Annotated in this window: 49 protein-coding genes, 3 tRNA genes and 1 pseudogene; 39 read left to right on the top strand and 14 right to left on the bottom strand. The window is 61.8% G+C overall.

The features are described 5' to 3' along the window. The first annotated feature begins 359 nt into the window (after positions 1 to 359). From BGI27_RS09015 to rlmD, 32 genes and pseudogenes are all read left to right on the top strand, one after another. Positions 360 to 1,127, top strand: a complete 768-nt coding sequence (locus BGI27_RS09015; protein WP_095524535.1) for a glycosyltransferase — start codon at positions 360 to 362, stop codon at positions 1,125 to 1,127. A 61-nt stretch (positions 1,128 to 1,188) separates the two neighbouring features. After that, on the top strand, positions 1,189 to 2,304 hold the full coding sequence (locus tag BGI27_RS09010; RefSeq protein WP_095524534.1) for a glycosyltransferase family 4 protein: 1,116 nt from the start codon (positions 1,189 to 1,191) through the stop codon (positions 2,302 to 2,304). 18 nt (positions 2,305 to 2,322) lie between these two features. After that, the gene (locus BGI27_RS09005; protein ID WP_223871713.1) at positions 2,323 to 3,291 is read left to right on the top strand and encodes a GDP-mannose 4,6-dehydratase; all 969 of its coding nucleotides are present in this window, start codon (positions 2,323 to 2,325) and stop codon (positions 3,289 to 3,291) included. A gap of 18 nt (positions 3,292 to 3,309) precedes the next feature. Next, positions 3,310 to 4,074, top strand: a complete 765-nt coding sequence (locus BGI27_RS09000; RefSeq protein ID WP_239591142.1) for a glycosyltransferase family 2 protein — start codon at positions 3,310 to 3,312, stop codon at positions 4,072 to 4,074. Then, positions 4,071 to 5,015 carry an NAD-dependent epimerase/dehydratase family protein gene (locus tag BGI27_RS08995; RefSeq protein ID WP_095524531.1) on the top strand — a complete coding sequence of 315 codons (945 nt, stop codon included), beginning with the start codon at positions 4,071 to 4,073 and terminating at the stop codon, positions 5,013 to 5,015. Before BGI27_RS09000 ends, BGI27_RS08995 begins: the two co-directional genes overlap by 4 nt. Positions 5,016 to 5,026: 11 nt before the next feature. After that, the gene (locus BGI27_RS08990) at positions 5,027 to 6,028 is read left to right on the top strand and encodes an MraY family glycosyltransferase (protein ID WP_223871712.1); all 1,002 of its coding nucleotides are present in this window, start codon (positions 5,027 to 5,029) and stop codon (positions 6,026 to 6,028) included. A gap of 90 nt (positions 6,029 to 6,118) precedes the next feature. Then, on the top strand, positions 6,119 to 6,823 hold the full coding sequence (gene rpe / locus BGI27_RS08985) for a ribulose-phosphate 3-epimerase (RefSeq protein ID WP_095524543.1): 705 nt from the start codon (positions 6,119 to 6,121) through the stop codon (positions 6,821 to 6,823). Positions 6,824 to 6,830: 7 nt separating this feature from the next. Further along, positions 6,831 to 7,313 carry a TonB family protein gene (locus BGI27_RS08980; RefSeq protein WP_095524529.1) on the top strand — a complete coding sequence of 161 codons (483 nt, stop codon included), beginning with the start codon at positions 6,831 to 6,833 and terminating at the stop codon, positions 7,311 to 7,313. A 108-nt stretch (positions 7,314 to 7,421) separates the two neighbouring features. Beyond that, positions 7,422 to 8,096 (top strand): phosphoglycolate phosphatase, encoded by a 675-nt coding sequence (locus BGI27_RS08975; RefSeq protein WP_095524528.1) that lies wholly within the window; start codon positions 7,422 to 7,424, stop codon positions 8,094 to 8,096. Between the two features lie 200 nt (positions 8,097 to 8,296). Then, positions 8,297 to 9,795: pseudogene (gene trpE, locus BGI27_RS08970) on the top strand (anthranilate synthase component I). A 50-nt stretch (positions 9,796 to 9,845) separates the two neighbouring features. Then, entirely contained in the window at positions 9,846 to 11,006 is a 1,161-nt protein-coding gene (locus BGI27_RS08965; RefSeq protein ID WP_095524527.1) for an iron-containing alcohol dehydrogenase, read from the top strand. A gap of 233 nt (positions 11,007 to 11,239) precedes the next feature. Beyond that, a complete protein-coding gene (gene mraZ, locus BGI27_RS08960) occupies positions 11,240 to 11,692 on the top strand; it encodes a division/cell wall cluster transcriptional repressor MraZ (protein WP_095524526.1) in 453 nt (150 codons plus the stop codon). Further along, complete coding sequence (gene rsmH, locus BGI27_RS08955) at positions 11,689 to 12,651, top strand: 16S rRNA (cytosine(1402)-N(4))-methyltransferase RsmH (protein ID WP_095524525.1); 963 nt, start codon at positions 11,689 to 11,691, stop codon at positions 12,649 to 12,651. Before mraZ ends, rsmH begins: the two co-directional genes overlap by 4 nt. Next, complete coding sequence (ftsL, locus tag BGI27_RS08950) at positions 12,639 to 12,902, top strand: cell division protein FtsL (RefSeq protein WP_095524524.1); 264 nt, start codon at positions 12,639 to 12,641, stop codon at positions 12,900 to 12,902. Before rsmH ends, ftsL begins: the two co-directional genes overlap by 13 nt. Then, complete coding sequence (locus BGI27_RS08945) at positions 12,899 to 14,647, top strand: peptidoglycan D,D-transpeptidase FtsI family protein (protein ID WP_095524523.1); 1,749 nt, start codon at positions 12,899 to 12,901, stop codon at positions 14,645 to 14,647. The genes ftsL and BGI27_RS08945 overlap by 4 nt, the downstream gene beginning before the upstream one ends. Next, positions 14,644 to 16,158, top strand: a complete 1,515-nt coding sequence (locus BGI27_RS08940; RefSeq protein WP_095524522.1) for a UDP-N-acetylmuramoyl-L-alanyl-D-glutamate--2,6-diaminopimelate ligase — start codon at positions 14,644 to 14,646, stop codon at positions 16,156 to 16,158. Before BGI27_RS08945 ends, BGI27_RS08940 begins: the two co-directional genes overlap by 4 nt. After that, on the top strand, positions 16,158 to 17,519 hold the full coding sequence (locus tag BGI27_RS08935; RefSeq protein ID WP_095524542.1) for a UDP-N-acetylmuramoyl-tripeptide--D-alanyl-D-alanine ligase: 1,362 nt from the start codon (positions 16,158 to 16,160) through the stop codon (positions 17,517 to 17,519). Before BGI27_RS08940 ends, BGI27_RS08935 begins: the two co-directional genes overlap by 1 nt. Positions 17,520 to 17,533: 14 nt before the next feature. Then, positions 17,534 to 18,634: a phospho-N-acetylmuramoyl-pentapeptide-transferase gene (mraY, locus tag BGI27_RS08930; RefSeq protein WP_095524521.1), complete on the top strand. Its 1,101-nt coding sequence runs from the start codon at positions 17,534 to 17,536 to the stop codon at positions 18,632 to 18,634. Positions 18,635 to 18,638: 4 nt separating this feature from the next. Beyond that, complete coding sequence (murD, locus tag BGI27_RS08925) at positions 18,639 to 19,994, top strand: UDP-N-acetylmuramoyl-L-alanine--D-glutamate ligase (protein ID WP_095524520.1); 1,356 nt, start codon at positions 18,639 to 18,641, stop codon at positions 19,992 to 19,994. Then, positions 19,991 to 21,205: a putative lipid II flippase FtsW gene (gene ftsW / locus BGI27_RS08920; protein WP_095524519.1), complete on the top strand. Its 1,215-nt coding sequence runs from the start codon at positions 19,991 to 19,993 to the stop codon at positions 21,203 to 21,205. The genes murD and ftsW overlap by 4 nt, the downstream gene beginning before the upstream one ends. Continuing rightward, the gene (murG, locus tag BGI27_RS08915; protein WP_095524518.1) at positions 21,205 to 22,290 is read left to right on the top strand and encodes an undecaprenyldiphospho-muramoylpentapeptide beta-N-acetylglucosaminyltransferase; all 1,086 of its coding nucleotides are present in this window, start codon (positions 21,205 to 21,207) and stop codon (positions 22,288 to 22,290) included. The genes ftsW and murG overlap by 1 nt, the downstream gene beginning before the upstream one ends. A 211-nt stretch (positions 22,291 to 22,501) precedes the next feature. Beyond that, positions 22,502 to 23,896 (top strand): UDP-N-acetylmuramate--L-alanine ligase, encoded by a 1,395-nt coding sequence (murC, locus tag BGI27_RS08910; RefSeq protein WP_095524517.1) that lies wholly within the window; start codon positions 22,502 to 22,504, stop codon positions 23,894 to 23,896. 52 nt (positions 23,897 to 23,948) lie between these two features. After that, entirely contained in the window at positions 23,949 to 24,866 is a 918-nt protein-coding gene (locus tag BGI27_RS08905; RefSeq protein ID WP_095524541.1) for a D-alanine--D-alanine ligase, read from the top strand. A 31-nt stretch (positions 24,867 to 24,897) separates the two neighbouring features. Then, a complete protein-coding gene (locus BGI27_RS08900; RefSeq protein WP_223871711.1) occupies positions 24,898 to 25,731 on the top strand; it encodes a cell division protein FtsQ/DivIB in 834 nt (277 codons plus the stop codon). Then, complete coding sequence (gene ftsA / locus BGI27_RS08895; RefSeq protein WP_095524516.1) at positions 25,728 to 26,957, top strand: cell division protein FtsA; 1,230 nt, start codon at positions 25,728 to 25,730, stop codon at positions 26,955 to 26,957. The genes BGI27_RS08900 and ftsA overlap by 4 nt, the downstream gene beginning before the upstream one ends. 174 nt (positions 26,958 to 27,131) lie before the next feature. Further along, positions 27,132 to 28,268 carry a cell division protein FtsZ gene (gene ftsZ, locus BGI27_RS08890; RefSeq protein ID WP_095524539.1) on the top strand — a complete coding sequence of 379 codons (1,137 nt, stop codon included), beginning with the start codon at positions 27,132 to 27,134 and terminating at the stop codon, positions 28,266 to 28,268. 89 nt (positions 28,269 to 28,357) lie between these two features. Beyond that, entirely contained in the window at positions 28,358 to 29,050 is a 693-nt protein-coding gene (ispD, locus tag BGI27_RS08885) for a 2-C-methyl-D-erythritol 4-phosphate cytidylyltransferase (RefSeq protein ID WP_095524515.1), read from the top strand. Next, complete coding sequence (ispF, locus tag BGI27_RS08880) at positions 29,047 to 29,541, top strand: 2-C-methyl-D-erythritol 2,4-cyclodiphosphate synthase (RefSeq protein WP_095524514.1); 495 nt, start codon at positions 29,047 to 29,049, stop codon at positions 29,539 to 29,541. Before ispD ends, ispF begins: the two co-directional genes overlap by 4 nt. Beyond that, complete coding sequence (locus BGI27_RS08875; RefSeq protein WP_095524513.1) at positions 29,538 to 30,671, top strand: FIST signal transduction protein; 1,134 nt, start codon at positions 29,538 to 29,540, stop codon at positions 30,669 to 30,671. The genes ispF and BGI27_RS08875 overlap by 4 nt, the downstream gene beginning before the upstream one ends. Beyond that, positions 30,658 to 31,881 (top strand): sensor histidine kinase, encoded by a 1,224-nt coding sequence (locus BGI27_RS08870; protein WP_095524512.1) that lies wholly within the window; start codon positions 30,658 to 30,660, stop codon positions 31,879 to 31,881. Before BGI27_RS08875 ends, BGI27_RS08870 begins: the two co-directional genes overlap by 14 nt. 567 nt (positions 31,882 to 32,448) lie before the next feature. Further along, positions 32,449 to 33,209, top strand: a protein-coding gene (locus BGI27_RS08865) for an IS5 family transposase (protein WP_095524510.1) whose coding sequence is annotated in 2 segments (ribosomal slippage) — positions 32,449 to 32,770 and positions 32,770 to 33,209 — 762 coding nt in all. Because the reading frame shifts where the segments join, the coding sequence is not laid out codon by codon here. A gap of 44 nt (positions 33,210 to 33,253) precedes the next feature. After that, complete coding sequence (gene rlmD / locus BGI27_RS08860) at positions 33,254 to 34,552, top strand: 23S rRNA (uracil(1939)-C(5))-methyltransferase RlmD (protein ID WP_095524509.1); 1,299 nt, start codon at positions 33,254 to 33,256, stop codon at positions 34,550 to 34,552. A gap of 51 nt (positions 34,553 to 34,603) precedes the next feature. Here the strand turns inward: rlmD and BGI27_RS08855 are convergent, their stop codons facing one another. From BGI27_RS08855 to BGI27_RS08840, 4 genes are all read right to left on the bottom strand, one after another. After that, entirely contained in the window at positions 34,604 to 35,296 is a 693-nt protein-coding gene (locus BGI27_RS08855) for a Bax inhibitor-1/YccA family protein (RefSeq protein ID WP_095524508.1), read from the bottom strand. 94 nt (positions 35,297 to 35,390) lie between these two features. After that, a tRNA-Ser gene (locus BGI27_RS08850) sits at positions 35,391 to 35,480 on the bottom strand. Between the two features lie 46 nt (positions 35,481 to 35,526). Beyond that, a complete protein-coding gene (gene queD / locus BGI27_RS08845) occupies positions 35,527 to 35,979 on the bottom strand; it encodes a 6-carboxytetrahydropterin synthase QueD (protein ID WP_095524538.1) in 453 nt (150 codons plus the stop codon). Between the two features lie 107 nt (positions 35,980 to 36,086). Beyond that, positions 36,087 to 36,380: a helix-turn-helix domain-containing protein gene (locus BGI27_RS08840; RefSeq protein WP_095524507.1), complete on the bottom strand. Its 294-nt coding sequence runs from the start codon at positions 36,378 to 36,380 to the stop codon at positions 36,087 to 36,089. 397 nt (positions 36,381 to 36,777) lie between these two features. Here BGI27_RS08840 and BGI27_RS08835 point away from each other — a divergent pair, with 397 nt between their 5' ends. The 6 genes from BGI27_RS08835 to BGI27_RS08810 all read left to right on the top strand — a co-directional run bounded on the left by BGI27_RS08835 (position 36,778) and on the right by BGI27_RS08810 (position 40,871). Further along, on the top strand, positions 36,778 to 38,007 hold the full coding sequence (locus BGI27_RS08835; RefSeq protein ID WP_095524506.1) for an aspartate kinase: 1,230 nt from the start codon (positions 36,778 to 36,780) through the stop codon (positions 38,005 to 38,007). Positions 38,008 to 38,070: 63 nt separating this feature from the next. Then, positions 38,071 to 38,164 (top strand) — tRNA-Ser (locus BGI27_RS08830). Between the two features lie 67 nt (positions 38,165 to 38,231). Next, a tRNA-Arg gene (locus tag BGI27_RS08825) sits at positions 38,232 to 38,308 on the top strand. A 125-nt stretch (positions 38,309 to 38,433) separates the two neighbouring features. After that, positions 38,434 to 38,718, top strand: a complete 285-nt coding sequence (locus BGI27_RS08820; protein ID WP_095524505.1) for a hypothetical protein — start codon at positions 38,434 to 38,436, stop codon at positions 38,716 to 38,718. Positions 38,719 to 38,787: 69 nt separating this feature from the next. After that, positions 38,788 to 39,642 carry an ankyrin repeat domain-containing protein gene (locus tag BGI27_RS08815; protein WP_141239780.1) on the top strand — a complete coding sequence of 285 codons (855 nt, stop codon included), beginning with the start codon at positions 38,788 to 38,790 and terminating at the stop codon, positions 39,640 to 39,642. Next, a complete protein-coding gene (locus BGI27_RS08810; RefSeq protein WP_095524503.1) occupies positions 39,639 to 40,871 on the top strand; it encodes a J domain-containing protein in 1,233 nt (410 codons plus the stop codon). The genes BGI27_RS08815 and BGI27_RS08810 overlap by 4 nt, the downstream gene beginning before the upstream one ends. 58 nt (positions 40,872 to 40,929) lie before the next feature. Here the strand turns inward: BGI27_RS08810 and panB are convergent, their stop codons facing one another. The 9 genes from panB to BGI27_RS08765 form a co-directional block, all read right to left on the bottom strand. After that, positions 40,930 to 41,745 carry a 3-methyl-2-oxobutanoate hydroxymethyltransferase gene (gene panB / locus BGI27_RS08805; RefSeq protein ID WP_095524502.1) on the bottom strand — a complete coding sequence of 272 codons (816 nt, stop codon included), beginning with the start codon at positions 41,743 to 41,745 and terminating at the stop codon, positions 40,930 to 40,932. Between the two features lie 105 nt (positions 41,746 to 41,850). Next, positions 41,851 to 42,486 (bottom strand): deoxynucleoside kinase, encoded by a 636-nt coding sequence (locus BGI27_RS08800; RefSeq protein WP_095524501.1) that lies wholly within the window; start codon positions 42,484 to 42,486, stop codon positions 41,851 to 41,853. Positions 42,487 to 42,489: 3 nt separating this feature from the next. Beyond that, complete coding sequence (locus BGI27_RS08795) at positions 42,490 to 42,840, bottom strand: DMT family protein (RefSeq protein WP_223871710.1); 351 nt, start codon at positions 42,838 to 42,840, stop codon at positions 42,490 to 42,492. Between the two features lie 3 nt (positions 42,841 to 42,843). Next, the gene (gene folK / locus BGI27_RS08790) at positions 42,844 to 43,335 is read right to left on the bottom strand and encodes a 2-amino-4-hydroxy-6-hydroxymethyldihydropteridine diphosphokinase (RefSeq protein WP_223871709.1); all 492 of its coding nucleotides are present in this window, start codon (positions 43,333 to 43,335) and stop codon (positions 42,844 to 42,846) included. 5 nt (positions 43,336 to 43,340) lie between these two features. Next, positions 43,341 to 44,690 (bottom strand): polynucleotide adenylyltransferase PcnB, encoded by a 1,350-nt coding sequence (gene pcnB, locus BGI27_RS08785; RefSeq protein ID WP_095524500.1) that lies wholly within the window; start codon positions 44,688 to 44,690, stop codon positions 43,341 to 43,343. A gap of 111 nt (positions 44,691 to 44,801) precedes the next feature. Beyond that, complete coding sequence (locus tag BGI27_RS08780) at positions 44,802 to 45,512, bottom strand: histidinol-phosphatase (protein ID WP_095524499.1); 711 nt, start codon at positions 45,510 to 45,512, stop codon at positions 44,802 to 44,804. 91 nt (positions 45,513 to 45,603) lie between these two features. Further along, complete coding sequence (hda, locus tag BGI27_RS08775; RefSeq protein ID WP_095524498.1) at positions 45,604 to 46,281, bottom strand: DnaA regulatory inactivator Hda; 678 nt, start codon at positions 46,279 to 46,281, stop codon at positions 45,604 to 45,606. A 100-nt stretch (positions 46,282 to 46,381) separates the two neighbouring features. After that, positions 46,382 to 47,293, bottom strand: a complete 912-nt coding sequence (gene rsgA / locus BGI27_RS08770) for a ribosome small subunit-dependent GTPase A (RefSeq protein ID WP_095524497.1) — start codon at positions 47,291 to 47,293, stop codon at positions 46,382 to 46,384. Then, entirely contained in the window at positions 47,290 to 48,543 is a 1,254-nt protein-coding gene (locus BGI27_RS08765; RefSeq protein ID WP_095524496.1) for a M48 family metallopeptidase, read from the bottom strand. The genes rsgA and BGI27_RS08765 overlap by 4 nt, the downstream gene beginning before the upstream one ends. 66 nt (positions 48,544 to 48,609) lie before the next feature. Here BGI27_RS08765 and orn point away from each other — a divergent pair, with 66 nt between their 5' ends. Next, on the top strand, positions 48,610 to 49,161 hold the full coding sequence (orn, locus tag BGI27_RS08760) for an oligoribonuclease (protein ID WP_095524495.1): 552 nt from the start codon (positions 48,610 to 48,612) through the stop codon (positions 49,159 to 49,161). A gap of 120 nt (positions 49,162 to 49,281) precedes the next feature. Here the strand turns inward: orn and BGI27_RS08755 are convergent, their stop codons facing one another. Further along, positions 49,282 to 49,722: a hypothetical protein gene (locus BGI27_RS08755; RefSeq protein ID WP_095524494.1), complete on the bottom strand. Its 441-nt coding sequence runs from the start codon at positions 49,720 to 49,722 to the stop codon at positions 49,282 to 49,284. Positions 49,723 to 49,892 lie beyond the last annotated feature (170 nt).

Genomic DNA, 49,892 nt, shown 5'->3' with positions numbered 1-49,892 from the left:
CCACTTGGTTGCCAGCTTAAGGCTTCGAAGTGTCTAGTGAACCGGGGGCGATTCAGGAGAACCTCCGGATCCAGATGAATGGTGGTATTTTTCACGAGAAACAGGCCAGCATATTTCATTCTTTACCCTGAACACGCTTAAAACAATGGCCGCTGCGCTGGAGATGAAATTTATTACTTTTCGAGGACTGCATTTGTTTACGAGATCCCCTGCCAGTTCACTGATCTTTCGACTTGCTACTGGCCGTCTTCATCCCTTGGCCAGCTATTGGGCCAGACGGCGACTGGGGTCACGTATCCCAACTGACCATTCCCAGGCCGTCATGCGTTTGCAGTTATCTCAGTCTTCAAGCCAAGATCATGCAGGATGAGGTCGAAGATGTCTTGAATTTCCCAAGATTGTCTGTTGTGTGCGCTGTCAGGAATTCGGCGTACTGCGTGCAAGGGTTGCTGGACTCCTACCGACGCGAACGCTCGGCTACAACCGAGCTGATTGTTGTTGATGCGCTGTCGACGGATGGGACAACGGAGCTGCTGCAAGCCAATCAGGACATCATTAATTGCCTTGTCATTGAAGAAGATGATGGTATTTACGATGCTTGGAATAAGGCTGTACGGTTAAGTCGAGGTATTTACGTTAGTTTTATCGGTGCGGATGACCGAATAGCACCGGGGGCTCTAAAAGAGCTTTGTTCAGCCGTGCAAGACAATCCCGGCCGAGAACTTATATATGGTTTTAATGTGCACACCGTTTCTGGAGTGCCGGTTGGTTTGCAGGGCCAGCCTTTCATACGTGAACGCATGCAAATCAATCAGATGCTGGCACATGTGATGGCGGCGCATCGGCGGCAATGGATCATTGATTCCGGCATGTTCGACAAGTGCTTCCGCTCTTCAGGCGATTACGACTTCCTCCTGCGCAATCGGTCCAGCATGACGGTGAAGCAGATCGATGCGGTGTTGGCTTATGTTGAGGATGGCGGCATAAGCCGGCGTGCGTGGTGGCCTTTTTTCGAAACACGCGATGCGCGCCGCCGCAACGGGATGTCCTGGTTTTTGGCCAACGCTCTGTTGCTGAGAGCCCTGGTCGGTCGGCTAGGGCGACTGCTGCTTGGCTTGAGAATATGAGGGCCACAGGGATGCGTGTGATGCAAGGGCTCCAGTCGGAACTGCGGAAACAGATTTGAATATGAAGGTTGATTTTGATACGCAGATCTTTGCTGCCCAGGAGTTTGGTGGCATTTCCCGCTACTACGCCAGCGTCGCACAGGCTATGCGGGATGACTTTGATGTGGACGCGAAAGTTGTCGCGCCACTGCATTTCAACGCCTATCTTCAGGCACTCCCCAAGCGCTACTGGATGGGACGCCACGTCGTGCGCCCGCCCCGCTTTACCAGCCTTGTTCGGGTGGCCAGCATGGGGCTTTCTGTGCCGGTGCATTGTGCCCGCCGGGCGGACATCCTCCACGAAACCTATTATTTTCCGCTGACCATGCCTTCACTGGCTCGGCGTAGGGTGGTAACGGTGTATGACATGATCCACGAGAAACGGCCTGACAGTTATCCGGCGAGAGATCCTGTCCGGCACTGGAAGCGCAAGACCGTGGCGCGTGCCGATCACGTCATCTGCATTTCCGAATACACCCGCAAAGATCTGCTGGATCTCTACGACCTTCCTCCCGAGCGGGTCTCTGTCGTCTATCTAGGTTACGACTCGCTGGAAAGACGACTGGATGCAGAGCTGGGGAGCGATTTCCGGCTGCGTGTGCTGGGCTCTGACGAGCCGTACATTCTGTTTGTTGGTCAACGCGGGGGCTACAAGAATTTTTCGGGCTTGTTGCAGGCGTATGCGAGTTCACTCTGGCTGCGCCAGAACTTCCGGCTGCTGTGTTTTGGTGGAGGGCGCCTGAGCGAGGCTGAGTGCGAGGCAATCAAACAACTCGGTGTTGAGGGGCGGGTACAGCAGGTCGGCGGCACAGATGATGAACTGGCGCGCTGCTACCGGTATGCCGCACTGTTTGTGTATCCGTCTGCTTACGAAGGATTTGGCATTCCTCCGCTTGAAGCCATGTCGCTGGCTTGTCCGTTGGCTTGCAGTAATGCCACTTCGATTCCCGAGGTGGCAGGCGATGCCGCCGAGTATTTTCAACCAAACGAGCCGGACTCCATCCGCCAAGCGATGGAGCGGGTGCTTGGTGCTATTGATGTCGCCCGTGAATTGGTGGTACGTGGTCGTGCACAGTGCCAGCGCTTTTCATGGCGGCAATGCGCAGGGGAGACTCTGGGCGTCTATCGTCAGCTTTAGAACTCCCGGAGAGATGTGATGAAGGCACTTATTTGTGGAGTAGGCGGGCAGGACGGATCCTATCTGGCTCGCCTGCTGCTGGCCAAGGGCTACGAGGTGTGGGGTACTTCGCGAGATGCGCAGATCGCGTCCTTTGCCAATTTGGCGCAACTTGGCGTGCGCGATGCGGTGCAGGTTCGCTCCATGGCACCGAATGACTTTCGTAGCGTGCTAACCGTTCTACGGGCTAGCGAACCAGATGAGATCTATTTTTTGGCCGGCCAGAGTTCGGTGGGGCTTTCGTTTGAGCAGCCTGTCGAAACGCTTGAGAGCATCACACTGGGAGCGCTGAACCTGATGGAAGCTATCCGTCTGTTGGGACGGCCGATCAGGCTCTATCACGCAGGATCCAGCGAGTGCTTCGGCGATGTGGGTGAAGTGGCTGCCGACGAGACGACGCCTTTTGCTCCGCGCAGCCCATATGCGGTGGCAAAGGCATCGGCGCACTGGTTGGTTGCAAATTATCGCGAGGCTTACGGGTTGTTCGTGTGCAATGGCATTCTTTTCAATCACGAATCGCCCCTGCGCCCAACTCGTTTTGTGACGCGCAAGATAATCTCTACGGCATGCCGGATTGCGGCCGGTTCGGGCGAGCGCTTGGAGCTGGGGCGTTTGGATATCGTGCGGGATTGGGGCTGGGCGCCGGAGTATGTGGAGGCCATGTGGCGCATGCTGCAGGGAGAACAGGCAAGGGACTATGTGATTGCGACCGGCCAAGCGCAGTCCTTGCAGGACTTCGTTGCTGCAGTATTTGCAGAATTCGATCTGGACTGGCGTGCGCATGTGTGTTCGAACCCTGCCTATTTCCGGCCAACCGATCTGGCCTGGAGTCAGGGCAATCCGGCTCGCGCCGAGCAGTTGCTGGGCTGGCGTGCCGGGTTCAGGATGCGTGATGTAGTGCGGGAAATGGTGGTCGCTGAACGCGAGCAGATGCAAGGCAAAGGCTGAGCAATGAAAATTTCGATAGTGACTGCGGTGTTCAATGCTGCTGGGACGATTCAGGAAACCATTGACGCCGTGGCTGCCCAGACATATCCGCAACGTGAGCATATCGTGATCGATGGCGGTTCGCGGGATGGCACTGTCGAGATCATTGAGCGTAACCGCGACAAGCTGGCGTACTTTGTCTCCGAGCCTGATCGTGGCGTTTACGATGCTATGAACAAGGGATTGGAGCGCGCTTCGGGTGATGTGGTCGCCTGTCTCAATGCAGATGACGTTTACGTGTCGCCACGAGTTCTGGCGCGTGTGGCGGAGGTGATGGTTGATCGAGACGTGGCCGGGTGTTATGCCAATCTTTATTTCGTCCGCCAGCATGACCCCGCGCAGATCGTCCGCCGGATGCGTTCGCAGCCCTATTGCCAGGGCTTGTTCGAGCGTGGCTGGATGCCGCCGCATCCGACCCTGTTCATACGCCGCGATCTGTTGACCCAGGTGGGGGGGTTCGATCTGGCCTTCCGGCTGCAGTCCGACTTCGATCTGGCCATCCGTTTGTTCCGACTTGCCGGGGAGAGAATCCGATATGTCGATGAGACGTGGGTTCGCATGCGTATGGGGGGGCTCAGCAACCGGAGCTGGCGCCACGTATTGCGTGGAAATCTCGAAGCCTATGCAGCCTGTCGGAAGAATGGGTTGAATGTTTGGCCTTGGTTCCCCGTGCAGAAGGTGCTTTCGCGTATTCCTGAGTTTCTGAGAAAGAGCGGTGCTGGGGGAGGCTCCGCTCTGCCATGAGGTTTTTGGTAACGGGTGCCACTGGATTCGTCGGCAGCGAGTTCTGCGAACTGGCTCAGGTGCGCGGGCATTCGCTGCTTCGTGTGTCGCGGCGAGCGCCCGAAGTCGCTTCCGCTGAAGTTGTGGTCGCTGATCTGGAGGCAGCACCAGACCTATCCGCCGTGCTAGCCGGTGTTGACGTGGTGGTGCACCTTGCGGCACGCGTGCATAGCATGCGCGAGGATGCTGATGATCTGGAAGTGGCCTATCGTGCGGCCAATACCGAGGTGACGCGGCGTCTGGCCGAGCAGGCTGCGGCTGCAGGAGTGCGTCGTTTCGTATTCGTGAGCAGCATCAAAGCCATGGCCGAGCGTTCCCCCGGGCGGGCGCTGACCGAAGCGGATGCGCCCGCTCCAGAGGATCCCTACGGCCGTTCCAAGCTGCTGGCCGAGCAGGTGTTGCGCGAAGTGGCCGAAGCGCATGGCATGGAGTGGGTGGTGCTGCGTCCGACACTGGTGTTCGGCGCTGGCGTGGGAGGTAACTTCGCGCGCCTGCTGAGTCTGGTGGATCGTGGCCTGCCGCTGCCTTTGGGGCGGGCGCAGGCTTTACGCAGTTTCATCAATGTGTGGAATTTCGCGGATCTTATCGAGCGTTGTTGCGTGCATCCAGCGGCAGCGGGGCAGATATTTCTCGCTGCGGATTGTTGTTTGGGAACGGCTGAACTGATCCGGGCGTTGGGGCATGTGTTGCAACGACCGCTGCGCTTGCTGCCAGTACCGATGAGTTGGTTGGATGCGTGGGGACGAATGCTGGGGATGCGGGGTGTTGTCGAGCGTTTGACAGGGGAATTGCGGGTGGACGCCGGGCATGCGCGTGAAGTCTTGGGTTGGCAGCCTCGGATCTCATTGGAGGACGCCCTGCAAAGAACAGCAAGGGCCTGGCGGGAGGCGTCTGGACGTTGAGGGAGATCGGGGTGTCATTGTTATGGTTGGGGCTCTGCCTGCTGGTCAGTCTGGCGGGCACACATATCCTGCGCCGCTATGCCTTGGCCCATCGGGTGATCGATACACCCAACGCGCGCAGTTCGCATACGGTGCCCACTCCACGCGGTGGTGGTGTGGCCATCGTGCTGAGTTTCCTGTTGGCTCTGTCGCTATGGCATTGGCAGGCGGGAGTTGATCCTGACTTGTTCTGGGCCCTGCTGCCTGGCGGGGCATTGATCGCTGCCATCGGCTTCTGGGATGACCACCGGCCCTTGTCGGCAAAATTGCGCTTTGCCTTCCATCTGCTGGCGGCGGCCTGGGCGATGTGGCAGCTGAACGGCTGGCCTGTGCTGGATTTCGGGTTTGCCGTGTTGCCCTGGGGCGCTGCGGGTGCATTGGCAGGCGGGCTGTTCATCGCCTGGGCAATCAATTTCTACAATTTTATGGATGGCATCGATGGCCTGGCAGGAATGCAGGCCGTTTTTGTCGCTGGAGCCGGTGGTGGTCTGCTGTGGCTGCTGGGGAGTGACGCCATGCCACTCTGGCTGCTGGCTGCTGCCGCGGCGGGTTTCCTGCTGTTGAACTGGCCGCCGGCACGCATCTTCATGGGGGATGCAGGGAGTGGTTTTCTGGGGTATGCGCTGGCCGTGCTTGCCCTGCATGCAACCCGCAGTGGCGCGACGGCGTTCTGGCCCTGGCTTATCCTGCTGGCGGTGTTTTTCACCGATGCCACCCTGACCTTGCTCAACCGTGCGAGGCAGAGGATCCGGGTGACCGATGCGCACCGCACGCACGCCTATCAATGGGCGTCGCGCCGCTTGGGGGGGCACAAGCCGGTGACGGTGGCTGTCCTGCTCATCAATCTATTTCTTTTGTTGCCTGCGGCACTCGCTGCGCAAGCCTGGCCGATGACCGGGCCGTGGCTTGCCGTGTTGAGCCTGCTGTTGCTGGGCTGGCTGGCGTGGCGGCTTGGGGCCGGGCGGCCTGAATAGGCGCTCTGTTTCAGAACGCAAATTTCTGGTGCGGCAGGCGGCTGCGCGAGGATAATGGGCGCCTTGCCGAATCGCCTGTTGGCGCTTGCCATGCCCGATACTTCCTTCATCCTTGCGCCCAGTCTGTTGTCTGCCGATTTCGCCCATCTTGGTGACGAGGTCGAGCGCGTCATCGCTTCCGGTGCCGACTGGCTGCATTTCGACGTGATGGACAACCATTACGTGCCCAATCTGACCATCGGTCCACTGGTCTGCGAAGCCATCCGTCCGTGCACACAGGCGCCGATCGATGTTCACCTGATGGTGGAGCCCGTGGATGCGCTGGTGCCGATGTTTGCCAAGGCCGGTGCGAACATCATCACTTTCCACCCCGAAGCCTCACGCCATGTGGATCGTACGTTGCAGCTGATCCGGGACCACGGTTGCCAGGCCGGGCTGGTATTCAACCCTGCCACGCCGCTCGATTGGCTGGAGCATGTGTTGGACAAGCTCGACATCATCATGTTGATGTCCGTGAATCCGGGGTTCGGCGGACAGAGTTTCATCCCCTCGACGTTGCCCAAGGCTCGCACAGCGCGTGCGCGTCTGGATGCCTATGAGCGTGAATCAGGGCGGCGCATCAGGCTTGAGATCGACGGTGGCGTGAAGCCGGCGAACATCGCTGAGATCGCTGCTGCAGGGGTAGATACATTCGTGGCCGGTTCGGCAGTATTTGGTGCCGGCAAGGATTCCGATCCGAATCGTTACGATTCGGTGATTGCCGCGATGCGTGCAGCGTTGACGAAGGTGATGTGAGGTAGTCGTGAAGCGTATTGTCGGTTTCATCTGTGCCGGGCTCATCTCGGGCTTGGTGCAGGCGCAGTGGCTGGATGAAGGGCAGGAGTCTCTGGGGCCTCTGGTGCCGGGCGAGCCGGTCGAGCGGGTGTTGTTCGACAGTCGGCCGGTGGGTGAGGGCAGCGACGAAGCACCGCCCTCCGAGGCCTTGGCGCGTCGTCAGGCAGACAGCGAGGCTCTGGTGGCGATTTCCCGCAAATTGCGCCTGCATGTCGGCAAACTGGCCGCTGACTATCCCCGCAATGCCGAGGTAGTGATCGAAGCTGCGCTCTTCCCGAACGGCCGGGCGCTGTTCCCGCGCGTGGCGCGTTCCAGTGGATACAAAGCGCTGGATGAAGCGGTACTGCAGGCCCTGCGCCGTGCTGAGCCACTGCCGGTACCGCCGAGCATGATCGAGGCTGATGCGGGCCAGTTGATCCGTCTGGTGTTTCGCCCTCATCCGCGCAGTTAGGCGCGCGAGGCAGCGGGCACGGGGTGTAGTTGACTCGTCTCAGCCAGGGCGCTGCGTTTCCAGGCGAACATGTTGCCTTCTGATTGTCTCCCGCTTGCCGGACCTGCCATGAAAAGCTTCGCTCCCCGTGCCATCTTCTTCGACCTCGATGGCACTCTCGTCGATTCCGTCCCCGATCTGGCCGAGGCCGTGCGCCGCATGCTGGTAGAACTGGGCGAGCCTTCGCGTACCGATGCCGAGGTTGCCACCTTTGTCGGTAAGGGCATTCCCACGATGGTCGAGCGCGCGTTGACGGTCGGCCGCGCCCCGATATCTCCAGAGCTTCTGGCACAGGCCATTACGAGTTTCATGCGCCATTACGAAGATACCAACGGCAAGCTCACGCGCGCCTATCCTGGCGTAGTGGAAGCTTTACCCGTACTGCGTGCGCGTGGACTGAAAATGGGCGTGGTCACCAACAAGGCCGAAGCCTTCATCGGCCCCTTGCTCGATGAACTGGGATTGGGCGGGTTCTTTGACTGCCTTGTGGGTGGCGATTCCCTGGCGAAGAAGAAACCGGATCCCGAGCCGCTGTGGCATGCCTGCCAGACAGTGGGCGTCTCGCGCGAGGAAGCGCTGATGGTTGGAGACTCCGGCAACGATGCGCTGTGCGCACGCCGTGCCGGTATCCCCGTGCTGCTGATGACGTATGGTTACAACGAAGGCGTTCCCGTGGACACTGAAGATTGCGACGGGTTACTATCCAGCTTCCTCGAACTGCCGCCTTTGCTGAAGACTGCATGAAGCAGTCCTTCCCAGCAGCGACAATCCCGGATTTCTTCTCGTGACTTGCAAAAGCCCGTTTCTCGCAAAGGAGACCCTCCCGGCTTGCGCAGCCCTTGGTTGGCGGCGCGGCGGGAGTTCATGGCGCGCGCTCTGATGCAGCGTCACGGGCCGGCGTCCGCTGGCCGACTATTCCCCGAATTGCAGAAACCGGAGTCATGATGACCGAACAGGAATTCCTGGCGCTCGCCGCGCAAGGCTACAACCGCATTCCGCTCACCGCCGAGACCTTCGCGGATCTCGACACCCCGCTCTCGCTCTACCTCAAGCTCGCCAACGAAGCCAATACCTATCTGCTCGAATCCGTGCAGGGGGGGAGCGTTTCGGGCTTTATTTCATCATCGGTCTGCGTGCCGACACCCGTATCGAAGTCCGTAGCCGCAGCGTGCTGCTGCTGACGGGTGACCGCATCGTCGAGCGGCGGGATTATGGCGATCCGCTGGCTTATGTCGGCGAGTTCATGCAACGCATCAAGGTGCCGCCGCGCGCCGGCCTGCCGCGTTATTGCGGGGGGCTGGTTGGCTGCTTTGGCTATGACACGGTGCGCTACATCGAGCCGAAGCTGGCCTAGCATCAAGCCAAGGATGAGCTGGGCACACCGGACATCCTGCTGCTGCTCTCGGAAGAGATCGCCATCGTCGACAACCTTTCCGGCAAGCTGACCCTGGTGGTGTATGCCGAACCCGAGGTGCCGGGAGCCTGGCGTCGTGCCCAGCGCCGGCTGGAAGAGTTGCTGGCGCGTTTGCGTGAGCCGGTGGCGGTGCCGCAACCGGTTCCGGCCGACCCTCAGCCGGCCGTTTCCAGTTTCGGCGAAGAGGCGTTCAAGACTGCGGTGCGCCGCGCCAAGGATTACATCGTCGAAGGCGACGTCATGCAGGTGGTGCTGTCGCAGCGCATGAGCAAACCCTTCGCGGCCGATCCGCTGACGCTGTATCGTAGCCTGCGCGCGCTGAACCCTTCGCCCTACATGTTCTATTTCAAGTTCGAGGATTTTCAGGTCGTCGGCTCCTCACCGGAGATTCTCGTCAAGCTCGATCACGAAGGTGACCGTCAGCGCGTGACGGTGCGTCCCATCGCCGGCACGCGCAAGCGCGGCGCTACTTCCGAGGAGGATCTGGCACTGGAGCGCGAGTTGCTGGCTGATCGCAAGGAGCTGGCCGAGCATCTGCAACTGCTGGATCTGGGCTGCAACGATGTCGGCCGCGTGGCAGCCACCGGCACGGTCCAGGTCACCGAGCAGTTCACCGTCGAGCGTTACTCGCACGTGATGCACATCGTCTCCAATGTCGAAGGATTGCTGCCCGCAGGTCAGGACAAGCGCGCGGCCACGCTCGCGGTACTGCGCGCGGCCTTTCCAGCAGGAACCGTCAGTGGCGCGCCCAAGGTGCGCGCGATGCAGATCATCGACGAGCTGGAGCCGGTCAAGCGCGGCATCTATTCCGGCGCCTGCGGCTACATCGGCTTCGATGGCGAGCTGGACGTGGCCATCGCCATCCGTACGGCCGTCGTCAAGGACGGTCAGCTGCACGTGCAGGCGGGTGCCGGCATCGTTGCCGATTCCGATCCAGATGCCGAATGGCAGGAGACACTCAACAAGGCACGCGCGGTGATCCGGGCTGCCGAGATCGCGGAGCGCGGTCTGGACATCAGCCGCACTTGAAAGCCAGCCAGCAGGGTCGCCCAGGCGATCCTTTTTTCAGGAGGCCAGCCATGCAGAACTTCAGCTATTACAACCCCACACGCATCATTTTCGGCAAGGGCCAGATTGCGGCCGTCGCGGCACAGATTCCTGCGGGCAGCAAGGTGTTGGTGACCTATGGCGGCGGCAGCATCAAACGCAATGGCGTGTATGACCAGGTCGCCGCGGCACTCAAGGCACATGCCTGGCTGGAGTTCGGCGGTATCGAGCCGAATCCCCGTTACGAAACCCTGATGCGTGCGGTCGAGATCGTCAAACGCGAAGGCGTGGATTTCATCCTCGCCGTGGGTGGCGGCTCCGTGGCTGACGGCAGCAAGTTCATCGCCGCCGCGGCTTTGTTCGAAGGTGCTGATCCGTGGGATATCCTTGGCAAGCGCGCACCAGTGAGCGCTGCCTTGCCGCTGGGTGTGGTGCTCACCCTGCCAGCCACCGGTTCCGAATCGAATACCTTTGCCGTGATTTCGCGCGAGGCGACGGGGGAGAAATACGGTTTCGGCAGCGAGCATTGCTATCCGCGTTTCGCCGTACTGGACCCGGAAACCACTTACAGCCTGCCGCCGCGCCAGGTAGCCAACGGCATCGTCGATGCCTTCGTGCACACCATCGAGCAATACCTGACCTATCCGGTCGGGGCCGAGCTGCAGGATCGTTTTGCCGAAGGCATCCTGCAGACCCTGATCCGGGTCGGGCCTCAGGTCCTGGCGCAGCCGCAGGACTACGTGTTGCGGGCCAACCTGATGTGGACCGCCACCCTGGCACTCAATGGCCTGATCGGTTGTGGTGTCCCGCAGGACTGGGCAACGCACATGATCGGTCATGAACTCACGGCCGAATACGGGCTCGACCATGCCCGCACCCTGGCTGTCGTGCTGCCGGGCGTGTGGCGTCACAGTCGTACCGGCAAGCAGGCCAAACTGCTGCAGTTCGCCGAGCGGGTGTGGGGATTGCATGAAGGCAGCGAGACCGAACGCATCGAAGCGGCGATCGAGCGTACCGAGGCTTTCTTCAAATCCTTGGGCGTTGAGTGCACCCTGGCCGGCAATGGTGTGGCGGACAGCAAGGTGGCCGCAGAGCGGATTTCCGCACGCCTGGCCGCTCACGGCATGACTGCATTGGGCGAGCGGGGCAGCATCGATCCAGCGGCTGTGCGCGCCATTCTGAGCAGTCGCTGATCCGGCCGTTCTTCTTCACATGCGAAAGCGCAGCCTCGGCTGCGCTTTTTGTTTGTCCATGGTGCGAGAAAGGCCTTTGGCCCGCCCTGATGCACAACATCAGGGCGCGCTTGCTCCCGTTTTTTTTTTCGACTAAAGTGGGGAGAAGTGGGTGAAAAGGGGAGAAAGTGGGAAAGTTCGGCGGGAAAGTGGTTTTCCCGGCTTCCCCACCTCACCGCTAACCAGGGGGCGGAATGTTCTTTCAGGGCGCAACGGCACTGAATCTCGATGCGAAGGGGCGCTTGGGCGTCCCGGCGCGGCATCGTGATGCGCTGCTGGAGGCCTGCGCCGGCAACCTGGTGCTCACCGCTCATCCGCACGGTTGCCTGCTGGTGTATCCGGCGCTGGCCTGGGAGCCGATCCGGGATCGCATCAATGCCGCGCCCAGCTTCGATATCAATGCTGCACGCCTGAAACGCCTGATCGTCGGCAACGCGCGCGACGAATTGATGGATGCCGTGGGGCGTGTCCTGGTTGCGCCCGAGCTGCGGGCCTGGGCGAAGCTGGACAAATCCGTCCGCCTGGTTGGCATGGGTTCGCATTTCGAGTTGTGGTCGGAAGAGATCTGGGCGCAGCAGCAGGCCGAAGCGGCTGCTCAGTTCGCCAGTGCGGGTCTGCCGGCGGGTTTCGAGAATCTGGCGCTGTGAGTGCGGCTGCTGCGCACATCACGGTGCTGCTGGAAGAAGCAGTTGCCGCGCTGGAAGTGAAGCCGGATGGCGTCTATGTGGATGCCACTTTCGGGCGTGGTGGGCACAGCAGGGCGATCCTTGCCCGGTTGGGGCCTGCAGGGCGGCTGATCGCCTTCGATCGCGATCCGCGTGCCATTGAGGCAGTGCGGGCACTGCAGGATGAGCGGCTGCAACTGGTGCACGAGCCTTTCTCGGCGCTGGCGGCAACGCTGGATGGAATGGATGTGCGGCACGTCGATGGCGTGCTGATGGATCTCGGGGTGTCGTCGCCGCAACTGGACGAACCCGAGCGGGGAATGAGTTTCAGATTCGATGCGCCGCTGGACATGCGCATGGATACGACGCGTGGTGAATCTGCCGCGCAGTGGCTGGCCCGCGCGAGCGTGGCCGAAATCTCCAACGTGCTGAGGGGATACGGTGAAGAACGGTTTGCTCATGCGATTGCAAAGGCGATTGATGCTGCTCGGCAAGGGGGCCCTGTTGCAACCACAGGCCAGCTTGCCCAGATCGTGGCGCAAACGGTGCGGACACGCGAGCCGGGCCTGCACCCCGCGACGCGGACCTTCCAGGCTCTACGGATTTGCGTCAATCGCGAACTTGAAGAACTGTCGCTGATCCTGCCGCAGGCAGTGGCGCGACTGAACACAGGGGGACGTCTGGTGGTGATCGCCTTCCATTCGCTGGAAGACCGCATCGTGAAGCGCTTCATGCGCGATCACGCGAAACCGCCTGCCTTGCCGCGAGGGCTGCCGGTGCGCGAGGCATTGCGTCCGCAACCGCCGCTCACGCTGGCTGGCGACGCGATCCGCCCCTCTGAGGGCGAGGTCGCGGCCAATCCGCGTGCGCGCAGCGCCATCATGCGCGTGGCCAGTCGTACCGGCGCCGCTTTCGACGGAGCCCAATCATGGTCCGCCTGACTGCCGTGCTGGTGGCACTTGCCGTGGCGAGCGCGCTGGGCGTGGTCAGTACCCAGCACAAGTCGCGCAAGCTGGTCACCGAGATCGAGCGCGAGCAGCGTCGAGCCCAGGCGCTGCAGGTGGAATGGAATCAGCTCGACATCGAGCAACAGGCCGTGGCTGCGCTGCCTACGGTCGAGCGGCTGGCGCGCCGCGTACTGAAGATGGAATCCCCGACTTCGGTGGTCAGTCTTGGAGGCGTCACACCATGACCCGCCTGCATACCTCTTTCAATCACAACCCGTTGCTGGAAAGCCGTGTTCCCGGCTGGCGGGCACGCGTCGTGCTGGCCCTGATGCTGATCGGCTCCACCGTGCTGGTCGGCCGCGCGATGTATCTGCAAGGGGTCAACCAGGAATTCCTGCAGCGCAAGGGCGAGTCGCGTTATGCACGCACCCTCGAATTGCCAGCCACGCGCGGCAAGGTGGTGGATCGCCACGGCGATACGCTGGCCACCAGCACGCCGGTCAAGTCCATCGCTGCGATTCCGGACATGGCCCAGCTCTCGCCTGCGCAGGTGATACAGCTGGCCAAGGTGCTGGAGGTCGAGCCGAGCGACATCAATCGGCGCCTCTCCAGCGGTCGCGACTACGTCTATCTGGCGCGCGCTGTGGCGCCAGACGTGGCGGAAGCCGCGTTGGCACTCAAGCTGCCCGGTATCCAGGCGCAGGATGAGTACCGTCGCTACTATCCGGCCGGCGAGATGGTGGCGCACATGGTCGGCTTCACCAACATTGACGACAAGGGGCAAGAAGGCATCGAGCTGGCTTTCAATGACCAGCTTTCCGGGCAACCGGGATCGCGGCGCGTGATCAAGGACCGGCGCGGCCAGATCGTCGAGGACGTGGAAACCATCCGCCGTCCGCAGGATGGCGCCACGGTGCAGCTGGCACTGGATTCCAAGATCCAGTTCCTGGCCTACAGCGCATTGAAGCAGGCGGTGCAAAACATGCGTGCCAAGTCCGGCGCCGCACTGGTGGTCGATGCCCGGACCGGCGAGGTGCTGGCACTGGTCAACAACCCCACCTACAACCCGAACAACCGGTCACGCTTGTCCGGGGAGCAGCTGCGCAACCGCGTGGTGACCGACAGCTTCGAGCCCGGCTCGACGATGAAGCCCTTCGTGGCCGCTATGGCACTGGAGTCCAACCGTTTCCGTGCCGACACCCTGGTTGACGTCAATGGCGGACAGCTCACCTTGGACGGCGCCACCATCCGCGATTCGCACCATCAGGATGGGCCCATGACCGTGGCGCAGATCATCCAGAAGTCCTCCAACATCGGTTCGGCGAAGATGGCGCTCACCTTTGCGCCCGAGCAGATGTGGCAGACCTACAGTGACCTGGGCTTCGGCCAGCCGGTGCGCGTGGGCTTCCCGGGCGAAGTCGGCGGGCGCCTGCGCCCCTGGAAGACCTGGCGGCCGATCGAACAGGCCACGATGGCCTATGGGCACGGTGTTTCGGTCACCACGATGCAACTGGTGCATGCCTACATGGCCTTCGCACGCGAAGGGGAGCTGATCCCGCTGTCGCTCACCCGTGTCGATGCGCCCGTGGTGCACGGCAAGCGTGTCTTCAGCCGTGAAGTCGCCAGTCAGGTTCTGGGCATGATGGAATCCGTCGTGGCGCCGGGCGGCACGGCCACGCGCGCTGCCGTGCCCGGTTATCGCATCGCAGGCAAGACCGGTACGGCGCACAAACTGGAAAACGGGCGGTATACCAACAAGTACCTGTCGTCTTTCGTCGGTATCGCGCCAGCATCGGATCCGCGCCTGATCGTGGCCGTGATCATCGATGAGCCCAGCGCAGGCAAGCACTTCGGCGGTGAGGTGGCTGGCCCGGTGTTCTCACAGATCACGGCCGGCGCATTGCGAACCCTGGGGATAAGGCCTGATGCACCGCCTGCGCCACTACGGCTGGCGTCACAGAACGTCGGCAATCTGCGGGGGGATATGTGACCTCACAGCTTGCCACCAGCATCCTCACCCTGTTGCGCGCCGGAGCGGAGAACGCCCGGCGCGTTTGTGCAGATTCACGCCTGATCCGGCCGGGAGACATCTTTCTGGCCTATCCCGGCCACAGCAGCGATGGCCGCCTGCATATCCGCGACGCCGTGGCGCGTGGTGCCGCTGCCGTGCTCTGGGAGCGTGAGGGCTTCGAATGGGATACCAGCCTGCAGTTGCCCAATCTGCCGGTCGACCGCTTGCGCTGGATGGCCAGCGACATCGCGGATGAGGCTTTCGGCCGTCCTTCGGAGAAACTCTGGACCATCGGTGTTACCGGCACCAACGGCAAGACTTCGATCAGCCAGTGGATCGCGCGCGCGTTCAACGCGCTCGGGCGTCGTTGTGCGGTGATCGGCACGCTGGGCACCGGTTTTCCTGGTCGCCTGAACGTTTCTGCGAATACCACGCCGGATGCCATCCTGCTGCAGGAAGCGCTGGCCGGCTTCCTGGCCCAGGGGGCGGAAGCCGTGGCGATGGAGGTTTCCTCCATCGGTCTGGACCAGGGGCGCGTTTCCGCCTGCCGCTTCAAGGTCGCCGTGCTCTCCAACCTGACGCGCGACCACCTCGACTATCACCACAGCATGGAAGCCTATGCGGCGGCCAAGGCGAAGCTCTTCGATGCGCCGGGGCTGGAGGCTGCGGTGCTGAATTTCGACGACCTGATGGGCGTGGTGCAAGCCCGGCGTCTGGTCGAACGCAAGCTGCCGGTGTATGGCTACAGCCTGATCCCGGACAACGCTGCGGCCGCGCCAGCGCAGCACATGCTGGTGGCCGAGCAGTTGCGCACCACGCCGGCAGGCATGCGTTTCGCACTGAATTTCGACGGCCAGCGGGCTGACATGTCCGTCGGCCTGGTCGGTCAGTTCAATGTTTCCAATCTGCTGGCCGTGGCAGCCAGTCTGCTCGCTTCCGGTTTCGAATTTCCGGCAGTGGTGGAGGCCCTGCGCGAACTGACGCCGCCCGAGGGGCGCATGCAGACACTGGGCGGTATCGGCGAGCCTCTGGTGATCGTCGATTACGCCCACACGCCGGATGCGCTGGAGCAGGTGCTGCATTCGCTGCGTGCCACCGTGTCTTCACGCGGTGGGCGGCTGGTCTGTGTATTCGGCTGCGGTGGCGATCGCGATCCCGGCAAGCGTCCGATGATGGGTGAGGTGGCTGCCCGCTTGGCGGATGCTGCGGTGATTACCAGTGACAACCCGCGCAGCGAGGATCCGCAGGCGATCGTGGCCCAGATCGCGGCGGCAGCGCCGCAGGCCACCTGCATCGTGGATCGCGCCGAAGCCATCCACCGCAGCGTGCTCGAAGCGGGAGACAACGACGTGGTGCTGATCGCCGGCAAGGGGCACGAGAACTATCAGGAAATCAAGGGCGAGCGCCACAGCTTCAGCGATGCCACACACGCGCAGGCCGCGTTGGGCGAATGGGCGCGTGGAGCGCGCCATCAGGGAGCACTGACATGATGATGACGCTGGCAAAGGTCACGGCGGCGCTGGGCGCCTCCCTGGAAGGCAGCTCGCGCGCCTTCGCGGCCGTCAGCACGGACACTCGCGAGGATCTGCGCGACAAGCTGTTCATCGCCCTGCGTGGCGAGCGTTTTGATGCGCATGACTTCATCGCCGAAGCTGCCGCCCAAGGTGCAGCCGGTGCCATCGTTGCAGCCGATGTGCCGTTGGCGGTAGCGGGCTTCCCGCTCATCCGCGTGGCCGATACGCGCCAGGCGCTGAGTACGCTGGCGGCTTTCTGGCGCGCCCATTTTGCCATACCCGTGATCGGCGTGACCGGCAGCAACGGCAAGACCACGGTCAAGGAAATGTGTGCTGCGATCTTGCGTGCCTGGCTCGGTGAGGATGCCGTATTGGCTACCCAGGGCAATCTGAATAATGACATCGGCGTGCCCTTGATGCTGCTGCGCCTGCGCGCGCATCACCGCGCCGCGGTGATCGAGATGGGCATGAATCATCCCGGGGAAATCGCGCCACTGGCCGCCATCACCCGTCCCGGCGTGGCCATCGTCACCAACGCCCAGCGTGCTCACCTGGCTGGCATGGGCGGGCTGCGTCCGGTCGCGGCGGAAAAGGGCGAGATCTATCGGGCGTTGCCTGAAGAAGGGGTCGCCGTGATCAATGCCGACGATCCACATGCCGATTGGTGGAGAGCCAATCACGGTCCGGCCCGCAGCGTTTCCTTCGGTCTGGGAGATGCGACGGACGTCGGTGGCACTGCCGCGATCAAGACTTTTGGCAGCCAGGTGCATCTGCGCAGCGCTGAAGGCGAAATCGATTTCGAACTGCCCATCCCCGGTCTGCATAACGTGCGCAACGCGCTGGGCGCAGCTGCCGCGTGTCTGGCCGCCGGTGCGCCGCTGGCCGCCGTGGCGCAGGGGTTGGAGCGCTTTGCCGGTGCTGGAGGGCGTCTGCAGCGTCGGCAGGCCGAAGGTGGTGCCATCCTGCTCGACGATACCTACAACGCCAATCCGGATTCCGTGCGTGCGGCCATCGATGTGCTGACCTATGCACCCGGCCAGAAGATTCTGGTGCTGGGAGACATGGGCGAGATCGGCGAAATGAGCGCGCAGTATCACGACGAGATCGGTGGCTACGCAAAGAGTGCGGGCGTCGATCGCCTGTTCGCGCTGGGGGAGCAAAGTGCGCTGGCCGCACGGAATTTCGGCGCGGGTGGCGAGCATTTCGCCAGTTGCGAGGAACTGATTGATGCCCTGCGCCTGGCGCTGGGCTCCGAGGTGGTGGTTCTGGTCAAGGGCTCGCGTTTCATGCGCATGGAGCGCGTGGTCAATGCCCTGATCGTCCCCCCTGCTGCCTGATGAAAGACTGAACGATGCTACTCAAACTCGCTCTCTGGATGGCCAGTGTCGAAGGCCTCAATATCCGGGCCTTCAACGTGTTCGGCTACATCACGCTGCGCGCGATGCTGGCGGTGCTCACCGCGCTGGTGATCTCCTTCATCTTCGGGCCGCCGGTGATCCGTTGGCTGGCGAAGAAGAAGATCGGCCAGGCCGTGCGCGACGATGGTCCCAAATCCCACCTCACCAAGGCTGGTACGCCCACCATGGGCGGCGCGCTGGTGCTGATCGCCATCGGAGTCACCACATTGCTGTGGGGAGATCTCTCCAGCGATTACGTCTGGGTCGTGTTGCTGGTGACGCTGGGCTTCGGTGCCGTGGGCTGGGTGGATGACTGGCGCAAGGTGGTGCATCGCGACCCCAAGGGTCTTCCCAGCCGCTGGAAATACCTGTGGACCTCGCTGATCGCACTGGCGGCAGCGCTCTACCTGGGTTACAGCGCCGATACGCCGGCTCATACACAGCTCATCGTGCCTTTCTTCAAGAGCGTGGCCTATCCACTGGGGCTGTTCGGCTTCGTGGCACTGAGCTACTTCGTAATCAACGGCACCAGCCACGCGGTGAACCTCACCGACGGGCTGGACGGCCTGGCCATCATGCCCACCGTGATGGTGGCTGCGGCACTGGCGATCTTCGCCTATGTGGCAGGGCACGTCGGTTTCTCCAAGTATCTGGGCGTGCCCTACATCGCCGGGACCGGCGAACTTGCGGTGTTCTGCGGCGCGATGGCTGGAGCCGGGCTGGGTTTCCTGTGGTTCAACGCCTATCCGGCCGAGGTCTTCATGGGAGACGTCGGCGCGCTGGCTCTGGGCGCTGCGCTGGGTACCGTGGCCGTCATCGTCCGCCAGGAGATCGTGCTCTTCATCATGGGCGGACTATTCGTCGCCGAGACACTGTCGGTGATGCTGCAGGTAGCCTATTTCCGCTGGACCGGCGGCAAGCGCATCTTCCGCATGGCGCCGCTGCATCACCACTACGAACTGGGTGGTTGGAAGGAAACCCAGGTCGTGGTGCGCTTCTGGATCATCACCCTGATGCTGGTGCTGTTCGGCCTTTCCACCCTCAAGCTGCGTTGATTCCATGAGCGCACGCACCCTGATCCTCGGCCTCGGCGAAACCGGACTGGCCATGGCGCGCTGGCTGACCCGCCAGGGGCGGGCCGTGCGCGTGGCCGATTCGCGTGCGCAGCCGCCCGGCGTGGCCGAGCTGCGGGCTGCCGTGCCTGGTGCGGAGTTGCATGCGGGGCCGTTCGGCGCCCATCTGCTCGAGGGGATCGACGAAGTCGCCGTGAGTCCTGGCCTGCCACTCAGCGAACCCTTGATCGAACAGGCGCGCATGCGTGGCCTGCCGGTATTGGGCGAGATCGAGCTTTTCACGCGTGCGCTGGCTACCCTGCCGCCGGCACGGGTGCTCGCCATCACCGGCACCAATGGCAAGACCACCACCACCGCGCTGACTGGCGAACTGGTGCGTGCCTGCGGCCTGGATGCTGCCGTGGCAGGAAACATCTCGCCGGCTGCGCTCACCGAGCTGCTGCGCCGGCTGGATGACCAACGCTTGCCGGACGTGTGGGTGCTGGAACTTTCCAGTTTCCAGCTCGAAACCACGGACTCCCTGCGTGCGGATGCTGCCGTCGTGCTCAACGTGACCGATGACCATCTGGATCGCCACGGCACGATGCAGGCCTATGCTGACATCAAGTCGAAGATCTTCGCGGGTGACGGCCTGATGCTGCTCAACCGCGAGGACGCGCTGGTGGCGGCGATGCGGCGTACGGATCGGCGTGCGCACAGCTTCGGGCTGGATGCGCCGGCTGACGGCGACTATGGAGTCTGCGATGGCTCCCTGTGCCGTGGCGCCGAGCGTCTGCTAGCGGCAAACGAACTGCAACTGGTCGGCAGCCATAACATTGCCAACGCGCTGGCGGCACTGGCTCTGTGCGAGGCCATCGGCTTGCCGCGCGTGCGCCTGCTGCAAGGGCTGCGCAACTTCCGTGGTCTGCCGCATCGGGTCGAACGGGTAGCGAGCCGCGCCGATGGCGTGGATTTCTACGACGACTCCAAGGGCACCAACGTGGGGGCCACCCTGGCTGCTCTGCAAGGGCTGGGCCGCAAGGTGGTGCTGATTGCGGGCGGTGATGGCAAGGGGCAGGATTTCTCCCCGCTTGCGCCAGCGCTTCGCGAGCATGCCCGTGCCGTGCTGCTGATCGGTCGGGATGCCGCGCGCCTGCATGCGGAAACGGCAGCCAGTGGCGTGCCGTTCCTGTATGCGGGGGATATGGATGAAGCCGTGGTGCTTGCCGCCGCCCAGGCCCAGGCGGGGGATGCGGTGCTGCTGTCACCGGCTTGCGCCAGCCTGGACATGTTCCGCAACTACGCACACCGCGCTGAGGTGTTCATCGCCGCAGTGCATCGTCTGCCGGGGGTACAGGCATGAGTACGCAAGGGCTCCTGGATTGGGCCGACCGTACCTTCCGTTCGCCCGGGCTGGGGCCGGGGCGCCTTGGCGGCGTGCAGCAATCGCCGGGAGAACTCGACCAGTCTCTTTTCTGGTCGGCCACGCTGCTGCTGCTGTTCGGTCTGGTGATGGTGTATTCCTCCTCGATCGCCTTTGCCGAGGGCAGCCGGCTTTCCGGTTACCGTGCCGATTTCTTCCTGGTGCGTCATGTGGCGTTTCTGGCCATCGGCGTGCTCGCCTGGTTAATCGCCTTTCAGGTGCCGGTAAAAACCTGGGAGAAGCTCTCTCCCTGGCTCGCGCTGGTCGGCGTGCTGTCCCTGATCCTGGTGCTGGTGCCGCATGTGGGGCGCGAGGTGAACGGCGCGCGGCGCTGGATCCCGCTGGGGCCGATCTCGGTACAACCCTCCGAATTCATGAAACTCGCCGCCGCGCTTTACGTGGCGGATTTCACCGCACGCAAGTTGCCGCATATGCGCAGCTTCAAGAAAGCTTTCCTGCCCGTGGCCGGCATGGTGGCGGCGGTAGGTTTCCTGCTGCTGCGCGAGCCGGACTTCGGCGCGCTGGTGGTGATCAGCAGCATCTCCTTCGGCATCTTGTTCCTGGGCGGCTTGAACCTGCGCATCTTCGCCGTGCTGATCGTGATGGCGCTGGCGATCTTTGCCTTTCTGGCGCTGACATCGCCTTACCGCTTGCAGCGGCTGGTGAACTTCGTCGATCCCTGGAAAGATCCGCTGGGCAGCGGCTATCAGCTCTCGCATGCATTGATCGCCTTCGGTCGTGGTGAATGGTTCGGTGTCGGCCTGGGAGCAAGCATCGAGAAGCTCTTCTACCTGCCTGAAGCGCATACCGATTTCCTGCTCGCGGTGATTGCCGAAGAGCTCGGTTTTGCCGGGGTGATGGTGGTCGTATCGCTGTTCGCGCTGGTGGTGCATCGCTGCTTCGCCATTGCGCGGCGCGCGCACCAACTGGAGAAGCACTATGCCGGTCTGGTGGCGCAGGGTGTGGGGCTATGGCTGGGCGGCCAGTCGCTGATCAACATGGGTGTGAACATGGGGGTACTGCCTACCAAGGGATTGACCTTGCCCCTGATGAGCTATGGTGGCTCAGGCATTCTTGCCAACTGCCTGGCTCTGGCCATCGTGTTGCGGATCGATTGGGAGAACCGCCAGGTGTCGAGGGGAGGCAACTGATGCCAGCGCAACGCGCTCCCAAACTTCTGGTGATGGCCGGTGGCACAGGCGGGCACATCTATCCTGGCGTGGCCGTAGCCGAAACACTGCGTGCGCGCGGCTGGCAGATCGCCTGGCTGGGCAATGAGGACCGCATGGAAGGCCGCATCGTGCCGGCCTATGGGTATGAACTGGCGTGGATCCGCTTTGGTGCCCTGCGTGGCAAGGGGCTGCGTGCCAAGCTGCTGTTGCCGTTGAATCTCTTGCGTGGTTTCTGGCAGGCTTGGCGGGCGATCCACCGTGTGCAGCCGGACGTGGTGTTGGGCATGGGCGGTTATGTGAGCTTCCCGGGCGGCATGATGGCCTCGCTGCAAGGTCGGCCGCTGGTGGTGCATGAGCAGAATTCCGTGGCCGGGCTGAGCAATCGTGTGTTGGCTGGCGTGGCCGATGCCGTGTTGGCGGGTTTTCCCGATGCCATCGCCAAGGCGCGCCATGTGGGCAATCCGGTGCGTGAAGATATCGCGGCGTTGCCGGCGCCGACCAGGCGTTTCGCCGGCCGCGCCGGGCCGCTGCGCATTCTTGTGGTTGGCGGTTCTCTGGGGGCCGAGGCGCTCAACCGCGTGTTGCCCGAAGCACTGGCGAAAATCCCGGCAGAAGAGTGTCCCGTCGTGACACATCAATCCGGCGAGCGGCAGATCGAAGCCTTGCGCGCCGCCTATGCGGCGGCCGGCGTCGAGGGAGAACTTTTGCCATTCATCGGCGATATGGCCAGGCGTTACGCGGAGGCAGACCTGGTGATCTGCCGCGCCGGTGCGCTGACCGTGGCCGAGCTGGCGGCGGCGGGCGTGGCCAGCATCCTCGTGCCTTTCCCGCATGCGGTCGATGACCATCAGACCGGAAATGCGCGTTATCTGGCCGACAAGGGGGCGGCGCTGTTGCTGCCGCAAGCCGCGTTGACCGCCGAAGCGCTGGCGGCGCAGATCCGGGCGCTGGACCGCGATCGTCTGCTGGCGATGGCCGAGGCGGCCCGTGCGCTCGCACGGCCCGAAGCGGCTGCGGCCGCGGCGGACTGCTGTGAAGCGCTCGCGCGACGGAGGCCGGCATGAGCGCAATCCGTGGTTTTGTTGCCAAGCCTTGTGCCGCATGGCGGGGCGGGTTTCCGGCCCAGCGTCAAGACGTGTGCGGCGCGGGCTTTTTTGCGACACTGCGCGCGCACCGCGCCAGTGGTGCTGTCGCGATGCGTGGTTCGCGGCAAATCAGATGTGAGACAGGAACAGGCATGTGCAAGTTCGGTCGCGGGCAACAAGGAATCCGCGCATGAAACACAAGGTCAGGAAGATCCATTTCGTCGGGATCGGTGGCGCTGGCATGAGCGGCATCGCCGAATTGCTTTCCAATCTGGGTTACCAGGTGAGCGGATCGGATCTGGTCGACAGCGCGGCTACGCGCCGCCTGCGCCAGTGCGGCGTGACGGTGCATATCGGCCATGCCGCCGAGCATGTGGCGGAAGCCGACGCCGTGGTGATCTCCAGCGCAGTGCATAACGACAACCCGGAGGTGATCCAGGCACGTGCCCGGCAGATCCCGGTGGTGCCGCGTGCGCAGATGCTGGCCGAGCTGATGCGCATCAAGCAGGGCGTGGCGATTGCCGGCACCCACGGCAAGACGACCACCACCAGCCTGGTTGCCAGCGTGCTGGCCGAAGGCGGGCTCGATCCGACTTTCGTGATCGGCGGTCGTCTCAACGCGGCAAGCGCCAATGCGCGCCTGGGCAGCGGCGAGGTGCTGGTAGCCGAGGCCGATGAGTCGGATAAATCCTTCCTTTTCCTCAGCCCGGTGATCTCGGTGGTGACCAACATCGACGCTGATCACATGGATACCTACGGCCACGATTTTGCCCAGTTGCGCCAGGCCTTCGTGGATTTCCTGCATCGCCTGCCTTTCTACGGAGTGGCGGTGCTGTGCGCCGATGATCCGCATGTGCGCGAGATCATCCCTTTCGTATCCAAGCAGGTGGTGCGTTACGGTCTTTCTGCCGACGCCCAGGTGCGGGCCGAGAATGTGCGCGCGGTGGGTGCACAGATGCATTTCGACTGCGTGCGCCAGAACGGCGAGCTGCACCGTTTGCCCATCGTGCTGAATCTGCCCGGGCAGCACAACGTGCTTAACGCGCTGGCGACGATTGCGGTCGCGACCGAGCTGGGGGTGTCCGATGCGGCAATCCAGAAAGGGCTGGCCGAATTCCGTGGCGTGGGCCGGCGCTTCGAGCGCTACGGCGAACTGCCCCTGCCAGGGGGCGGGCAATGCACGATCATCGACGATTACGGCCATCACCCGGTGGAGATGGCTGCCACGCTGGCTGCCGTGCGCGGCGCGTTTCCTGAGCGGCGCCTGCTGCTGGCCTTCCAGCCGCATCGCTACACCCGTACGCGCGACTGTTTCGAGGATTTCGTGAAGGTGCTCGGCACCGTGGATGCGCTGGTATTGGCGGACGTATATGCCGCCGGTGAGCCGCCCATCGTGGCTGCGGACGGGCGCGCGCTGGCGCGCGCGTTGCGCGTGGCCGGCAAGGTCGAGCCGGTGTTCGTGGAGGAGATTGCCGACATGCCGGCGCGCTTGCGCGAGGTGGCCTGTGACGGTGATGTGGTCCTGACCATGGGCGCTGGTTCCATCGGCGGTGTGGCGGCGCGACTGGTCAATGGCGAGTCCTGAGCGTGAGCGGACTCGGGGATTGGGCTGAAGAGGCAGAAGGGTAGGCATGAGCATGGAGCAGAATTTCGGCAAGGTTGCCGTGTTGATGGGTGGCAGCTCCTCGGAGCGGCAGATCTCGCTCAATTCGGGCAATGCCGTACTGTCCGCGCTGCGTAGCGCGGGCGTGGATGCCCACGCGTTCGATCCCGCCGAGCAATCCGTGTGGCAGCTGCGCGAGCAGGGATTCGCACGCGCCTTCATTGCACTGCACGGCCGTTTCGGTGAAGACGGTACATTGCAGGGCGCCTTGCAGGCGCTGGGAATTCCCTACACCGGCAGCGGTGTGATGGCTTCCGCGCTTTCAATGGACAAATGGCGCGCCAAGCTGGTGTGGCTGGCTGCGGGCGTGCCTACGCCGAAATACCGTTTGCTGACACCCGGCATAGATTTCACCGCCGTGATGGAAGCGCTTGGGCTGCCATTGATCATCAAACCCGCGCGGGAAGGCTCCTCGATCGGCGTGAGCAAGGTCGAGACACCGGCTGAGTTCGGGGCGGCCTACGAACAGGCCGCGCGTTGTGACGCACTGGTGATCGCAGAGGAATTCGTCGCCGGGCAGGAGATGACGGCCGGTGTGCTGGGGGACCAGACGCTGCCGCTGGTGCGCATTGAGATGTCGCCCGGCAATGCCTACGACTACGAAAACAAGTATTTCACCGACAAGGCGCATTACCACTGCCCTGCAGGTGTTTCGTCCGAGCTGGAGGAGGCCGTGCAGCGCGATGCCCTGCGTGCCTTCCAGGTTCTTGGCTGTCGAGGTTGGGGGCGTGCGGACGTGATCGTGCGTGCAGATGGCAGTTACAGCTTTCTAGAAATGAATACTGCGCCGGGCATGACGGATCATTCGCTGGTGCCGATGGCCGCACGGGCAGCAGGTATGAGTTTCGCCCAGCTGTGTCTGCGCATCCTGGAGCAGGCGGCGCTGGACTGAGCATTACGACGGAAGCGATGAGGAAATCCGATTGAACAAGGGCAGCGTGCATACCGCAGCAGCAGGCCACGGCGCAGAGCCGAGGCCTGCTGGCGCACGCACGCGGGTTCGCAGCGGCTTCTGGCATCGCCCGGACTGGATCAATCTGGTGGCCGACACCCTGATTCTGTTGGCGTCGATAGTGCTCGGATACGCACTGGTAATCGCAGTGGTGCGCCTGCCGCTGTTCGGTTTGCGCGAGGTGGTAGTGCTGGATGCACCACAGAGGGTGACCGCGGAGCAGATCGAATACGCAGCCGAGACTGCACTGCGCGGGAATTTTTTCACGGTGGATCTGGAGCGTGCGCGGGAAGCGTTCGAAACCCTGCCTTGGGTACGGCAAGCGCAGTTGCGCCGACGCTGGCCGGCGGCGGTCGAGGTTTCCCTGGAGGAACATGCTGCTGTGGCGCAATGGCAAAGCCCGGAAACCGGCGAGAGCAGTCTGGTCAATACACAGGGCGAACTCTTCGATGCGGCGGCCGGAGATTCACTGCCGGTGTTTGCCGGGCCGAGCGGCACCACCGTGTTGATGTTGGCCGAAATGCAGCACTTGAACCGGATTCTCGGGCCGTTGGGACGACACGTGGCGCAACTCAAACTTTCCGGCCGGCTTGCCTGGCAGGTGGTGCTTGACGATGGCTTGGTCATCGAGCTGGGCAAGAACCAGCCAAAGTCTCCGGTCGAGGCCCGCCTGGAGCGTTTTGTGGCCGCCTGGCCGGATATCAGGATGCGTTTCGGAGAGCGTCTGAAGGTGGCTGATTTGCGTTACCCCAGTGGCTTTGCCGCGCGCGTCGGCGCAGAAGATCTCAAACGAGGCACACAATGAGTAAGGAAAACAAGGATCTGATCGTCGGCCTGGACGTGGGCACCTCCAAGGTGACTGCGATGGTGGCCGAACTGCGGCCAGACGGGAGGCTGGACGTGATCGGGCTGGCGAGCCAGCCCTCCAGCGGTCTGAAGAAGGGCGTGGTGGTCAATATTGAGGCCACCGTGGATGCCATTTCGCGCGTGGTGCAGGAAGTCGAGCTGATGGCGGACTGCAAGATCCGCGACGTCTACACCGGCATCGCCGGTAGCCATATCCGCAGTTTCAACAGCAATGGCATGGTGGCGATCAAGGACAAGGAAGTGACCGCGCTGGATGTGGAACGCGTGATCGAAGTTGCACGTGCGATGCCGATCCCCGCAGACCAGCAGATCCTGCACATCCTGACGCAGGAATTCATCATCGACGGGCAGGACGGCGTGCGCGAGCCCATCGGCATGAGCGGGGTGAAGCTGGAGGTGAAGGTGCACATCATCACCGGCGCCGTGTCTGCCGCACAGAACCTCATCAAATGCGTGCGTCGCTGCGGCCTGGAAGTCGTGGACCTGGTGTTGCAACCGCTGGCTTCGAGCTTTGCCACGCTTTCCGAGGATGAGAAGGAACTGGGCGTGTGTCTGGTAGACGTCGGCGCCGGCACGACCGATCTGGCGGTGTTCACTCAGGGGGCGATCCGCCACACGGCGGTGATCCCGATCGCCGGTGACCAGATCACCAACGATATCGCCATGGCCTTGCGTACGCCGACCGTGGAAGCGGAAGAAATCAAGCTGCACCACGGCATGGCGGTGCAGAGTCTGGTCGATCCGGGGGAGACCATCGAGGTGCCCAGCGTGGGGGATCGGCCGCCTCGCCGCCTGTCGCGCGAGAGTCTGGCGGCGGTGATCCAGCCCCGCGTGCAGGAGCTTTTCGAACTGGTGCAAAGCGAGCTTCGCCGCAGTGGGTACGAGGAACTCCTGTCCTCCGGGCTGGTTCTTACCGGAGGGTCGGCACAGCTTGGCGGCGTCTGCGAGCTTGGCGACGAGGTCTTCCACCTGCCGGTGAGGGCCGGAATCCCCGTCTATCAAGGGTCGCTGGCAGACGTGGTCTGCCAGCCGCAGTACGCGAACGTGATGGGGTTGGTGCTGGAAGGTGCTGCACAGCGCCGACGTGGTCTTCAGGCCCGCGAGGGCCGTAGCGTGCGCCACTGGTTCGAGCGCACGAAAGCCTGGCTGGAGCGGAATTTTTGAAGTTGTAAGGGACCTTTGGGCGCAATGCGCTTTTTGGTCGATTCGCGGGTATTCCCGCAAGGTATTTAGTAGTAAACTCGCGCGCTAAGTACTATATCTAGAGTGTTTGTGAGTGCCTTTGGGTGCGCGACAGCGCAGTGATCATCACGAACGCGAAAAGGGGTTTGCATGGATCTGATCGAGATTGTCGAAAAGGAACCTTGCGGTACCGTCATCAAGGTCATTGGTGTCGGTGGTGCCGGAGGCAATGCAGTGGATCACATGATCCGCGAAGGGGTACAGGGAGTCGAATTCATCTGTGCAAATACCGATGCCCAGGCGCTGCGCCGTTCGCTGGCTTCGCGCAAGATCCAGCTCGGCAAGTCCGGCCTGGGGGCTGGTGCCAAGCCTGAGGCAGGCCGTGCCGAGGCACTCGAGGCACGCGAAACCATCGCTTCTGCGCTGCAAGGCGCACATATGGTCTTCATCACCGCTGGCATGGGTGGAGGGACCGGCACCGGCGCGGCCCCCGTGGTGGCTGAAGTGGCCAAGGAACTCGGTGTACTCACGGTGGCCGTGGTGACCAAGCCTTTCGATTTCGAGAATCGTGTCCGTGTGGCGGATAGCGGCATCGAAGAGCTCTCCCGTCATGTCGATTCGTTGATCGTGGTGCTCAACGACAAGCTGATGGAAGTGTATGGCGATGATGCCAGCATGGAAGAGTGCTTCCACAACGCCGACGACGTGCTGCGCAAGGCTGTGGGCGGCATCGCCGAGATCATCAATGTGCCGGGTCTGGTGAATGTGGACTTCCAGGACGTGCGTACGCTGATGGCCGAGATGGGCCGCGCGATGATGGGGTCTGCCGAGGCTTCCGGCATGGACCGCGCGCGTATCGCTGCCGAACAGGCTGCAGCGAGCCCGCTGCTTGAAGGCGTGGAACTTTCCGGTGCGCGCGGCGTGCTGATCAACATCACTGCCAGCCGTTCGCTGAAGATGTCCGAAGTGCGTGAAGCCGTGCAGACCGTGCGTGCGTTCGCAACTGAGGATGCCACGGTGTTCTACGGCACGGTATTCGACGATGCCATGGAAGATCGTATCCGCGTGACGGTACTGGCCACTGGTCTTGGTGCGCGTCGTGCCATGAGCCGTCAGCCGGTAATGCAGGTGATCCGTACAGGTACTGACGACGAGGGCGTCGAAGTTAACTACGATGAGTTGGCCATGCCTGCCGTGATCCGCCGCAGCACCCGTAACACGGTGCAGGCGATGAGCGATAACGGTTTCGGTACGTACGACATCCCGGCCTTCCTGCGCAAGCAGGCTGACTGATCGAGCAGATCGACCGAGAAAAGCCGGACGCGTGCGTCCGGCTTTTTACTGTCCGCCTCATTTTCACGTACTGAAATCATGAGCCGTCCATGAGTCGTCATTTCGCCATTGTTCCCGCCGCCGGAAGCGGCAGCCGCATGGGGGCTGAACGTCCCAAGCAGTATTTGATGCTCGCGGGCAAACCACTGCTGTGGCATGCACTGGCAACCTTGTGTGCGGTAACGCGCATCGAACAGGTCTGCGTGGTGCTCTCGCCTGAAGATGAGTGGTGGGCGGCTTTTGATTGGATCTTGCCAGGAGACAAGCTGCGGGTACTGCGCGTAGGAGGAGCGACGCGCGCTGAGAGCGTGACCAACGCGTTGCAGAGGCTGGAGGGTGAAGTTCGAGCGGACGACTGGATGCTGGTGCATGACGCCGCGCGTGCTTGTCTTGACGTCGCGCAGGTGGATGCGCTGATCGACACCCTGGCTGAAGACGAAATCGGTGGCTTGCTTGCGCAGCCTGTGGCCGATACCCTCAAACGGGCGAACGTCGATGTGCGTGTGGCGGCGACTATTTCGCGCGAAGCCATGTGGCAGGCGCAGACACCGCAGATGTTCCGTCACGGCTTGTTGCTCCGAGCATTGACGATGGCTCAGGGCGTGACGGATGAGGCAGGGGCTGTCGAGGCTCTGGGCCTGGCTCCGCGGCTGGTGGCGGCGGATGCGACGAATTTCAAGGTGACTTATCCGCAGGATCTGGCGCTTGCCGAGATCATCTTGCGAGCAAGGGGAAAGACATGAGCATTCCTTTTCGGATCGGTCAGGGGCTGGATGTACATCGCCTGGTTGAAGGGCGCAGGCTGGTTCTTGGCGGTGTCGAGATTCCCTACGAGAAAGGCTTGTTGGGGCATTCGGATGCAGACGCGTTGATGCATGCCATCACTGACGCCGTGCTTGGTGCAGTTGGCCTGGGTGACATCGGACGGCTGTTTCCCGATACCGATCCTGCGAATGAAGGCGCGGATAGTCGCAAGCTGTTGCAGGAAGCCATACGACGTGTGCATGAGGCTGGCTGGCTGGTAGTGAATATCGATGCCATGATCATTGCGCAGGCTCCGAAGATCTCGCCTTACGCGTCGCAGATGGTTGCCAACATCGCCGAAGATATTGGAATCGATGCCACTTGTGTCAATGTCAAGGGTAAGACCAATGAACGTCTCGGGCACCTTGGCAGGGGCGAGGGGATCGCCACGCAGGCGGTGGCCTTATTGATGCGTCGGAGTAATACGTGATCATCGGCACGCCGCAAGCGCGCGAGGGTGAGGGTGTTGCAGCCCTTGAGGCGCGTCTTGCGGCACTGCTCACGCAGGGCGCGCGCGGTCTGCTGATATTGGTTGGCGAAGGATGTGCGATCTCCCAGCGCGAGTGGGATTCTCTACTGCAGGGGCTGCCCGTTCCGGTTGCAGGAGGGATATTCCCGAGGGTGCTGTGCGAGGAAACTGTATCGCGCAATGGTGTCATCGCCGTCGGCCTGCGTCATGAGCCCGTGCTGCATGTGCTGGACCGTCTCGATCAGTCTGCACTGCAGGCTTGTCGGGATCTGCCGTGCAGTCTGGATGGCTGCGGCACCGTGATGCTCTGGTTCGACGGTCTGGCGTGCAGGGTGTCGCCCATGATCGAGCATGTCTATGACCGCCTGGGTCCCCAGCCACGCTATATAGGTGGTGGGGCGGGATCGATGGAACGTCGTCGGGCCTGTGTCTTCAGCAACAGAGGAGTCCTGCAGGATGCGGCAGTCCTGATGGGGTTATCTGCGCATCTGGGGATCGGTGCGCGACATGGCTGGAGACACCTGTTTGGCCCCTATCTGGTATCCGAAGCCCATGGACACGAAATTCATTCCTTGGATTTCAGGCCTGCAGCCCAGGTCTATGGCGAACAACTGACGCCCTTGTTGCGACAAGAGGAAACCCCCGCCAGCAGCTTCGAGTATTCCAGATCCTATCCTTTCGGAATCGAGCGCATGGATGGTAGCTTTCTCGTGCGGGACCCACTCCGGCGTACAGGGGACACATTGATTTGTGTGGGTGACGTTCCGAACCAAGCCAGTCTTCATATCCTGCATGGAGAACGCGCTGATCTGATGCAGGCATTGGTGGACGCTTGGCATGATGCGCAGGGAAATTGTAGTTCCGCGCCGGTGGCGGCTCTGCTGGTCGACTGTATGAGCAGCGGCCTTCATGCGGGCGACAGCTATCCGGAGCATCTGCAAGCATTGCGTACCCGGATGGTGCACGATGGCCAACACATCCCGTTGTTTGGGGTCCTCAGTCTCGGAGAAATCGGCAGTGCCCTTGGGGTCTGTCTTGAATTGCACAACAAAACCAGTGTTCTAGGTTTATGGCCTGATGCAGACGCGTAAATCCACCATCTGGCTCATGTCTCTGCAATGCGAGCTGTCGATGCGCATCGGCACCTCGCTGGATGTCTCCGAAATGCTGCGTGGATTCCTGGTGGTGCTGTCCCAGCGCCTTCAGTTGAGGACAACCCAGATTTGGCTGACACCGGTGACAATGGGTGCGCATCAGGTATATGCCTACCCTGCATGGAGTGTAAAAGCGTGGGAGATTACCCCGTGGAGGCAGGCGAATTGTGAAGGGTTCATGCTCAGTGGTTGTTTTGAGGCATTTCCGCTGGAGACGACAGCAGAGGCGGCCATACATGCGTTGAACATTGAAGGGGTCGGTGCCTTGTTCATGGAGAGCAGACCGGGCGCGATGCAACCGGATGCGTTTGCCGTAGTGCGAGGTCTGATGCCTCACTTGGCGCGTGCGATCTTTGCCTGTGCCGACCATCAGAACCGTAGCGCACTGCTTGAATTGAGCAGGGAGCAAAACCGGGCGCTGGAGCAGGCACGTCAACTGACGGAACAGACCTGGCGGAACAAGAGCGAATTTCTGGCCGCCATCAGCCATGAGATGCGCACTCCGCTCAACAGCATCCTGGGCTTTGCTGACCTGCTGCAGTTGGAGCTGGAAGATGGAGAGCTGCGGGATTACGCCCGGAGCATCCTGTCCTCTGGGCGGCATTTGCACGCGATGTTCAATGATCTGCTTGATCTGGCACGTCTGGATGCACGCAGATTGGTTCTGCATCCAGAGGACATCGTACTTGAGCCATTCTGCGCCGAACTGTGGGCACCAGTGGCGGTGTCGCTGCAAGCCAGGGGATTGGCAGGACGGATGAGTCTTGCGGCCGATCTGCCTGATCGCATCGTGGTTGACCCTGTCAGGTTGCGTCAGATCCTCGGAAACCTGCTAGGCAATGCATTGCGCTATACGCAGGAAGGCAGAGTCGACTTCGTGGTCTCCGTGTGCGACGGCTTGCTGGTCTTCTCCGTTCAGGATAGTGGTCCGGGTATCGCATCGGAGGAGCATGCACTGGTGTTCGAGCGTTTTCGTCAGCTAGGCGGAGGAGGGCGTCACTCTGAGGGTGCTGGCCTTGGGTTGGCCATTTCGCGAGAGCTTGCGGAGAACATGGGGGGCTTCATCACGCTGGACTCAGCTCCAGGGAAAGGGGCTGTGTTCACGTTGCGTTTACCACCCGTGGATCCCCAACTGACACTGCGGTGAGGTAAACGAAAAACCGGCCACAAGGCCGGTTTCTTGACGCCGGAGACTGAACGCTCAGACAGCCGGGGAAGCTTCTGCGGCGGGGGCTTCGGAAGCTTCAACAGCGGGGGCTTCGGAAGCTTCAACAGCGGGGGCTTCGGAAGCTTCAACAGCGGGGGCTTCGGAAGCTTCAACAGCGGGAGCTTCAACGGCCGGTGCTTCAACAGCAGGAGCTTCTTCCTTCTTGCCGCAAGCGGACACAACCAGAGCGATCAGGGCAGCGACGAGGAGAGACTGTTTCATTGTGGATATCCCTTGAAATAGGTGAAGAGCAAGGAGCAAAAATGCAGAATACCGGTTGGTTCCGGCTGCTCGAAATTATAGCAATTCAGAAAGAAAAAGGGAGCCGCAGAGAATAACCTTTAATTATCTCACGAATTCCTTCAGAAACACAAGTCAGGACTTGTCTTATTTTGTATGCCCATGATTTCTTAGAGGTTTGTTATTCGTTGCAAAACTTCCGGTCGAGACTAGAGCCTGTTCACAGTATCCGGAATGTGTTTACATTCTGGAATTTGGGTGTGAGCCATGGATCGGGGAATGTTGAACGACGCGCAATGGGAACGGATTGAGCATCTGCTTCCGGGCAAGCCGACGGACAAAGGCGGTCGGGCGGCGGATAACCGTCGTTTCGTGGAAGCGGTGTTATACACGGCACGTGTCGGAAACCCCTGGAGGGACTTGCCGACGCGTTTTGGGAACTGGCACTCGGTGTATGTCCGCTTTGCCCGCTGGGAGACATACGGAGTATGGGATCGCATTGCTCAAGCACTGCGCGGTGAGGCCGATCTTGAAGAACTCTTCATCGATTCGACAATCGTTCGAGCCCACCAACACTCAGCCGGTGCTCCCAAAAAAACGGTCCGCATCAGGACCAAGCCATCGGGCGAAGCCGTGGTGGATTGACCACCAAGATACACGCCTGCGTGGATGCACTGGGCAATCCGATCCGTCTGATCCTGACTGCGGGGCAAGAGGCCGACGTGACGCAAGGTGCGGCACTGGTGGCAGAGATTCCAACAGGCGCCGTCATTGCTGACAAGGGATACGACAGCGACGCTCTGATCGAAACCATTGAGGCCTCGGGGGCTCAGGCCATCATTCCGCCTCGGAACAACCGCACGATCCAGCGCGAAACTGACTGGCATCGCTACAAAGCGAGAAACCTCGTCGAGCGATTCTTCAACCGGCTCAAGCAGTTCCGTCGCTTGGCGACGCGTTACGACAAGCTGGCCAGTCGTTTCAGCGCCTTCTTGCATCTCGCATGCGCCTATATCTGGCTACTGTGAACACGCCCTAGAATCTCTTCCCTTTGTGTCTGGAGCGGATCTGCGTGACTGAAGTAGTCGTTGAATCACTGGATCACGAGGGGCGTGGCGTTGCGCACAATGATGGAAAAGTGATTTTCATTGAAGGCGCCTTGCCTGGTGAACGGGTCCGGTATGCCAGTTATCGGCGCAAGCCTGCCTATGAACAGGCCGTGCTCGATCACGTCATCCGCGAGAGTTCGCAGCGGGTGCTTCCACGTTGTCCGCACTTCGGCGTCTGCGGGGGATGCAGCATGCAGCATCTGGAGCCTCTGGCTCAGGTCGCAGCCAAGCAGCGCGTGCTTGAGGATGCGCTATGGCACATTGCACGCGTGCGTCCTGGCGTGATCTATGCGGCAATCCATGGACCTGCCTGGGGCTACAGGGACCGAGCCCGTCTGAGTGTGCGCTGTGTGCCGAGCAAAGGTGGAGTGTTGGTCGGCTTCCATGAGAAGAAGAGCAGTTACATAGCCGAGATGGACAGCTGCGAGATTCTGCCGCCCCACGTTTCTGCACTGCTCAGGCCCTTACGCTCATTGATTGCGGATCTCTCCATCCCAGACAGAATTCCACAGGCGGAGATAGCCGTCTGTGAAACAAAGACGGTGCTGGTGCTTCGTAACCTGCAGCCTTTCACTCGCCAGGACGAGGCTCGTCTGCTGGCTTTCGGTGAAGCGCGCAGCCTGGATATGTGGTTTCAGCCTGGAGGGCCAGAAACTGCGCGTCCGCTGCGTGTCGGAGAGCCTGCCTGGCTGGAATACCGCCTTCCCGAGTTCGATGTGCGGCTGCGCTTTCGTCCGACGGATTTCACCCAGGTAAACGTACACATCAATCGCTTGTTGATGCGCAGGGCGATGCACTTGCTGGCACCGGCGCCGGGCGAGAGGATTGCCGATCTATTCTGTGGCCTGGGAAATTTCAGTCTTCCCATTGCAGCTATAGGCGCACAGGTGGTTGGCGTCGAGGGTAGTGAAGCCTTGGTGGCACGTGCGTCGGAGAATGCGCGGTTGAATGGACTCGAGCAACGCACTCGTTTTCTGACCAGTAACCTGTTCGAAACCAGCGAGAAGAGTCTGGCCGAGCTTGGTCCTCTGGATAAGCTGCTGATTGATCCTCCGCGCGAAGGGGCTATTGCTGTGTGTAAAGCGTTGGGGGAGCAGGCTCCGCGGCGCATTGTCTATGTCTCTTGCAATCTGGCCACGTTGGCGCGCGATGCGGCTGTGCTGGTGTATGAGAAAGGCTACCGTTTGCTGGGTGCGGGCGTCGCGAATATGTTTCCGCAGACCTCACACGTGGAATCCATCGCTTTGTTCGAGCGCGCATGAAAAAAAGCCGCACCATAGGGGGGCGGCTTTTTCGTTTGATCGGCTTCTGGATCAGTCGCGATCGCCGCCGAAGATGCCCAGGATCTGCAACAGACTGACGAAGATGTTGTAGAGATCCAGATATACGGCCAGCGTGGCAGTGATGTAGTTGGTCTCGCCACCGGTAACGATGCGGTTCAGATCGTAGAGCAGCCAAGCCGAGAACAAGCCACAGCAAATGACAGACAGGGCCAGATGCAGAGCCGGGACCTGAAAGAACAGGTTGGCAACCATTGCCAGTACCAGCAGTATCGTACCGATGAACAGGAATTTGCCCATGCCTGAGAGATCTCGCTTGATGCTCGAAGCGAGAACGGACATGCCGAAGAAAATAGCGCCTGTGCCGCCGGCAGCCAAGGTGATCAGTGTGCCACCGTTGGAGAAGCGCAAAGTCCATTGCAACGTGTTCGACAGCATCAGCCCCATCACGAATGTGAAACCGAGCAGCAATACCACTCCCACTGGGCTATTGCGTTTGGCCTGGATCGCGAAAATGAGACCGAACATCACGCCCAGCATCAGCAATGACCCCATGATGGGGCTGCCTTGGAACAAAGCTGCGAAGTTGAACTGGATACCCAGCCAAGCGCCAGCCAGTGTCGGGATCATCGACAGGGCCAGCAGGTTGTAGGTGTTGCGCAGGACACGATTGCGCGTCTGCGCAGTATCCAGTGTTACGTCGTTGGAGTAGCTACGGATTTCCATGTCAGTGTCTCCGGTTGTAGGGGGCAGCGCAGCCGTCCTGCTGCAAGCAGAAGGCAGCCAATGGACATCAATGGAGCAGGGAAGTTCCTGCATGTGGCGGAGACTGTGAGATTCGAACTCACGGAGGGCTTTCACCCTCGGCGGTTTTCAAGACCGCTGCATTCAACCACTCTGCCAAGTCTCCACAGGGCGGGCATTTTGCCTTGTCGGGCCGTTTCAGTCCAGCGGCTTCAGGACTTGGCTGCCGGGCCGGCATCGGCCCAGCAATTCGGTGTTTCATAGATACGCACGTTTTCCAGGCGCAGCGTCTTGTCACACAGTTCGGCAATGCGAGGGGCCAGAATGGAGAAGGCTTTGGCCGCCAGATTTTCCGCTGTGGGAACAATATCCAGGATGACTGTGCGATGGTCGGGCAGACTCGCTAGAAACTCGATGATCTGGCGATCGCCTTCATAGGCAAGGAAGGCATGGTCCCAGCAATCGACGATGTACTCCCGTACCACTGTTTTTACTTCCGAGAAATCCACCACCATGCCATTGCGGGGGTTCCCATCCATACGCGTGATGTCCCCGGATACGGTGACTTCGATGGCATAGCGATGGCCGTGCAGATGGCGACAAAGGCTGCGATGGTCAGGGATGCGGTGGCCTGCGTCGAATTCCAGGCGGCGGGTGATCAGCACGGTAGGGTCCAAAATCTGAGCTGGGGGAAGCGCGTAATTGTAGCGCAGCAAACGAAAAGCCCCGCTCGGCGGGGCCGGAACGGGGCTGGCAAAGGGGGAGGAGAAGCTTACTTCTCTTTTTTCTTGGCCTTGGCTTCCTTCTTGAGCGTCTTGTACAGATCGGAGCGATGGGCGCGCAGGTACTCGATGACTTCGTAGTCATCCTTGCGGATCTTGTCGATATCCACATGTTCGATGTGCACCAGGCGAAGAAGCGCTTGCACGGGGCGTGGAATGCTGCGGCCGCTCTCATAACGGGAGCCGCCACTCTGGGTCACACCCAGCTCCGACCAGAATTCAGATTGGTTCAAGCCCAGTTTGCGACGGATTTCCCGTACGTCGATGTCTTCCAGGGTTTTCATGGGTTTTCCTCTTTCAGTTGTGCGTGTAAAGGGTTGGTGAAGGATGTACCGCGTAACGTCATGCTGGCCCGTGCGTTGCGCGCATACAACTTTAGTTGTAGCTGTAATAAGTATAGGCCGGTATCCTGAATGCATTCAAGGTCGATCCTTCGTGGCGGCGGAAAAGGTGCCAGGCTTTCCCTGAAGCGCATCTCGAGAGGAGAGAGCTTATGTTTCATGGATTTCACGACGCACTTCTGATCAACATGGCATGACGGGAGTTTCGTCGCGAAGCAATTGTTTGCAGTCATGCCTGCTGCTTGGGTGGGGTGTTGAGCTGGTAGCGCTGTCGCCGTGGTCAGTTGCTTCGCGCTAAAATCCTCGTTTTCCCATTTCGTTGACGGATCGAGTATCCAAGATGGCACTGATTGTTCAGAAGTACGGTGGCACGTCGGTGGGTTCGCCCGAACGCATCCGCAATGTCGCCAAGCGCGTTGCCAGGGCGCACGCCGAGGGGCATCAGATTGTGGTGGTAGTTTCGGCCATGAGAGGTGAGACCAATCGCCTCATCGCTCTGGCCAAGGAAGTCCAGTCCAAACCAGATCCTCGCGAGCTGGATGTCGTTATCTCGACCGGCGAGCAGGTCACCATCGGTCTGTTGAGCATGGCATTGCAGGCCGAGGGCATCAAGGCGCGCAGCTATACCGGATCGCAGGTACGCATCCTGACTGACAGCTCTTTCACCAAGGCCCGCATCCTGCGGATCGATGAAGAGCGCATGCGTCGGGATCTGGATGATGGTTGTGTGGTTGTTGTCGCGGGTTTTCAGGGCGTTGATGACGCGGGGAACATCACCACGCTGGGGCGTGGTGGGTCGGACACCACAGGGGTTGCGCTGGCAGCCGCTTTGCATGCTGATGAGTGCCAGATCTATACCGATGTCGATGGCGTCTATACGACAGACCCTCGCATCGTGCCGGAGGCGCGCAAGCTGGATCACATCACCTTCGAGGAAATGCTGGAGATGGCCAGTTTGGGCTCCAAGGTGCTGCAGATCCGTTCGGTCGAGTTCGCAGGCAAGTACAAGGTCAGACTGCGGGTGCTCTCCAGTTTCCAGGATGGAGGCGAAGGCACCCTGATCACTTTCGAGGAAGATATCAAGATGGAACAGCCGATCATTTCCGGCATCGCCTTCAACCGTGATGAAGCCAAACTCACCGTGCTGGGCGTACCTGATCGCCCTGGCATTGCTTATCAGATCCTCGGGCCGATCGCGGATGCCAACATTGATGTAGACATGATCATCCAGAATGCTGGTCAGGATGGCAGTACTGATTTCTCCTTCACGGTGCCGCGTGGCGAGATGGAGCGCGCGCTGGGCATTCTCGAGGGTGTGAAGGCACATGTGGGTGCGCGCGAAGTGCGTAACGACCGTTCGATGGCAAAGGTATCCGTGGTTGGCGTGGGGATGCGCTCCCATGTCGGTATCGCCAGTCGGTTGTTCCGCACCTTGGCGGAGGAGGGCATCAACATCCAGATGATCTCCACTTCGGAGATCAAGATTTCCGTCGTAATCGACGAGAAGTATCTGGAGCTGGCGGTACGCGTTCTGCATAAGGCTTTCGGGCTGGACCAGGCCCCGGCGTGAAAGTACTGCCGCATGATTGACGGCGAGCCCTTCGCCAGCTAACATGCGCGCTCTTTTGCGGATGGAGAGTTGGCCGAGAGGTCGAAGGCACTCCCCTGCTAAGGGAGCATACGGGCTAAAACCTGTATCGAGGGTTCGAATCCCTCACTCTCCGCCAAAAAAAAGCGCACTAAAAAGTGTTGCAAAAGCGCTGAAGTTAGTTCATAATCTCAATTCTTCGCATTGCGCCCGTAGCTCATCTGGATAGAGTACTTGGCTACGAACCAAGGGGTAGAAGGTTCGAATCCTTCCGGGCGCGCCAATTCAAAAAAGCCGCTGATTTCAAAAGAATCAGCGGCTTTTTCCATTTTCATGCCGCTTTTCGCTGCTGCGCGTGTCACGGGGGGCGCAGTATGATGCGGGCTCTTGTGTTCTGCCATTGCGACAATGTCGACCGAGATCCCGTTGCCTTCCATCCTGCGTACAGTTCCCGCCGACCCCGGGCAGGGGCAAACACTGGCGTTGATCGAGGATTCCGCCGGCTTCGTCAATCGTGGTCTGGCTTTGCTCTGGCGGACAGAGCTGCCCGTATCCGATGCTACTCAATCACAGGCGCTGCAGGCGATCAAGCTTGATCGGGCAGGGGAACTCGCTGCGTTGTTGCAGGAAAGCCCAGCACTGCTCCATGCAGTGCCGGGTGGTTGTTTGCTGATTGAAACCGCTGCGCAGTAGGGGGCCAAGGCGTGCCTGGGTGTTTTGCTGGAGCATGGCGCAGCAGTCGAAGGGCGTGCTGCGGCCGGCATGGCTTCCCCCTTGTTGATGGCGCTGGAAGCGGGGCATGCGGCGGCAGCTGCGTACTTGGTCGAGGCCGGCGCAGATCCGGATGCCTGCCTGCCCGAGAGCAAGGAGTCCGCGTTGCATCTGGCCGCTGCGCGCGGTCTGGATGATCTGCTGGCTGCATTGATTGGTGCGGGGGCGACGTTCGATATCCAGAGTGCTCGGCATGCGTATGACGACGAGCTGGGCGTGCATCTTCTGGGGACGCCCCTGCATGTTGCCGCGCTGAATGACCGGGCAGGCGCTGTTGCCCTGCTGCTGAAGGCTGGCGCGGCTTTCGACAGCGTAACGCCAGACGGCCGGCAACCTTTGCATTATGCTGCGGCCCGCGGTGCGCTTGGGGCAATCGAGATCCTGTTGGCAGCCGGTGCCGATCCGGATGCTCTTGATGACAGTCTTGAGGATGGGCTCAGCCTGCATCTTTCTCCTCTGCATTACGCAATCCTGAATGCACATGCCGAGGCTGTCGCACTGCTGTTGTGCTACGGTGCGGATGCCAGTCAAATGGAGTCCGGTAGTGGCGAGACGCCACTGCAGATGGCTTTGCAGGGCGGAGAGCGCGATGCCCTGGTCTCCCTGCTCGAGTCCACGCGGCGGAGGGAGGAAGTGCATAGTGTCTTCAGCCGCATGGATGACTGCTTCCTGAACTGCTCAGACACGGCCTATCGCGAGGCGCAATCCTTCCTCAACAATCTGCTGGCTGAATCGGCCGATGTCCAGCGCAGCCTGCTGGTCCTTTTTGACTGGCTTGCACAGATGCTCGGCGCCGAGCAGCGGCCCTACCTTGCACGCGCCTATCGTGCGAGGATGCGTGCATGAACATGTTCAACTGGCTCAGCAGCGACAAGCCCGCGCCCGAGGCCCTGGAGCTGGAGGCCAAGCTGCATCTGCTCGAAACACTCGAAGAGCAGTACGCCGAAGTACAGACGGAATACGTCACCTTGCAGAATGCGTTGGCGGCATTTAAAGCAAGATACTGGCGACGCGTGGGGGAGCTATATGCACGCCTGGACGCCTTGCGAGCGGAAAACGCGCGTCTGCGCGCGCGCCTGACGCCACGGGATGCCCAGCGACAGGCCGCCGTCAATGCTGCATCGGCACAAGCCAACGCCAGTGCCGACGCGGCACGGGCCTTCGAGCTGGAGCCGGGGGAAGAACACTTCGCTCCAGATGAAGAGCTGCGCAAGTATTACCGTATGGCGGCGCGCATCGTTCACCCGGATCGTGCCGATGACGAGGCGGACCGCAGTCTGCGCGACGACATCATGGCGCGCATCAATGTTGCCTATCGTGCTGGGCATGTGCACTCCATCCAGGCGCTCATCGACGAATATCAGATGCGTGCCCGTCCGGCGGCCGATGACGCAGCCACTCGCCTGATCCGCACAATCCGCCTGCTGGCGCGTGTACGCGAGCAGATCGGGGAGATTGGCGAAGCCATTCGCCTGTTGCGCGATTCCAGCCTGCATCGTCTCTACTCCACGGTGTGCGAAGCGGAGGCGCGCGGTGAGGACAAACTCTCTCTCATCGAGCAGGGCGTGCGGCGCGATATTGCTCAGGCGGAGCGTGAGCAGACACAACTGCAATCACAGCTCGGAAGGCGGGAAGAGCCGCTCCAGGTGGTCGTGGCGTCCGAGGCTGCGGCGTCGGTCGTGCTTGTGGAGGCTCTGTCGCAAGAGGCGTCGGCGGGCGTGGCCGCTTCAGGGCAGATCTGCAGTGCTGCGGAACTGGAGATTGCGCGATTACTCGACGAGATGGGACTCAACTACTCCTATCGGGCGGTACTGCAGGGCGATCCTCCTCCCGACGGACGCGAGCCCGCCTTCACCATCCGCGATGCCAGACAGCAGCCATGGCTGTGGGAGCATCTGACCGCTCTGGAAAATGCCGAGCAGCGTGAGCAATGGCAAGCACGTCAGGCCTGGTTGTCGGCGCGCGGCTTCGAGGTCGGAATCAACCTGTGCGTCACACGCGACGAGCCCGATGGGAGTTTCGATGCTCCCCGCCTGCGCAAGGTGGCGGAATACATCCGCAGCCAGTGCGGTTGATGTACTCCTCTGCACGGAAGCAGCAGGCGCTTCGGCCTACGAATCGGCCTGTCAGTTGTCAGTAGGTATGTTCAGGGGCAGGGAAACTGCCATTCTTCACGGCTGCAGCATAGGCAGCCACGGCTGCATCGACGTTAGCCGCGCCTTCCATGAAGTTCTTCACGAAACGGGCCTTCTTGCCGGGATACACCCCCAGCATGTCATGCAGGACTAGCACCTGCCCGTCACAGTCCTTGCCTGCACCGATACCGATGGTGGCCATCTGCTTCAGCGAGCGGGTGATGTCGGCACCCAGCTGCGCGGGCACCATCTCCATGACAACCATCGTTGCACCGGCAGTTTCCAGCGTCAGGGCATCTGCCTTCAGTTGCGCTGCCGCCGCTTCACCCCGGCCTTGCACCCGATAGCCGCCCAGTTGGTGTACGGATTGCGGTGTCAGCCCGATATGCGCACAGACTGGCACGCCGCGCTCGACCAGAAAACGTACGGTTTCGGCGATGTATGCACCGCCCTCCAGCTTTACCATCTGGGCGCCGGCAGCCATCAGACGCACCGCGTTGCGAAGCGCCTGTGCCGGGTTTTCCTGGTAGCTGCCGAAGGGCAGGTCGGTGATTACCCAGGCGCGTTGCGTACCCCGGGCGACACATTCGGTGTGATAGACCATGTGTTCCATAGTCACCGGCAGGGTGCTTTTCTGTCCCTGAACCACGTTGCCCAGGGAGTCGCCTACCAGCAGCACGTCCACCCCATTGCGTTCGCACAATGCGGCGAAGCTGGCGTCGTAGGCAGTCAGCATCGCGATCTTCTCGCCCGCTGCACGCATGCGCGCCAGTTCGGCGAGGGTAACGGGTTTGCTGTTTTCGAGGTAGCTCATCGTGACTTCTGTGGAAGACTTGTCCGCGAGGGGCGCATTGTCTTCCAAAGCGGGGCATTCGGGCATCCAGAGTTCTTATGGCGCCATGCGCCTGTTTTGAGCGCCTCAGGCGTAGCTGAAGTATTCGCGATACCCGCGCATGGCTTGCAGGCGCTGCAGGATCAGCTCGAAGTCGTCATCTTCATCGACCGGATTGAGCACCTCGGCGTTAATCACGAACAGGGGCGCCGAGTCGAAATCATGGAAGAAGCGCGCATAGCGCTCGGAAACTGTGGCGAGGTAATGTTCGGTGATGCGTCGTTCGGCATCCAGTCCGCGCTTGCGTACGCGTTCGATCAGGGTATCGGGTTGGGCCTGAAGGTAGATCACCAAGTCCGGGCGTAACGGTGCCGGCCGCAGTTCGGTAAAGAGACGTTCGTAAAGACGGGTTTCGTCTTCATCGAGGTTCAGTCCGGCAAACAGCGGGTCCTTGTCGAGGATGAAATCGCTGACCACCCGCTGGCCTGCATCCAGTGCCCGGACAGCCTCACCCAGCAGGGCCGTGCGCTGGAACAGGAATTCGATCTGGGTGGCCAGCGCCCAGCGTTCGCGGTCGGCATAGAAGCGTGCCAGGAAGGGGTTGGCCTCGGGCTGTTCGAGGATCAGATCTGCGTTCAGCCGTTCCGACAGGCGCCGCGCGAGGCTGGTCTTGCCGGCCCCGATGGGGCCTTCGACGACGATATGGCGTGCCTTGTCGAGCATGCGTCAGCTCCTGAAGATGAAGTACACCGCGCCTATCATGCACAGCGTGGCCCACAGATAGTCGAGCTTCAATGGCTGCTGCATGTAATACACGGAGAAGGGTACGAACACCGCCAGGGTGATCGCTTCCTGCATGATCTTGAGCTGGGCGATGGAGAATTCCTGCACACCGATGCGGTTGGCCGGCACCTGCAGCAGGTATTCGAACAGCGCAATGCTCCAGGCGATGAGCGCAGCGATGAACCACGGGCGGTGCTGCAGGTGTTTGAGGTGGCCATACCAGGCGAAGGTCATGAAGACATTCGAGGCAATGAGCAGGCCGGTGGTCTGCAACCAGACGGGGATGGCGGGCATGACTCAGTTGGGCAGACGGCGGATGTGCTGATCGGGCAGCACCGCCAGCAGCTCGCCGACGAAGCCGCGGCCCGGGATGTGGGCTTCGCGCGCCAGTTCGGACAGCGGAATCAGCACGAAGGCGCGTTCGTGCATGCGCGGGTGAGGCACATCCAGATCGGCCACATGGATGCACTCATGGCCGTAGAGCAGCAGATCCAGGTCCAGGGTGCGGGCAGCATTGCGGCGGCTGCGCTGACGGCCGAATTCACGCTCCACCTGCAACAGCATGTCGAGCAGTTCGCGGGCGCTGAGGCTGGTATCCAGCGCGGCGACGGCATTGACGTATTCCGGCTGGCCTGCCGTATCCTCACCCAGCGGCGCACTCGCATACAGACTGGAGTGAGTGATCAGCCGGCAGCCCGGTTGGGCACCGAGCCGCGCGATGGCTTCACGCAGCGTCTGTGCGGGGGTGCCGAGGTTGGCACCCAGGCCTATCCAGGCAATGGTAGCCACGGCGTTCAGGCCTCCTCGGCCGGTACCGGCGCCTGGTCGCCGCGTGGTTTGCGGCGGCGCGGGCGGCGTTTGCGCGTACCTTTTGTCTTTTTGTCGGCGACCAGCAGCGTTTCGCGTTCACCGGTGTCGGCATGCGCAAAGTTATCCCACCAGTCAGGCAGTTCCATGTCGATCTCGCCGGATTCCGCGCGCAGCCGCAGGAAATCGTAGCCGGCGCGGAAGCGTGGCTGTTCGATGAGACGGAAGGGGGCCTTGCCTGCACGCTTCTCGAAGCGCGGTTGCAGTGCCCAGATTTCGGTGATGTCGGCCGCGATGCGGCGTGTGATGGCAAGTTTTTCGGCTTGTGAGGCGAGCACTTCATCCATCGCTGCGAACAAGGCCGGCTGGGTATGTTCGCCGGCTTCGCGGCGAGCCTTCCAGGCCTTCAGCACTTCGTTCCATAACAAGGTGGCGAACAGGAAGCCAGGCGAAATAGGTTTGCCCGCGCGGACGCGGCTGTCCGTGTTCTCAAGGGCCAGCCAGACGAAACGCGCCCCTTGTGGCTGCTCCAGGATCACGTCGAGCAATGGCAGCAGGCCCTGATGCAGACCTTCGTCACGCAGCCGCTTGAGGCTCACCACGGCATAGCCGCTGGCAAGCAGCTTGAGCATTTCGTCAAACAGGCGTGCGGCCGGCACATTGGCCAGCAGCGGGCCCAACTCGCGGATGGGACGGCGCGCGGCCGGATCAAGGATCAATTCGAGCTTGGCCGCCAGGCGCACGGCACGCAGCATGCGCACCGGGTCTTCACGGTAGCGTGCGTCCGGCTCGCCGATCACACGCATGGTTTTCTGCTTGAGATCGGCCACGCCATGGTGGAAGTCCAGCACGGTTTCCGTGGTCGGGTCGTAATACAGGGCGTTGACCGTGAAATCGCGCCGTGTGGCGTCTTCCTCGATGGAGCCCCAGACGTTGTCCTGCAGTACGCGGCCGTGCTCGTCGGTCTCGGTATCGTCGTCGTGCAGCGCGCGAAAGGTGGAAACCTCGATGGTTTCCGGGCCGAACATCACATGCACGATGCGGAAGCGACGGCCGATGATGCGTGAGCGGCGGAAGATGCGACGCACTTCTTCAGGCGTGGCATTGGTGGCCACGTCGAAATCCTTGGGATCGATGTGTGCGATCAGGTCGCGTACCGCGCCACCGACCACGTAGGCCTTGAAGCCCGCCTCCTGAAGCCCTGCGCAGACTTTGCGCGCTGCCGATGAAACCATCTCGCGCCGGATGCCGTGCTGCTCGACCAGAATACTGGCCGCCTGGGCCGTGGGGGCGCCGGGCGCCTTGCGGAATACCTTGCGCAGCAGTTTTCGGATCATGCTCGTGAGCGTCTTGGGCGCGTGCCCGGTCAGGTTGGTTCGGATGAAGGCGGCAAGTATATCGCCATCGCCATGCGGGCGTATCGCTTGCCGCTTTCAGCTATTTTGGGATCAGGCGTGCAGGATGATGCCTTCGCCGGCGCCGTCCTCATCCCGGCCGCGCAGGCTGATGATCGGCCAGCCGAGGCTTTCGGCGCGCAGGCGCAGGGCCGGGCAAGGATCCACGGCCACCGGCTCGCTGACCCGTTCCAGCAGCGGGATGTCATTGGACGAATCGCTGTAGAACCAGCTCTTATCGAAGCTGGAAAAATCCAGGGCCATCGATTCCAGCCAGGCTTCCACGCGTGCGATCTTGCCTGCGCGGAAAGCCGGGATGCCGCGTGGTTTGCCGGTGAATAGGCCGTTTTCGAGCGCTGGGATGGTCGCGATCAGATGTGGCACATGATAGAAGTAGCGCACGATCGGGGCGGTGATGAAGGCATGCGTGGCAGTCACCACCGCGCACAGGTCGCCCTGATCGATGTGCCAGCGCACCAGCTCCTGGCCCAGCGGATTCACCATGCCGAAGATCACGTCGTTCATGAAACGGTCGTGCAGTGCCTGCAGTTCTTCGCGCGGTTTGCCGGCCAACGGGGCGAGCACGAATTCCAGGAAGGCGTCGATGTCCAGCGTGCCGGCTTTGTACTGTTCATAGAAGGCGTCGTTCCGAGCCTTGTATTCGGCGGCGTCGACGATGCCCTGGTCGCACAGGAACTGGCCCCAGGCGTGGTCGGAGTCGCCGTCGAGCAGCGTGTTGTCGAGATCGAAGAGGGCGAGATTCATGTTCTGGAAGAGGATAAAAGGGGAAAAGGGAAGGAGATGCTGAGCGGGGGAATTTTACCGTTCCCTCTCCGCCCTTCCTCCTGAGCAATATCTAGAAAGGCAGCTCGGGTTCGCAATCCTCACGCAGGATCTCGCGCAGCAAGGGCAGCGTGACCGGGCGGGCCTGGGTCAGCGAGGCTTCATCCAGTGCGTCGAGTACGGCCATCAGCCAGCGGGCGTCGCGGCGGCCGTGGCGCAGCAGGTATTCGACGATATCCGCTTCCAGCATGAAGCCACGTGCGGCGGCGTGCTGCATCAACAGCAGGCCCTTGGCGGTATCGTCCAGCGGCTGGACCTCGAAGATCAGTGCCTGGCCGATGCGGGTGCGCACATCTTCACGGATGCGCAGATGCTGCGGCGGTGCGTTGCCGGCCAGGATCAGGCTGCCCTGCGCTTCGCGTGCCTGGATCAGCGCACGGAATAGCGCGGCCTGGCCGGCTTCGTCGAGTTGCTCCACATCATCCACGGCAACCAGCGCTCCCGCTGTGATCTGCAGCTCGCCAGCCCGATCGGCGGACAGGTAGCGTGCCGGGCGGCAAGCTTCGCGCACGGTGGCCTGCAGCAGATGGCTGCGTCCCGAGGCCGGCGCTCCCCACAGGTACAGCCAACTGCCATCCTGTGCGCCGGCTTGTTGTCGCAGCGCTGCCAGCAGGGCCTGGTTGTCGCCGGTGACGAAGCCGTCCAGTGTCGGCTCCAGCCGCGGGCGTACGTCCAGCGTCAGTTGCTGCATGGCGGTGCGGTGAGGAAGGAAGGCGCAAGGCGCGCGGAGTGGAGCATCGGACGGCAGGCGCGTGGGTTGCGGGAAAGGGCGGATTTTACCGGGCTGCCGGTCAATGCTCCAGCCGGTGGCGCACAGCCACGCGATGCTCGTCGAGCAATTGCAGCAGGGTGGCGTAGCGGCGTTCGCTGAAGTCACCGGCATCGCGTGCGGCACGCAGCGCGCAGTCCGGCTCTTTCAGATGTTGACAGTCTCGGAAGCGGCAACTGCCCAGCAATGGGCGGATTTCCAGGAAGCCGGTTTCGATTTCCCGTTGCGACAGATGTGCAAGGCCGAAACTTTGCAGGCCGGGGCTGTCGATCAGGAAACCCCCCGATGTCGTGTCGGCGGGCAGCGGATACAGGCGTGCGTGTGTGGTGGTGTGTTTGCCTGAATCCAGCACCGCCGAGATTTCGCGTGTGCGGGCTTCGGCGTCCGGCACCAGAGCGTTGGTGAGTGTCGATTTGCCCATGCCGGATTGCCCCACGAGCAGGCTGGTGTGGCCGGCCAGGCGGTTGCGCAGCACCGCCACGTCTTCCCGGGCGGAAAGTGCCAAGACCTCATGGCCGGCACGTACGAAGATTTCCAGCTGCGCGCGCGCGGCGGGCAACTGTGCGACGAGGTCGCACTTGTTCAGCACGATCAGCGCCGGAATGTCCTGCGCGTCGGCGGCAACCAGACAGCGCGTGATCAGTTCGTCCGAGAAACCCGGTTCGGTGGCCACCACCACCACTACCTGGCTCACGTTGGCCGCGATCAGCTTTTCCTTCCACTGGTCTGCGCGATAGAACAGGCTGCTGCGCTCGCGGATGCGTTCGATCACGCCCTGGTCCGCGCTGGTGAGCGCGATCTCCACGGCGTCGCCACAGGCCACTTCACTCTTCTTGGCGCGCGGTACGCACAGCAGTTCGCGCCCATCCTCCAGGCGCACGGCGTATTGGCGACCGAAGGCGGCAACCACCGTGCCGGTGAGCGGCTGACTCATACCGCAGCCGCCTTCAGCCGGCCGATGCGGATCGCGGCGGGCGGATGCGAATCGTAGAACAGCGAATGCAGCGGGTCTGGCGTCAGCGTGCTGGCGTTGTCGCGATAGAGCTTCACCAGCGCGGATACCAGATCCTCTGCACGTGCATTGGCGACCGCGTAGGCGTCCGCCTCGAATTCATGCTTGCGCGACCAGAAACTCATCAGGGGCGTGAGCGGGAAGGTGAAGGGGCCGAGGATCAGCGAGAACAGGATCAGGGTGAGCGCTTCGCTCTGCGCCGGTACGCCCAGCCCTGTGAAGAAGGCCGGTTGTTGTGCCAGCCAGCCCAGGATCGCGAAGAAGGCCAGTGACAACAGCGCGAACAGCACCAGGCGCTGCACGATGTGGCGATGCTTGAAGTGGCCCAGTTCGTGCGCCAGCACGGCTTCCACCTCCTCCGGCGTGAGCGCCTTCAGCAAGGTGTCGTAGAACACGATGCGCTTGGCCGCGCCGAAGCCGGTGAAGTAGGCGTTGCCATGCGCGGAGCGGCGCGAGCCATCCATCACGAACAGCCCCTTGCTCTGGAAGCCGCAGCGCGCGAGCAGCGCATTGATGCGGGAAACCAGCGATTCATCCTGCAGCGGCTCGAATTTGTTGAACAGCGGCGCGATGAACAGCGGATAGATCACCATCGCCGCAAGGTTGAAGGCGATCAGCAGCGCCCAGGTCCACAGCCACCAGCTGGCGCCCATGCTGCGCATCAGCCACAGCACGCACCATAGCAGGGGGGCGCCGATCAGCACGGTCAGCAGGGCGCTCTTCGCGGTATCCGCGATGAACACCGCCGGTGTGGTCTGGTTGAAGCCGAACCGGGCTTCGAGGCCGAAGGTCTGGTAGAGCGTGCCGGGCAGTTCCCACGCGAAGGAGAGCACCGAAAGCAGGCCGAACAGGGCCATGCCGTGCCACAGGCCGGCGGGATCCAGCCATTGCGCCAGCCAGCCATGCATCCATTGCAGGCCACCGCCCAGCGTCAGCACCAGCAGCCAGATGAGGCTCCAGGCGAGATCGAGGCGGCCATAACGCCCCTTGGCCAGTGTGTAGTCCGCCGCTTTCTGGTGCGCCGGGAGCCCGATGCTGGCCGCGAACTCGGCCGGCACCGCCGCGCGATGCAGGCGTACATGGCGTGCCTGGCGCAGCGACAGCCACAGGCGGATGCCGTTGGAGACCAGCAGGGTGAACAGGAAAAGGGCGGTGACCGTGGATGCGCTCATGGGTGGGTACGAGGTGGGCAGGGGCTACGTGCGAGAATGCGCGCTTTGCAAGCGCGGGAGGATTATATGGCACAGGATGCGAACAACCTGGTCTGGCTGGACATGGAGATGACCGGCCTGGAACCGGATCGCGACCGCATCATCGAAATCGCGATGATCGTCACCAACGTGAATCTCGAAGTGATCGCCGAAAGCCCGGTAGTGGCCGTGCATCAGCCGGATGAAGTGCTGAATGCAATGGACGACTGGAACAAGAACACCCACGGCAAGTCAGGCCTGATCGAGCGCGTGAAGGCGTCACGCATCGACGAAGCCGCCGCCGAGGCGCTCTATCTGGAATGGATGGCGCAATACGTGCCCAAGCGTACGACGCCCATGTGCGGCAATACCATCGGACAGGATCGCCGCTTCATGGCGCGCTACATGCCGACGCTTGAAGCGTACTTCCACTACCGCAATCTCGACGTTTCGACGCTCAAGGAGCTTGCGCGGCGTTGGCATCCCGAAGTGTTCAAGGGTGTGAAGAAGAGCGAGGCGCACACCGCGCTGGCCGACATCCGCGAATCCATCGAGGAACTGTGCTACTACCGCGCCAATTTCCTGCGCCTGCCGGAATGACTTCCAAGACACACCCCTCAATCGGGGGGATCCATCAAACCGTTCGTGGTGAGCCTGTCGACCATGACGGTTTGCCCGCGCGCCCTTGATGCTCTCGACCACATGCGCAGCGGGCCAGGCTCAGTCGAGGAACTTGATCGCGGTGTAGCGTGCGTTCTGTTGTTCGGTCACGGGGAAGCCGAAGCCCATGCCGAAACCACTGTGGCGGCCACCGAACACGCTGCCGATGCTGACGCTGCTGTCGGCCTGGCGGCTGGTGACCACCTCGATCAGCGCATCGGCACCGATCTCGTGGGCTTTCTTCGCGACCTCGCTGGAAATGCGTCTGTGCTGGTCATCCACTGTGGAGCTCACGCTGTCCTCGATGTAGCCCAGGATCTTGTAGCGCCGGTCGGGCTCACCGATGAACCAGACATCCAGACCTTCGTACTGGAAGCGTGAGCCTCCCTTGCCCTGATGCACATTTTCGCGGGCTTCGTGAGGATAGTAGTTGGCAGTGGCACAAGCGCCCAGCAGCAGGGCAAGTACGGCGAGTGCTAACAGGCGGGGAAAGTTCTTCATGGGCAGTCTCCGTCTAACGGGGCGGATGATGATACAGACCGCCGTTTGCGTGGTCCGTTCCACGAGGGGCTGGTGGCAGGCACTTGCGAGCCGGCAGATGACTGGCACCAGACCCTAGAGCCTGTTCACAGTATCCGGAATGTGTTTACATTCTGGAATTTGGGTGTGAG

Origin of the sequence: Candidatus Dactylopiibacterium carminicum, from assembly GCF_014736495.1 — a bacterium.
Lineage (GTDB): Bacteria > Pseudomonadota > Gammaproteobacteria > Burkholderiales > Rhodocyclaceae > Uliginosibacterium > Uliginosibacterium carminicum.
This window is presented reverse-complemented; position numbering and strand designations above follow the sequence as displayed.

Bases quoted from the DNA above. Each gene is read 5' to 3' on its own strand.
- BGI27_RS09015 (WP_095524535.1), top strand. From the start codon at position 360: ATGCAGGATGAGGTCGAAGATGTCTTGAATTTCCCAAGATTGTCTGTT.
- BGI27_RS09010 (WP_095524534.1), top strand. From the start codon at position 1,189: ATGAAGGTTGATTTTGATACGCAGATCTTTGCTGCCCAGGAGTTTGGT.
- BGI27_RS09005 (WP_223871713.1), top strand. From the start codon at position 2,323: ATGAAGGCACTTATTTGTGGAGTAGGCGGGCAGGACGGATCCTATCTG.
- BGI27_RS08995 (WP_095524531.1), top strand. From the start codon at position 4,071: ATGAGGTTTTTGGTAACGGGTGCCACTGGATTCGTCGGCAGCGAGTTC.
- rpe (WP_095524543.1), top strand. From the start codon at position 6,119: ATGCCCGATACTTCCTTCATCCTTGCGCCCAGTCTGTTGTCTGCCGAT.
- BGI27_RS08975 (WP_095524528.1), top strand. From the start codon at position 7,422: ATGAAAAGCTTCGCTCCCCGTGCCATCTTCTTCGACCTCGATGGCACT.
- BGI27_RS08965 (WP_095524527.1), top strand. From the start codon at position 9,846: ATGCAGAACTTCAGCTATTACAACCCCACACGCATCATTTTCGGCAAG.
- mraZ (WP_095524526.1), top strand. From the start codon at position 11,240: ATGTTCTTTCAGGGCGCAACGGCACTGAATCTCGATGCGAAGGGGCGC.
- ftsL (WP_095524524.1), top strand. From the start codon at position 12,639: ATGGTCCGCCTGACTGCCGTGCTGGTGGCACTTGCCGTGGCGAGCGCG.
- BGI27_RS08945 (WP_095524523.1), top strand. From the start codon at position 12,899: ATGACCCGCCTGCATACCTCTTTCAATCACAACCCGTTGCTGGAAAGC.
- BGI27_RS08935 (WP_095524542.1), top strand. From the start codon at position 16,158: ATGATGACGCTGGCAAAGGTCACGGCGGCGCTGGGCGCCTCCCTGGAA.
- mraY (WP_095524521.1), top strand. From the start codon at position 17,534: ATGCTACTCAAACTCGCTCTCTGGATGGCCAGTGTCGAAGGCCTCAAT.
- murD (WP_095524520.1), top strand. From the start codon at position 18,639: ATGAGCGCACGCACCCTGATCCTCGGCCTCGGCGAAACCGGACTGGCC.
- ftsW (WP_095524519.1), top strand. From the start codon at position 19,991: ATGAGTACGCAAGGGCTCCTGGATTGGGCCGACCGTACCTTCCGTTCG.
- murG (WP_095524518.1), top strand. From the start codon at position 21,205: ATGCCAGCGCAACGCGCTCCCAAACTTCTGGTGATGGCCGGTGGCACA.
- murC (WP_095524517.1), top strand. From the start codon at position 22,502: ATGAAACACAAGGTCAGGAAGATCCATTTCGTCGGGATCGGTGGCGCT.
- BGI27_RS08905 (WP_095524541.1), top strand. From the start codon at position 23,949: ATGGAGCAGAATTTCGGCAAGGTTGCCGTGTTGATGGGTGGCAGCTCC.
- ftsA (WP_095524516.1), top strand. From the start codon at position 25,728: ATGAGTAAGGAAAACAAGGATCTGATCGTCGGCCTGGACGTGGGCACC.
- ispD (WP_095524515.1), top strand. From the start codon at position 28,358: ATGAGTCGTCATTTCGCCATTGTTCCCGCCGCCGGAAGCGGCAGCCGC.
- ispF (WP_095524514.1), top strand. From the start codon at position 29,047: ATGAGCATTCCTTTTCGGATCGGTCAGGGGCTGGATGTACATCGCCTG.
- BGI27_RS08870 (WP_095524512.1), top strand. From the start codon at position 30,658: ATGCAGACGCGTAAATCCACCATCTGGCTCATGTCTCTGCAATGCGAG.
- BGI27_RS08855 (WP_095524508.1), bottom strand. From the start codon at position 35,296: ATGGAAATCCGTAGCTACTCCAACGACGTAACACTGGATACTGCGCAG.
- BGI27_RS08840 (WP_095524507.1), bottom strand. From the start codon at position 36,380: ATGAAAACCCTGGAAGACATCGACGTACGGGAAATCCGTCGCAAACTG.
- BGI27_RS08835 (WP_095524506.1), top strand. From the start codon at position 36,778: ATGGCACTGATTGTTCAGAAGTACGGTGGCACGTCGGTGGGTTCGCCC.
- BGI27_RS08820 (WP_095524505.1), top strand. From the start codon at position 38,434: ATGTCGACCGAGATCCCGTTGCCTTCCATCCTGCGTACAGTTCCCGCC.
- BGI27_RS08815 (WP_141239780.1), top strand. From the start codon at position 38,788: ATGGCTTCCCCCTTGTTGATGGCGCTGGAAGCGGGGCATGCGGCGGCA.
- BGI27_RS08810 (WP_095524503.1), top strand. From the start codon at position 39,639: ATGAACATGTTCAACTGGCTCAGCAGCGACAAGCCCGCGCCCGAGGCC.
- panB (WP_095524502.1), bottom strand. From the start codon at position 41,745: ATGAGCTACCTCGAAAACAGCAAACCCGTTACCCTCGCCGAACTGGCG.
- BGI27_RS08800 (WP_095524501.1), bottom strand. From the start codon at position 42,486: ATGCTCGACAAGGCACGCCATATCGTCGTCGAAGGCCCCATCGGGGCC.
- BGI27_RS08795 (WP_223871710.1), bottom strand. From the start codon at position 42,840: ATGCCCGCCATCCCCGTCTGGTTGCAGACCACCGGCCTGCTCATTGCC.
- pcnB (WP_095524500.1), bottom strand. From the start codon at position 44,690: ATGATCCGAAAACTGCTGCGCAAGGTATTCCGCAAGGCGCCCGGCGCC.
- BGI27_RS08780 (WP_095524499.1), bottom strand. From the start codon at position 45,512: ATGAATCTCGCCCTCTTCGATCTCGACAACACGCTGCTCGACGGCGAC.
- hda (WP_095524498.1), bottom strand. From the start codon at position 46,281: ATGCAGCAACTGACGCTGGACGTACGCCCGCGGCTGGAGCCGACACTG.
- rsgA (WP_095524497.1), bottom strand. From the start codon at position 47,293: ATGAGTCAGCCGCTCACCGGCACGGTGGTTGCCGCCTTCGGTCGCCAA.
- BGI27_RS08765 (WP_095524496.1), bottom strand. From the start codon at position 48,543: ATGAGCGCATCCACGGTCACCGCCCTTTTCCTGTTCACCCTGCTGGTC.
- orn (WP_095524495.1), top strand. From the start codon at position 48,610: ATGGCACAGGATGCGAACAACCTGGTCTGGCTGGACATGGAGATGACC.
- BGI27_RS08755 (WP_095524494.1), bottom strand. From the start codon at position 49,722: ATGAAGAACTTTCCCCGCCTGTTAGCACTCGCCGTACTTGCCCTGCTG.